This window comes from Nonomuraea sp. B19D2 (genome assembly GCF_040137845.1).
In the GTDB taxonomy this organism is placed as follows: Bacteria; Actinomycetota; Actinomycetes; order Streptosporangiales; family Streptosporangiaceae; genus Nonomuraea.
In genome coordinates, this window is the sequence record NZ_JBEFAK010000001.1 from 561,092 (window position 1) to 618,762 (window position 57,671).

At 70.1% G+C, this 57,671-nt stretch carries 51 protein-coding genes (2 of these 51 running past the window's edge); 26 read left to right on the forward strand and 25 right to left on the reverse strand.

Translation table 11 applies throughout. The features are described from left to right. A protein-coding gene (bfr, locus tag ABN273_RS02765) for a bacterioferritin (protein ID WP_349446988.1) crosses the window boundary here: on the forward strand, positions 1-108 show its 3' portion. The gene continues 378 nt to the left of window position 1, outside the view; 108 of the gene's 486 nt are visible here — the last part of the coding sequence; its start codon lies off the left edge, out of view; its stop codon occupies positions 106-108. Positions 109-153: 45 nt separating this feature from the next. Here the strand turns inward: bfr and ABN273_RS02770 are convergent, their stop codons facing one another. Further along, the gene (locus tag ABN273_RS02770) at positions 154-627 is read right to left on the reverse strand and encodes an RICIN domain-containing protein (protein WP_349446989.1); all 474 of its coding nucleotides are present in this window, start codon (positions 625-627) and stop codon (positions 154-156) included. Positions 628-888: 261 nt separating this feature from the next. On the opposite strand from ABN273_RS02770, the gene ABN273_RS02775 reads away from it, so the two are divergent. Both ABN273_RS02775 and ABN273_RS02780 read left to right on the forward strand, forming a co-directional pair. After that, positions 889-1,557: a response regulator transcription factor gene (locus ABN273_RS02775; protein ID WP_012888073.1), complete on the forward strand. Its 669-nt coding sequence runs from the start codon at positions 889-891 to the stop codon at positions 1,555-1,557. A 4-nt stretch (positions 1,558-1,561) separates the two neighbouring features. After that, on the forward strand, positions 1,562-2,842 hold the full coding sequence (locus ABN273_RS02780; RefSeq protein WP_349446990.1) for an ATP-binding protein: 1,281 nt from the start codon (positions 1,562-1,564) through the stop codon (positions 2,840-2,842). Here the strand turns inward: ABN273_RS02780 and ABN273_RS02785 are convergent. Then, positions 2,826-3,308 (reverse strand): GtrA family protein, encoded by a 483-nt coding sequence (locus ABN273_RS02785; protein WP_349446991.1) that lies wholly within the window; start codon positions 3,306-3,308, stop codon positions 2,826-2,828. The genes ABN273_RS02780 and ABN273_RS02785 overlap by 17 nt on opposite strands. Positions 3,309-3,588: 280 nt before the next feature. Between ABN273_RS02785 and ABN273_RS02790 the strand changes: the two genes are divergently transcribed. Both ABN273_RS02790 and purE read left to right on the forward strand, forming a co-directional pair. Further along, on the forward strand, positions 3,589-4,737 hold the full coding sequence (locus ABN273_RS02790; protein ID WP_349446992.1) for a 5-(carboxyamino)imidazole ribonucleotide synthase: 1,149 nt from the start codon (positions 3,589-3,591) through the stop codon (positions 4,735-4,737). Beyond that, positions 4,734-5,234: a 5-(carboxyamino)imidazole ribonucleotide mutase gene (purE, locus tag ABN273_RS02795; RefSeq protein WP_349446993.1), complete on the forward strand. Its 501-nt coding sequence runs from the start codon at positions 4,734-4,736 to the stop codon at positions 5,232-5,234. The genes ABN273_RS02790 and purE overlap by 4 nt, the downstream gene beginning before the upstream one ends. 73 nt (positions 5,235-5,307) lie before the next feature. Here the strand turns inward: purE and ABN273_RS02800 are convergent, their stop codons facing one another. Further along, positions 5,308-6,621 carry a UDP-glucose dehydrogenase family protein gene (locus ABN273_RS02800; RefSeq protein WP_349446994.1) on the reverse strand — a complete coding sequence of 438 codons (1,314 nt, stop codon included), beginning with the start codon at positions 6,619-6,621 and terminating at the stop codon, positions 5,308-5,310. A 124-nt stretch (positions 6,622-6,745) separates the two neighbouring features. Between ABN273_RS02800 and ABN273_RS02805 the strand changes: the two genes are divergently transcribed. Beyond that, positions 6,746-7,909, forward strand: coding sequence for an acyl-CoA dehydrogenase family protein (locus tag ABN273_RS02805; protein ID WP_349446995.1), 1,164 nt, complete (start codon positions 6,746-6,748; stop codon positions 7,907-7,909). 101 nt (positions 7,910-8,010) lie between these two features. Here the strand turns inward: ABN273_RS02805 and ABN273_RS02810 are convergent, their stop codons facing one another. Next, on the reverse strand, positions 8,011-10,875 hold the full coding sequence (locus ABN273_RS02810; RefSeq protein WP_349446996.1) for an AfsR/SARP family transcriptional regulator: 2,865 nt from the start codon (positions 10,873-10,875) through the stop codon (positions 8,011-8,013). Positions 10,876-11,188: 313 nt separating this feature from the next. Here ABN273_RS02810 and ABN273_RS02815 point away from each other — a divergent pair, with 313 nt between their 5' ends. Continuing rightward, positions 11,189-11,728, forward strand: coding sequence for an AAA family ATPase (locus ABN273_RS02815; RefSeq protein WP_349446997.1), 540 nt, complete (start codon positions 11,189-11,191; stop codon positions 11,726-11,728). A 121-nt stretch (positions 11,729-11,849) separates the two neighbouring features. On the opposite strand, the gene ABN273_RS02820 is transcribed toward ABN273_RS02815, so the two are convergent. Beyond that, positions 11,850-12,299: a lamin tail domain-containing protein gene (locus ABN273_RS02820; RefSeq protein WP_349446998.1), complete on the reverse strand. Its 450-nt coding sequence runs from the start codon at positions 12,297-12,299 to the stop codon at positions 11,850-11,852. Between the two features lie 397 nt (positions 12,300-12,696). On the opposite strand from ABN273_RS02820, the gene ABN273_RS02825 reads away from it, so the two are divergent. Both ABN273_RS02825 and ABN273_RS02830 read left to right on the forward strand, forming a co-directional pair. Continuing rightward, positions 12,697-13,830: a hypothetical protein gene (locus ABN273_RS02825; protein WP_349446999.1), complete on the forward strand. Its 1,134-nt coding sequence runs from the start codon at positions 12,697-12,699 to the stop codon at positions 13,828-13,830. A 210-nt stretch (positions 13,831-14,040) separates the two neighbouring features. Continuing rightward, the gene (locus ABN273_RS02830; protein WP_349447000.1) at positions 14,041-14,856 is read left to right on the forward strand and encodes a hypothetical protein; all 816 of its coding nucleotides are present in this window, start codon (positions 14,041-14,043) and stop codon (positions 14,854-14,856) included. A 6-nt stretch (positions 14,857-14,862) separates the two neighbouring features. Here ABN273_RS02830 and ABN273_RS02835 read toward each other — a convergent pair whose 3' ends face one another. The 5 genes from ABN273_RS02835 to ABN273_RS02855 all read right to left on the reverse strand — a co-directional run bounded on the left by ABN273_RS02835 (position 14,863) and on the right by ABN273_RS02855 (position 19,324). After that, positions 14,863-15,585, reverse strand: coding sequence for a DUF4097 family beta strand repeat-containing protein (locus tag ABN273_RS02835; RefSeq protein ID WP_349447001.1), 723 nt, complete (start codon positions 15,583-15,585; stop codon positions 14,863-14,865). Positions 15,586-15,700: 115 nt separating this feature from the next. Further along, entirely contained in the window at positions 15,701-16,540 is an 840-nt protein-coding gene (locus ABN273_RS02840; protein WP_349447002.1) for an LLM class flavin-dependent oxidoreductase, read from the reverse strand. Continuing rightward, positions 16,537-17,367: a GNAT family N-acetyltransferase gene (locus tag ABN273_RS02845; RefSeq protein WP_349447003.1), complete on the reverse strand. Its 831-nt coding sequence runs from the start codon at positions 17,365-17,367 to the stop codon at positions 16,537-16,539. Before ABN273_RS02845 ends, ABN273_RS02840 begins: the two co-directional genes overlap by 4 nt. A gap of 121 nt (positions 17,368-17,488) precedes the next feature. Beyond that, positions 17,489-17,836, reverse strand: a complete 348-nt coding sequence (locus ABN273_RS02850; protein ID WP_349447004.1) for an STAS domain-containing protein — start codon at positions 17,834-17,836, stop codon at positions 17,489-17,491. A gap of 36 nt (positions 17,837-17,872) precedes the next feature. Further along, positions 17,873-19,324 (reverse strand): LCP family protein, encoded by a 1,452-nt coding sequence (locus tag ABN273_RS02855; protein WP_349447005.1) that lies wholly within the window; start codon positions 19,322-19,324, stop codon positions 17,873-17,875. A gap of 39 nt (positions 19,325-19,363) precedes the next feature. On the opposite strand from ABN273_RS02855, the gene ABN273_RS02860 reads away from it, so the two are divergent. Beyond that, the gene (locus tag ABN273_RS02860; protein ID WP_502910927.1) at positions 19,364-20,428 is read left to right on the forward strand and encodes a glycosyltransferase family 2 protein; all 1,065 of its coding nucleotides are present in this window, start codon (positions 19,364-19,366) and stop codon (positions 20,426-20,428) included. Here the strand turns inward: ABN273_RS02860 and ABN273_RS02865 are convergent. Together ABN273_RS02865 and ABN273_RS02870 are read right to left on the reverse strand one after the other, a co-directional pair. Further along, on the reverse strand, positions 20,423-22,159 hold the full coding sequence (locus tag ABN273_RS02865; protein ID WP_349447007.1) for a CDP-glycerol glycerophosphotransferase family protein: 1,737 nt from the start codon (positions 22,157-22,159) through the stop codon (positions 20,423-20,425). The genes ABN273_RS02860 and ABN273_RS02865 overlap by 6 nt on opposite strands. A 59-nt stretch (positions 22,160-22,218) precedes the next feature. Then, the gene (locus tag ABN273_RS02870; RefSeq protein WP_349447008.1) at positions 22,219-22,968 is read right to left on the reverse strand and encodes an IspD/TarI family cytidylyltransferase; all 750 of its coding nucleotides are present in this window, start codon (positions 22,966-22,968) and stop codon (positions 22,219-22,221) included. 99 nt (positions 22,969-23,067) lie between these two features. Between ABN273_RS02870 and ABN273_RS02875 the strand changes: the two genes are divergently transcribed. The 7 genes from ABN273_RS02875 (at position 23,068) to ABN273_RS02905 (ending at position 29,758) form a co-directional block, all read left to right on the forward strand. Beyond that, entirely contained in the window at positions 23,068-23,874 is an 807-nt protein-coding gene (locus ABN273_RS02875) for an SAM-dependent methyltransferase (RefSeq protein WP_349447009.1), read from the forward strand. A 152-nt stretch (positions 23,875-24,026) separates the two neighbouring features. Continuing rightward, positions 24,027-25,442 (forward strand): CDP-alcohol phosphatidyltransferase family protein, encoded by a 1,416-nt coding sequence (locus ABN273_RS02880; RefSeq protein ID WP_349447010.1) that lies wholly within the window; start codon positions 24,027-24,029, stop codon positions 25,440-25,442. Further along, positions 25,439-26,062, forward strand: coding sequence for a DUF5941 domain-containing protein (locus ABN273_RS02885; RefSeq protein WP_349447011.1), 624 nt, complete (start codon positions 25,439-25,441; stop codon positions 26,060-26,062). The genes ABN273_RS02880 and ABN273_RS02885 overlap by 4 nt, the downstream gene beginning before the upstream one ends. A gap of 77 nt (positions 26,063-26,139) precedes the next feature. Beyond that, positions 26,140-26,874, forward strand: a complete 735-nt coding sequence (locus ABN273_RS02890; protein WP_349447012.1) for a phosphocholine cytidylyltransferase family protein — start codon at positions 26,140-26,142, stop codon at positions 26,872-26,874. Between the two features lie 28 nt (positions 26,875-26,902). Further along, positions 26,903-27,943, forward strand: coding sequence for an iron-containing alcohol dehydrogenase family protein (locus tag ABN273_RS02895; protein WP_349447179.1), 1,041 nt, complete (start codon positions 26,903-26,905; stop codon positions 27,941-27,943). Then, positions 27,921-28,688, forward strand: coding sequence for a CDP-alcohol phosphatidyltransferase family protein (locus ABN273_RS02900; protein ID WP_349447013.1), 768 nt, complete (start codon positions 27,921-27,923; stop codon positions 28,686-28,688). Before ABN273_RS02895 ends, ABN273_RS02900 begins: the two co-directional genes overlap by 23 nt. A gap of 185 nt (positions 28,689-28,873) precedes the next feature. Then, on the forward strand, positions 28,874-29,758 hold the full coding sequence (locus tag ABN273_RS02905; protein ID WP_349447014.1) for a glycosyltransferase family 2 protein: 885 nt from the start codon (positions 28,874-28,876) through the stop codon (positions 29,756-29,758). Between the two features lies 1 nt (position 29,759). Here ABN273_RS02905 and ABN273_RS02910 read toward each other — a convergent pair whose 3' ends face one another. The 7 genes from ABN273_RS02910 to ABN273_RS02940 form a co-directional block, all read right to left on the reverse strand. Beyond that, entirely contained in the window at positions 29,760-30,473 is a 714-nt protein-coding gene (locus ABN273_RS02910) for an acetoacetate decarboxylase family protein (protein WP_349447015.1), read from the reverse strand. A gap of 84 nt (positions 30,474-30,557) precedes the next feature. Next, entirely contained in the window at positions 30,558-31,520 is a 963-nt protein-coding gene (locus ABN273_RS02915; protein ID WP_349447016.1) for a glycosyltransferase, read from the reverse strand. Between the two features lie 56 nt (positions 31,521-31,576). Then, positions 31,577-32,986, reverse strand: coding sequence for an acyltransferase family protein (locus tag ABN273_RS02920; protein WP_349447017.1), 1,410 nt, complete (start codon positions 32,984-32,986; stop codon positions 31,577-31,579). A 220-nt stretch (positions 32,987-33,206) separates the two neighbouring features. Further along, positions 33,207-34,286: a mannose-1-phosphate guanylyltransferase gene (manB, locus tag ABN273_RS02925; RefSeq protein WP_502910916.1), complete on the reverse strand. Its 1,080-nt coding sequence runs from the start codon at positions 34,284-34,286 to the stop codon at positions 33,207-33,209. Between the two features lie 32 nt (positions 34,287-34,318). After that, positions 34,319-35,434 carry a glycosyltransferase family 4 protein gene (locus tag ABN273_RS02930; RefSeq protein ID WP_349447018.1) on the reverse strand — a complete coding sequence of 372 codons (1,116 nt, stop codon included), beginning with the start codon at positions 35,432-35,434 and terminating at the stop codon, positions 34,319-34,321. Positions 35,435-35,528: 94 nt separating this feature from the next. Further along, positions 35,529-36,431: a lysylphosphatidylglycerol synthase domain-containing protein gene (locus ABN273_RS02935; RefSeq protein WP_349447019.1), complete on the reverse strand. Its 903-nt coding sequence runs from the start codon at positions 36,429-36,431 to the stop codon at positions 35,529-35,531. An 11-nt stretch (positions 36,432-36,442) separates the two neighbouring features. Beyond that, on the reverse strand, positions 36,443-37,270 hold the full coding sequence (locus ABN273_RS02940; RefSeq protein WP_349447020.1) for a class I SAM-dependent methyltransferase: 828 nt from the start codon (positions 37,268-37,270) through the stop codon (positions 36,443-36,445). Positions 37,271-37,342: 72 nt separating this feature from the next. Between ABN273_RS02940 and ABN273_RS02945 the strand changes: the two genes are divergently transcribed. From ABN273_RS02945 to ABN273_RS02955, 3 genes are read left to right on the forward strand one after another with little or no spacing between them, the layout of a single operon-like run. Further along, positions 37,343-38,404 carry an SPFH domain-containing protein gene (locus ABN273_RS02945; RefSeq protein WP_349447021.1) on the forward strand — a complete coding sequence of 354 codons (1,062 nt, stop codon included), beginning with the start codon at positions 37,343-37,345 and terminating at the stop codon, positions 38,402-38,404. Between the two features lie 10 nt (positions 38,405-38,414). Then, positions 38,415-39,491, forward strand: coding sequence for a TFIIB-type zinc ribbon-containing protein (locus ABN273_RS02950; protein ID WP_349447022.1), 1,077 nt, complete (start codon positions 38,415-38,417; stop codon positions 39,489-39,491). Positions 39,492-39,500: 9 nt separating this feature from the next. Further along, positions 39,501-40,460, forward strand: a complete 960-nt coding sequence (locus tag ABN273_RS02955) for a lysylphosphatidylglycerol synthase domain-containing protein (protein ID WP_349447023.1) — start codon at positions 39,501-39,503, stop codon at positions 40,458-40,460. On the opposite strand, the gene ABN273_RS02960 is transcribed toward ABN273_RS02955, so the two are convergent. The 3 genes from ABN273_RS02960 to ABN273_RS02970 form a co-directional block, all read right to left on the reverse strand. Continuing rightward, the gene (locus ABN273_RS02960) at positions 40,361-41,422 is read right to left on the reverse strand and encodes a glycosyltransferase family 4 protein (protein WP_349447024.1); all 1,062 of its coding nucleotides are present in this window, start codon (positions 41,420-41,422) and stop codon (positions 40,361-40,363) included. The two genes, ABN273_RS02955 and ABN273_RS02960, sit on opposite strands and share 100 nt — an antisense overlap. Positions 41,423-41,426: 4 nt before the next feature. Then, positions 41,427-42,356 carry a glycosyltransferase family 2 protein gene (locus ABN273_RS02965; protein ID WP_349447025.1) on the reverse strand — a complete coding sequence of 310 codons (930 nt, stop codon included), beginning with the start codon at positions 42,354-42,356 and terminating at the stop codon, positions 41,427-41,429. 93 nt (positions 42,357-42,449) lie between these two features. After that, entirely contained in the window at positions 42,450-44,534 is a 2,085-nt protein-coding gene (locus ABN273_RS02970; protein ID WP_349447026.1) for a hypothetical protein, read from the reverse strand. Positions 44,535-44,715: 181 nt separating this feature from the next. Between ABN273_RS02970 and ABN273_RS02975 the strand changes: the two genes are divergently transcribed. From ABN273_RS02975 to ABN273_RS02995, 5 genes are all read left to right on the forward strand, one after another. Then, positions 44,716-46,224, forward strand: a complete 1,509-nt coding sequence (locus ABN273_RS02975; RefSeq protein WP_349447027.1) for a hypothetical protein — start codon at positions 44,716-44,718, stop codon at positions 46,222-46,224. Between the two features lie 144 nt (positions 46,225-46,368). Beyond that, positions 46,369-48,015 (forward strand): LCP family protein, encoded by a 1,647-nt coding sequence (locus ABN273_RS02980; RefSeq protein WP_349447028.1) that lies wholly within the window; start codon positions 46,369-46,371, stop codon positions 48,013-48,015. Between the two features lie 46 nt (positions 48,016-48,061). Beyond that, on the forward strand, positions 48,062-48,958 hold the full coding sequence (locus ABN273_RS02985) for a DNA-3-methyladenine glycosylase family protein (protein WP_349447029.1): 897 nt from the start codon (positions 48,062-48,064) through the stop codon (positions 48,956-48,958). 51 nt (positions 48,959-49,009) lie between these two features. Then, positions 49,010-51,571: a bifunctional FO biosynthesis protein CofGH gene (locus ABN273_RS02990; RefSeq protein ID WP_349447030.1), complete on the forward strand. Its 2,562-nt coding sequence runs from the start codon at positions 49,010-49,012 to the stop codon at positions 51,569-51,571. A gap of 86 nt (positions 51,572-51,657) precedes the next feature. Then, entirely contained in the window at positions 51,658-53,400 is a 1,743-nt protein-coding gene (locus ABN273_RS02995; RefSeq protein WP_502910918.1) for a substrate-binding and VWA domain-containing protein, read from the forward strand. Between the two features lie 30 nt (positions 53,401-53,430). Here the strand turns inward: ABN273_RS02995 and ABN273_RS03000 are convergent, their stop codons facing one another. From ABN273_RS03000 to cofD, 3 genes are all read right to left on the reverse strand, one after another. Beyond that, positions 53,431-54,162 (reverse strand): lytic polysaccharide monooxygenase, encoded by a 732-nt coding sequence (locus tag ABN273_RS03000; protein ID WP_349447032.1) that lies wholly within the window; start codon positions 54,160-54,162, stop codon positions 53,431-53,433. Positions 54,163-54,254: 92 nt separating this feature from the next. Beyond that, entirely contained in the window at positions 54,255-55,544 is a 1,290-nt protein-coding gene (locus ABN273_RS03005; protein ID WP_349447033.1) for a coenzyme F420-0:L-glutamate ligase, read from the reverse strand. Beyond that, positions 55,541-56,479 carry a 2-phospho-L-lactate transferase gene (cofD, locus tag ABN273_RS03010; protein WP_349447034.1) on the reverse strand — a complete coding sequence of 313 codons (939 nt, stop codon included), beginning with the start codon at positions 56,477-56,479 and terminating at the stop codon, positions 55,541-55,543. The genes ABN273_RS03005 and cofD overlap by 4 nt, the downstream gene beginning before the upstream one ends. Positions 56,480-56,661: 182 nt before the next feature. On the opposite strand from cofD, the gene ABN273_RS03015 reads away from it, so the two are divergent. After that, positions 56,662-57,671, forward strand: partial view of a hypothetical protein gene (locus tag ABN273_RS03015; RefSeq protein WP_349447035.1) — the 5' portion only. The gene runs 742 nt beyond the window's last position; 1,010 of the gene's 1,752 nt are visible here — the first part of the coding sequence; the start codon lies at positions 56,662-56,664; the stop codon falls past the right edge of the window.

Consider the following 57,671-nt stretch of genomic DNA (forward strand, 5'->3'; position numbering starts at 1 on the left):
GAGGAAGTGCACATCGACTACCTGGAGACGGAGCTCGGCCTCATCCGCAGCCTGGGCGAGCAGCTCTACCTGGCTCGCTACGCCGAGCCGCCGTCGTCCGACGACTGACCACGGCCATCGGGTGGGCCTGCCCGGGCCCACCCGATGCCGGCTCTAGCGCATGATCCAGGCCTGGTCGGAGATGTTCTTGCAGGTCCACTGGATGATCCACTTGCCCGGCTTGTGCTCGCCCTTGCCGACCGCCAGGCACATCCCGGTGGCCCGGTTCCGCAGGTGCTGGTTGTCGTAGACCCACTCCTGCTCGGTCCCGCCGTCGGTGCACGGCCACTGGATCGCGTACTTGCCCTTGACCTGGACGCCACCCGCGATCGCCAGGCACATGCCGGTCTTGGCGTTGACGAGCTTGCGCCCCCGGTAGATCCACTGCTGGTCCTTGCGGGTGGAGCAGGTCCACTGGATGACCCTCTTGCCCGCCCTCACCTCGCCCTTGCCCACGGCCAGGCAGAGCTCGGTGGCGGCGTTCATCAGGCGCGACCGGCTCGCCGCCGAGGCGGGAGCGGCGGCCAGGGACAGCGCCATGGCGGCGGTAGCGGTGACGGCGAACAGTTTCTTGGGAATGGCAACCACGTCAATGACCTTCCTGCGACAGTGTTGATCAGTGAGACGCGTGCAATTTCCTTTTTGTTCTGATCGGTCGCGGAGCGTTGGTCATGACGCGGAACGCCCACACCATGATCCCGTCTCCCCGGCTACTCGGCCAACAGCGGTAATTTAATCCGGACTAACCGATATTTAGCCGCGTTTGCCCAGGTCAATGGATAGGTCAACTACGAGTCAAACCCGGCGCTGTGCCCGGGAAACGATCGCCTAAGGTCCTACGATCGCTTCATGACCTGCGTACTTCTAGCCGAGGATGACACCTCGATCTCGGAGCCGCTCGCGCGTGCACTACGCCGCGAGGGTTACCAGGTCGAGGTGAGCCCCGACGGCCCGCAAGCCCTGGAGCGGGCGCTGTCGGGCGGCATCGACCTCATCGTTCTTGATCTCGGCCTGCCCGAAATGGACGGGCTGGAGGTGGCCCGCCGAATCCGGGCCGAGGGGCATGGCACCCCGGTACTTATACTCACCGCCCGCGTCGACGAGGTCGACACGGTCGTCGGACTGGACGCCGGGGCGGACGACTACGTGACCAAACCGTTCAGGCTGGCTGAGCTGCTCGCTCGGGTACGCGCGCTGCTCCGCCGCGGCACCTCCGAGACGCCTGTCGTCCAGGGCGTGCGCATCGACGCCGATTCACGTCGGGCGTGGATGGGGGACAAGGAGCTGCACCTGACGACCAAGGAGTTCGACCTGCTGCGCGTGCTCGTACGTGACGCCGGGAAGGTCGTCACCCGCGAGCAGATCATGAGGGAGGTCTGGGACACCAACTGGTGGGGTTCGACCAAGACACTCGACATGCACATCTCCTGGCTGCGCCGCAAGCTCGGCGACGACGCCGCGAAGCCGCGTTACATCACTACCGTCCGGGGAGTCGGCTTCCGGTTCGAGCGCGAGTAGGGAGATGCGCCGCCGACTGCTCTCTTCCACGCTGCTTGTCGCGGTCATCGCGGTCCTGCTGCTGGGGGTCCCCCTGGGCGTCGTCGTCAGCCGCCTCATCGTCGACGAGGCGGCTCAGGAGCTCGGGGCGGAGGCCAAGCGCCTCGTGGGAGAGGTCGAGTATGCCCGTGTTCAGGAGACACCGCTCGACCCTCAGCAGCTGGAACAGAAATACCCCGGCCGGTACATACAGATCTGGGAGCGCGGAACCCCCCTCCGGGTGACCGTTGTCGGCACCGCCCCGCCGTCCGGTCACCTCATGACCGAGGACGCGCAGACCAACACCGGCGTCTATGTCCGAATAAGTCGCGACAGGGATAGGGTCGAACAGGATGTACGGGCACGCCTCCTGCTCATCGTGGCCCTGGCCGGCGCGGCCCTCGCGGTGGCCGTGAGCCTGGCCGTCGTACAGTCTCGGCGGCTGACGCTACCCCTGCAGGACCTGGCGAAGATCGCCGAGCGGCTGGGCTCCGGCGACGCGCGGCCCAGCAAGCACCGCTACGGCATACCCGAGCTGGACCGGGTGGCGCAGGTGCTCGACCGCAGTGCGACCCGCATCTCCGACCTGCTCACGCGCGAGCGCGAGTTCGCCACCGACGCCTCCCATCAGCTCCGTACCCCCTTGACCGGCCTCACCATGCGCCTGGAGGAGATCGTGTCGGCCGCGGACCATCCCGAGATCGTACGCGAGGAGGGCGAGGCGGCGATCGTGCAGGCGGAGCGGCTCACCGCCGTGATCGACGAGCTGCTGGCCGCGGCCCGGCGCCAGCGACACGCCCAGGCCGAGCCGATCGCCGTCGACGAGGTCCTCATCCAGCAGATCAGGGAGTGGGAGCCGGTCTTCAAGGACGCCGGCCGTGCCCTGCGGCTCGAAGGCGGGCGCGGCCTGAAGGCGTTGGCCACCACCGGCGGCTTCGGCCAGGTGATCGCCTCCCTGCTGGAGAACTCCCTGCGCCACGGCGGTGGCGTCGTCACCGTCACCTCCACCAGCGGCGACAACTACGTGGTGATCGAGGTCTCGGACGAGGGCCCGGGGATCGCCGACGAGATAGCCCCCAAGATCTTCGAGCGGAACGTCAGCGGCGGTGGCGGCACCGGCCTCGGACTGACACTCGCCCGCGCGCTGGCCGCCGCCGACGGCGGCAGACTGGAGCTCGTACGGCGCCGCCCGGCCACGTTCGCCATCTTCCTGCGCCCGGCGGAGGACGACGGCAACAGGAACAGGGTGGTCAGCGGTCCTGCTTGACCGCGGCCTCGGGCAGCTCCACCGGGATCGGCTCGGTGGCCTCCAGGAACACCCACTTCTTGTACGACCAGTAGCGGAACAGCGTGCCGAGCCCGACGCCCACGATGTTGGCGATGTTGAGGCTGAGCGTGTCGTGCAGGTCGAGCGTGTAGGTGGTGAAACCGATGGTCAGCATGCCGAACAGCAGCGCGATGCCGTTGAGCAGGAAGAACAGGAAGTATTGGCGCCCCAGCCCGCTCTGCTCGCGGTGCCGGAAGGTCCAGTAGCGGTTGCCGAGGTAGGCGAAGGTGGTGGAGACCGTCGTCGCCGCGACCTTGGACGTCAGCGGGCCCAAGCCCACCCCGACGCTGCAGAGGTTGAGCATGCCCAAGTCGATCAGGAAGGCGATGGCCCCGATGCTGCCGAACTTGGCGAGCTCGTGGACCAGGGACGCGAACCGCTCGTAGAGGCGTCTTATGACATTCACGTCTCTGCTCGGTCCTTTCCCTGCGCCGCGCCTGACCTCTTCAGCGTACCGGTCGCGATGTAGGTCGATGTCACCCTCGCGAAGAACCTGCTTAGAAATACCGTCTTATGCCCGTCATTTACGAAAGCCGGGCATTACGCTGCGTTGCAACCTCCCGCGCCATCCGGCATACGCGGGCGGGGCAGAGCGCTGGGCGGTCGTGCCTGCGAAGGCGACCCGGAACGGCCGCCCAGCCCGAAGCGTCCGGGAAAGTCGTTCCGTCCCGGTAAGCTCACCTGGCGTGAGTTCCTACAGCCCCATCGGACCGGTCGTCGGCATCGTCGGCGCCGGCCAGCTGGCCAGGATGTCGCAGCCGCCCGCCATCGCGCTCGGCGTCGAGCTGCGGGTGCTGGCCAACACCCCTGAGGAGAGCGCCGCACGCGTGATCGTCGACACGCGCATCGGAGACTACCGCGATCTGGACGATCTACGCGAGTTCGCCAAGGGTTGCGACGCGATCACGTTCGACCACGAGCACGTGCCCACCGAGCACATCCAGGCTCTGACCGCCGCCGGCCACGCGGTGCACCCCGGCGCCGACGCGCTCGTGCACGCCCAGGACAAGGCGGTCATGCGCGAGCAGCTGACCGCGATCGGCGTGCCCTGCCCGGCCTGGGCCGGCGTGTCGTCGGCCGAGGAGGTCTCCCGCTTCGCGGGCGAGCACGGCTGGCCCGTGGTGCTGAAGTCGGTGCGCGGCGGCTACGACGGCCGTGGCGTGTGGGTGTGCCGGTCCCCGGAGGAGGTCGCGGAGGCGTTCGCGACCGGGGTCGAGCTGCTCGCCGAGGCGTTCGTGCCGTTCGAGCGGGAGCTCGCGGTGCTGGTGGCCCGCTCGCCGCACGGACAGGGCGTCAGCTACCCGGTCGTGGAGACCGTCCAGCAGGACGGCATCTGCGTGGAGGTCATCGCGCCCGCCCCCGGGCTGGACCCCGAGGAGGCGGCGCAGGCGCAGCGCATCGGCCTGAAGATCGCCCACGAGCTGGGCGTGACCGGGCTGCTGGCGGTGGAGCTGTTCGACACCCCGAACGGGCTCGTGGTCAACGAGCTGGCCATGCGCCCGCACAACAGCGGCCACTGGACGATCGAGGGCTCGACGACGTCGCAGTTCGAGCAGCATCTGCGGGCGGTGCTGGACCTGCCGCTCGGCTCGCCCAAGATGACCGCCCAGGTCGTCGTCATGGCCAACCTGCTCGGGGGCGAGGAGCCCGACCTGTTCAAGCGCTACGAGCACGTGCTGGCCCACGATCCGGGCATCAAGCTGCACTTCTACGGCAAGGAGGTGCGCCCAGGACGCAAGATCGGCCACGTGACGGCCCTCGGCTCCAACCTCGAAGAGGTCCGCGCCCGCGCCCGCCACGCCGCCGTCTACCTCACCACCGGGGAATACACATGAGCATCGGCATTGTGATGGGCAGTGACTCTGACTGGCCGGTCATGAAGGCCGCCGCGGAGGCCGTCGCCGAGTTCGGCGTGCCCTTCGAGGCGGACGTGGTCTCGGCGCACCGCATGCCGACCGAGATGATCGAGTACGGCCGCAGCGCCGCGTCCCGCGGCCTCCAGGTGATCATCGCCGGGGCCGGAGGGGCGGCGCACCTGCCCGGGATGCTGGCCTCCGTCACGCCGCTGCCGGTGATCGGGGTGCCGGTGCCGCTGAAATACCTCGACGGGATGGACTCCCTGATGTCCATCGTCCAGATGCCCGCCGGGGTGCCGGTGGCCACGGTGGCGGTGGGCGGCGCTCGCAACGCGGGGCTCCTGGCCGTACGCATCCTCGCCGCGTCAGACGTGCAGCTGCGCGAGCGCATGGAGGAGTTCCAGGCGCGGCTGAAGGAGCAGGCGTACGCCAAGGGTGAGAAGCTCCGCGCGGAGGCCGCCCAGCTGAAGGGCTAGGTGTATCGGCGACCGGCCGCCCCGCCCGCAGATCTACGGGGGCGGCCGGTCGCTCCCAGAGCTGGTTAGCAGGCTACGGGCGGCCCAGGGCGCGGTAGTGCCATCCGGCGGACCGCCACGTCTCGGCGTTCAGCGCGTTACGCCCGTCCACGATGCGCCGGGTCGCGACCACCGCGCCCAGTTCCTCCGGATCGAGCTCCACGAACTCCTGCCACTCGGTGAGCAGGAGCACCACGTGTGCCCCGCGGACCGCCTCAACGGCCGACTCGCCGTAGTTCAGCTCGGGGTGAGCCTTTCGAGCGTTGTGGAGCGCGATCGGGTCGTACACGGTGACCTGTCCGCCCTGGTGGCCGATGGTCACGGCGACGTCCAGCGCGGGGGAGTCGCGAATGTCGTCCGAGTTGGGCTTGAACGCCGCGCCCAGCACGCCCACCGTGCAGCCGTGGAACGAGCCTCCGGCCAGCTCCCTGGCCAGGTCGACCATGCGGGCACGACGCCGCATGTTGATGGCGTCCACCTCGCGCAGGAACGTCAGCGCCTGGTCCGCGCCCAGCTCCCCGGCCCGGGCCATGAAGGCCCTGATGTCCTTGGGCAGGCAGCCGCCGCCGAACCCGAGCCCGGCGTTCAGGAACCGGCCGCCGATCCTGTCGTCGTACGACAGCGCCTCGGAGAGCTGCTTGACGTCGGCGTGAGCGGCCTCGCAGACCTCGGCCATGGCGTTGATGAAGGAGATCTTGGTGGCGAGGAAGGCGTTGGCGGCCGTCTTGACCAGCTCGGAGGTGGCGAGATCGGTCACCACGAACGGAACCTCGCCGAGCGGCTCGTACACCTCACGCAGCACCTTCTCCGCTCGTTCGGTGCGTACGCCGAGCACGATGCGGTCGGGGCGCAAGGTGTCCTCGACCGCGAACCCCTCACGCAGGAACTCGGGGTTCCACGCCAGCTCGGCCTGCGCTCCGGCGGGCGCGAGGCGGGCGAGCTTGTCCGCGAGCCGCTCGGCCGTGCCGACGGGCACGGTGGACTTGCCGACGATCAGGCACTCCCGGTCGAGGAGCGGGGCGAGGGTCTCGATGGCGCTGTCCACGTAGGTGACGTCCGCGGCGTACTCGCCGCGTTTCTGCGGTGTGCCCACGCAGATGAAGTGCACGTCGCCGAAGGCGGCGGCTTCCTCGTACGAGGTGGTGAAGCGAAGACGTCCGGATTCCAGCCCGCGGCGGAGCACCGGTTCGAGGCCGGGCTCGTGGATCGGGAGCTCACCTTGGTTCAGTCTGCCGATCTTGTCTTCGTCTATATCAAGGCCCAGGACCTCGAATCCAAGATCAGCCATGCACGCCGCATGGGTGATGCCCAGGTATCCGGTCCCGATCACCGTGAGGCGATATGGCACGAGTGAGCTCCTTTCGGTCGCGCAGGCATGCTACCGGGACTCGCTACCTCCTACGTGCCACCTGCACCTCTTCGCAAACCGTACTAGCTGGTAACAAATGCTCGGACGTCCTAGTATCTAGCGCATGAGCTTCCCTCTTTACGCGCCCGCCGAAGAGCACGACCTGCTCAGGGAGACGGTCCGGGCCCTGGCCGACGAGAAGATCGCCCCGCACGCCGCCGCGGCCGACGAGACCGAGGAATTCTCCTGGGACGTCTACAAGGCACTCGTGTCGTCGGACCTGCACGCCGTACACATCCCTGAGCCGTACGGGGGCGCGGGGGCGGACGCTCTGGCCACCGTCATCGTCATCGAGGAGGTGGCCCGTGCCTGCGCCTCCTCGTCCCTGATCCCCGCCGTGAACAAGCTCGGCACGGTCCCCCTCCTCCTGTCGGCCTCGGAGGACCTGAAGTCGCGCTATCTGCCCGCGGTGGCGAGCGGCGAGGCCATGTTCTCGTACGCCCTGTCGGAGCCGGAGGCGGGCTCGGACGCGGCGGCCATGAAGACGAAAGCCGTGCAGGACGGCGACGACTACGTGCTCAACGGCACCAAAATGTGGATCACCAATGCCGGGGTCTCGGAGTACTACACCGTCATGGCCGTGACGGACCCGTCGGCGGGCGCCAGGGGCATTTCAGCCTTCGTCGTCGAGAAGTCGGACGAGGGCGTCTCCTTCGGCCCCAAGGAAAAGAAGCTCGGCATCAAGGGCTCGCCCACCCGCCAGGTGATCCTGGACAATGTCCGGATCCCGGCCGACCGCATGATCGGCGCGCCCGGCACCGGCTTCAAAACCGCCCTGGCCACCCTGGACCACACCCGCATCACCATCGCCGCCCAGGCCCTGGGAATCGCGCAAGGCGCCCTGGACTACGCGATCGGCTACGTCAAGGAACGCAAGCAGTTCGGCCGCCCGGTGGCGGACTTCCAGGGTCTCCAGTTCATGATCGCCGACATGGCCATGAAACTCGAGGCGGCCAGGCAGCTCACGTACCACGCGGCGGCGAAGTCGGAACGGGCGATGAACGGCGAGCCGCAGAAGGACCTGACGTTCCTGTCCAGCGCCGCGAAGTGCGCCGCCTCGGACGCGGCCATGGAAATCACCACGGACGCGGTACAACTGCTGGGCGGCTACGGCTACACGAAGGATTTCCCGGTGGAGCGCATGATGCGCGACGCCAAAATCACCCAGATCTACGAGGGCACCAACCAGATCCAGCGCATGGTGATGGCCAGGCAACTCCTCAAGTAAGGGACACCAGGGGTCCCTAGGAAGCCCCAGGGGAAAAGCACGGTCTTCGCACCGGGGCCGGCCGGGTCCGAGACACTCGGCGAGTTCCTTGACTGAGACGGTCAGAGCATGTTCCTGATCGGCTGGGGTGCCTCGGGCACGGTCTGGGCGAGGATCTCGGTCGCCTCCCCGGGCGTGAGCAGGCAGCCGTCGCGCAGGAGGCTGACGGACTCCTCCCACTGTTCCCGTGCTTCGCCGTGCCGTTCCAGATGGTGCAGGGTGGTGCCGAGCCACCAGCGTGACACGGCTTCCTTCAGGCGGTGTCCCGACTCGCGGAGCAGCCGCACGGCCTCCGTGTAGCTCTCCACCGCCTCGGTCAGCCGGCCGGCATGGCGGTAGGCGTCGCCCAGCGAATCCTGTGCCGTGCCCGAACCGGCGAGCGGGTCCGCCTTCGGCCACAGCTCCACCAGCTGGCGTGCTTCCGTGATCGCCGCATCGAAGCGCCCCTGACGGTAGTAGACGTGCACCCGGTTGTTGCGGATCACGACCGATCCCACAGGGCGTTCGGCGTCGTCGTTGAGCATGACAGCGGACTCCAGGTAGCCGAGCGCGTCGTCGAACCGGCCCACGATCGTGTTGATGACACCGAGGTTGTTGAGGGCTCCGGCCTTCCTTTGGGGCAGGCCCGCGCGGTCCCAGTCGGTGAGAGCTGTCTTCAGTTGCGCGATCGCGGCGTCGTATCGGCCCTGGTCTCGGTGAACCCAGCCGAGGAAGCTGCGGAGCTGGGCCTTGTCCTCCCATGCGCCGATGCGATCGGCCACCTCGATGGCGTGCGCGTAGATGTCGGCCAGTTGCGTGTGCCAGCCCTGGTAGCAGAAGGGCCAGTGGAGCCCGATGGCCAGGCCGATGGCGGTCGCCGGGTCGGGGCCGTCCAACGCCTGCTGCGCGGCGGCGAGCAGGTTGTCCCGCTCGTCCTGGATCCATCGTCCCGCCTCCGCCAGGTCCTTGAAGGGGGTGTCGGGCAATTCGACAGGGCATCGCGGTACGGCATCGCGGCCCAGCATGGGGCTGGCCAGCCAGAGGGTGGTCAGGTAGTGGTGGAGCGCACGCCGAACGGCGGTGGTGCGTTCCTCCTCGGACAGGTCCTGGTGTGCGCATTCGCGGGCATAAAGGCCGACCAGGTCGTGGAACTGGTAGCGGTCGGGTCCGGCGGATTCGAGGAGGCGGGCGTCCTGCAGGCGTTCCAGGGCGGCTTCGGCGCGGTGGTGGGGCCAGCCGGTCAGGGCGGCGGCGGCAGCGGAGGTGTGGGTGGGCAGGTCGAGCAGGCCGAGCAGGGGCAGCAGGCGGGTGGCGTCGCGGCCGGTGGGTTCTTCGCGGAGGTGGTGGTGGCTGACCGCGATGCTGGCGCGGACGGCCAGGTCGGCGTACTCCAGCACGTCCAGGCGGCGGGTGGCGTCGGCCAGCCGTACTTCCAGGTCGGACAGGGTCCAGTCGGGGCGGGCGGCCAGGCGGGAGCCGACGATGCGCAGGGCGAGGGGGGAGCCGCCGCACAGGTGGACGACCCGCTGGGTCGCCTGCGGTTCGGCGCGTACCCGGTCGGGTCCGGCCAGGCGGGACAGCAGCGCGGCGGCGTCGGCGGCATTCAGGGTGCCCAGGTAGAGGTGGCGGGCGTTGTCCAGGGTGGCCAGCGGGTCCCGGCTGGTGATCAGGATCCGGCAGCCGGGGCCGGCGGGGATGAGCGGGCGGACCTGGCGGACGTCGCGGGCGTTGTCCAGGATGACCAGCAGATTGCAGGTGGCGGTCAGGGAGCGGTAGCGGGCGGCGGCCTCGCCCGCCTCGGCAGGGACGGCGGCGCCGTCCAGGCCGAGGGAGCGCAGCAGGTGGCGCAGCGCTTGGGCCGGGGTCAGCGGGTCGAGCCCGGGGGTGGATCCGTGCAGGTTGAGGTAGATGACCCCGTCGGTGAATCGGGCGGCCATGGCGTGGGCGACGTGGACGGCCAGGGCGGATTTGCCGACGCCGCCGGGTCCGTCGATCACGGTGATGGCGGGCCCGTGTGGGGGTCCGTCGGCGGGGCCTAGCGCGGTGCGCAGGCGCTGGATCTCGGTGGCGCGGGCGGTGAAGGCGTGGGTGTCGGCGGGCAGTTCGGCCGGGATGTACGGCTCGCTGACCGTGATCTGCTGGGCCGGGGTGGTCAGGTCGAGGGCGGGGTCCTTGACCAGGACGGCCTGGTGCAGGCGGCGTAGTTGCACGCCGGGTTCGATGCCGAGTTCGGAGATCATGATCCGGCGGGTGTTCTGGTAGACGGCGAGCGCTTCGGATGTGCGGCCGGCGCGGTGCAGGGCGAGCATGAGTTGGGCGGCGGGGCGTTCGCGTAGCGGGTGGGCCTGCGCGTGTACGGCCAGGTCGGCGGCCAGCGCGTGGTGGTCGCCGGCGGCGAGGCGGAGATCGGCGTGGTCTTCCAGGACGGTGAGGTGTTCTTGTTCCAGGCGGGTGGCTTCGATTCGTGCCCAGGGGGCGGTCAGCTCGGCCAGTGGTCCGCCTCGCCACAGCTGCAGGGCTGTGCGGCACAGGGAGTCCGCGGCGGCCATGGCCCCCTGCGCTTGGGCGGTGCGGGCGCGTTTGGCCAGGCGGGTGAACAGGTGGGCGTCGATGTGGTCTGGTTCGAGCGCGAGCCGGTAGCCGCCGGGCACGGTCTGGATGATCTCCTCGGTGGTGTGGTGTCCGAGGGTTTCACGGAGTTTGGAGATCACGATGTGGAGTTGTTTGGCGGCGGTCGCCGCGGAGCTGTGTCCCCAGATGTCGGTGAGGATTCGCTCGGCGTGTACGGTCTGCCCGGCGTCCAGGGCGAGTCTGGCCAGCACGCCGATTCGTCGTTGTCCAGCGAGCCGGACCGGTTCGTCGCCGGCCAGGACCTGCCACGGACCGAGAAATCTGATCTCCAGCGCCATGAGGAGCGCGCTCTCCTCCTTCAACAGAGTCGGCATCATCACTAGATGGCCGGACCTGTTCACGGCGATGGCCGACAGAACGCCATCTTTGTGTGAACTTCCGGCGTCTCGGTTCACATGTGCATGTCTAGGGCTGCAGGCTTACATGTGGCTTGCAGGCTACCGATCACCGGGAGAGACCACGGCAGGACTGCCCTACGGCGTCCGTACCGGCTGGCCAGGAGAATCGACCTCGACGAGGCCACGATCACGGCTCCACACCTCGGGGTATCCCCGGCACGCTCGTCGGAGGCGAGGCAACAGGTATCCGGTCCTCGCTCCAGGCACCTCAGTTCCGTCACTGTTCCGTGGGATGGCCGAGACCAGCGAGAAACGGCGAGAGCCGATGGCGCTTAGGGTAATCGCCATGCCAAGGGTCTTGATCACGGGAATGTCAGGGACTGGCAAATCGACTGCTCTGCAGATCTTGGGCTCACGCGGGTACCGGGTTGTGGACACGGACTACGGCCAGTGGAGCCACTGGATCACCCTCCCGGACGGGTCGTCGGACTGGGTATGGCGCGAGGAGGCCATGGCAGATCTGCTCGCTGGGCACAGGGAGGGCGGCTTGTTCGTGGCCGGCTGCTCGATGAACCAGGGGAAGTTCTACTCGCAGTTCGACCACGTGGTGTTGCTGAGCGCGCCCGCGGAGGTGCTGTTGGCTCGGGTCATGGCCCGGACCAACAATCCGTATGGCAAGCGGCCGGAGGAACGAGAGGCCATCCTGGAGAACCTTCGCGTTGTCGAGCCTCTGCTGCGAGCAACCGCGACCATGGAGATCGACACGTGTGTTCCGACAGAGCAGGTCGTCCGGCAGCTTGAGGGGCTTGCTCAGCTGCAATCCGGTCAATGAGGGGCCAGGGGCCATCCGGGGAACTCGAATGGCCCCGACCAAAGATCATTCGACTCGGGCGCGGCCAGGCCGCCGGCAAAGCGCCCGATTCCGTGGGAGCGGTGCTCTGCGTCGTGCCGGACTACTGGCAGCGGGTGGAGATGCCGCCGCGCCCCCAGCTACAGGTGTCGATCTTCTTGAGGTCGCTGCTTCGATAGAGGCTTGCCGTGTCCCCGTCGTTGTTCCAGACGTACCACTTGCGCCCCCAGTACAAGGTGGTTGTGCTGTTGTACCCCTGGCCCGAGCGCACGGTCACCGACTTGCCGGGCTTGAGGATGAATCTCGGGAACCGGTACTTGTAGCCGGTCTCGTCCCGCAGGATCCACTTCTCGAGCTGGATGCTCTTCTTGGACGTGTTGCGCAGCACCACGTATTCGCCATTGAGGGAGACGTTGCCGCCCCGGTCGGACCCCGGCGAGTCGTAGTACACCTTGGCGATCTGAACGACCGGGGTCGTGGCCATGGCGGACGTAGGGGCAAACGGCAGGAAGACGGCCGCGACGCCGCCCGCCGCGAGTAGACGCTTGAGCACTGCGGCTCCAAAAGGCTCGAGATGGAACGTGACATCAATGGGACGATTGCTGCCATTTCGGGGTTGGCGGCCGAAGCTGTCCGCATCCGGCCACTGATTTCGGCCGGGAGGCTCGGGGCACGGCGGATACGGGTTGGGGGATCAGTGAAGCCTCGCGGCACGTCGCCCAGATCGTTAGCATTCGGCCCACGACCGGATGGAGGCACGGGATGGGCGGCGAGGCTGCCAGAGGACAAGGGCGGGTTCGAGGTAGAACTGGGCGCCGCCACCCATAAGGACCTGAATGGGCAGTTTGGGGGTCTTTCACTGCTGGTTCACTTATATGTCAGACAGCGGCATTCGATCGGTATAGCGTCTGGTTTCGGTCTGTTCCTTAACCGAAGACGGGTACCGCAACATGCGCAAAGTCCTGACGCTCGCCGTGGTCGCCACCGCCTCGCTCGGCTTGCTAGCCGCCCCAGCCACCGCCGATGACCGCCCCCGGGAGCTGCCGGCCGAGATCAACGGGGGCGCCTGGGCCGAAGGGCACGTCCAGGGCATCGCCATCGACCGGCGCAAGGGGTACATGTACTTCTCGTTCACCAACGTCCTCGTCAAGACCGACCTCAAGGGCAACCTCATCGGGTCGGTTGCGGGCTTCACCGGGCACCTCGGCGATCTCGACTTCAACGCCAGGGACGGCCGCGTGTACGGCTCCCTGGAGTACAAGGAGCAGGAGTCGTTCTACATCGCGATCTTCGACGTCGACCGCATCACCAGCCCGAACATGGACGCCCAGACCACCGGCGTGGTGAAGACGGTCTACCTCAAGGAGGTCGTCGCCGACTACACGGCCGACATGAACGGGGACGGCAAGTTCGACGGGAACATCGCCAATACGCCCGACCACCGGTACGGGTGCAGCGGCATCGACGGCGTGTCCTTCGGGCCGGAGTTCGGCAAGAAGCACGGCAAGCAGCTGCTCACCGTCGCGTACGGCATCTACTCGAACGTCGGCAGGCAGGACAACGACTACCAGGTCCTCCTCCAGTACGACATCCAGCAGTGGAAGAAGTACGAGAAGCCGCTCACCGAGAGCGACCCGCACAAGAGCGGCCCCGAGCAGACGGACGGCAAGTACTTCGCCTACACCGGCAACACCACGTACGGCGTGCAGAACCTCGAGTGGGACGAGCACACCGGCAACTGGATGATGGCCGTCTACAAGGGGAAGAAGCCGCAGTTCCCCAACTACTCCTTCTTCATGGTGGACGGCGGCGCGCGGCCCGCTGAGGGCGACATCGTCGGGCAGCCGCAGCCCGAGCGGGGCCGGCTGCTCACGCTGGCGCCCGGCGGGCTCCAGCACGACGCCTCCGGCGTCAGGGGATGGGAGTTCACCGGCGAGTACGGCCTGATCTCGCTGGGCGGAGGCCGCTACTACGTCTCCAAGTCGGGGACGGTCACCGACAACGGGGTCAAGAAGTACACCGGACACGCGCAGCTCTACCGCTGGACGGGGCAGACGCCGACCCCGTTCGAGAAGGTCGGCTGAGGCTGAGGAACTCCGGGGGCGGCGAGCCGCCTCCGGAGGCACGGCTCTTGAGCCCGGGGTGACCTCAGATTTGCCGCAGAAAGGACAGTTGCCGCGCGCTCGACGGGCTGCCAGCGGACCGGCAGTCATGGCTGTTAGGGTCGGGCCTCGCGAAGGGGCAATGCAGTCTCGTCCTCGCGAACGAGCAAAGCAATTCTGTGTGGGAGGGTCATGCGGGCCACGAGGAAGACCGTCACCTTGCTGATCGGACTCGCCGCTCCGATGGCGGTGGTGGCGCCCGCGGCCGGCGCGCAGGCGCGTCCGGCCTGGGTCGCCTATCACGGCCTGACGGCCACCCAGAGCGTGGAGCGGGTCCGTCAGCTCAGGGATCAGGGCTTCCGCCCGATTACGGTAAACGTTTCCGACGGTGAGCGATATGCGGCCGTGTGGGTCAAGGGTGGCTCTCCGTCCAATTGGGGCGTCTGGCAGGGCATGTCGGCCGACGAGTTCCAGCAGCAGTTCGACAAGGGGCTGCGGGAAGGGGTGCAGCCGGTTTCCGTCTCCGCCACCGGGCCGGCCGACTCGCCGGTGTTCACGGCCGTCTTCGAGAAGAGGAGCGGGAAGTTCGTCGCCAGGTCCGACCTGACCCCCGACCAGTTCGGCGCCGCCAACAAGCAGGCCGCCGACCAGGGGCTCACGCTGACCTCCGTCGACGTGTACGGGGCTTCGGACGACCTACGGTACGTGGGTGTGTGGACGGCCAACCGGCGCGGAGCCTGGTACTGCACCTACGGCAGGACCAGGGAGCAGCACGAGGCCGCCTTCTACGCCCAGAAGAAGCAGGGGTTGCGGCCGGTCAAGGTGGCCGTGGCGCCCGACGGCACGTACACGGCGGTGTGGCGCAAGGACGGCGACAAGTCCTGGGCCCACTACATCGACATGACCTCCGCCGGCTACCAGAAGCGGTTCGACGACCTCAAGGCCAAGGGGCTGTCCCCGGTCCAGGTGAACGCGGAGAACGGGCGTTACGCCGCCATCTGGGAGTAGAGCGGTTCACCTGGCCACGAGGATCCGGACGTCTCCCGAGTTGCTGCTGGCCGTGATGGTGTTGGGGCTCTTGGCGTCGTGCTTGAGCTCGGAACGTTCGGTGCCCTCCTTGCTGCGGGCACTTATCGCGTAGGAGGCCGCGGGCACGGTGGCCGTCACTCTGCCCTCCCGGGATCGCAGGTCGAGGGCGGTGGGCGGGCCGGCGAACGTCAGGTCGATCGCTCCGTCCGACGTCTGGCACCTGACGTCCGTCGACTTCAGCCCGTCGCCGGTCACCGGGCCCTCGCTCCGCAGCCGCAGCTTTCCGGTGGTGCCCGAGACCTGGATGCGGTCCCGGCTGGACACGTCCACCTCCTGGGTGAGGCCGTTCAGGATGACGCCGTCCGCCGCGTCGATCGACAGCCGTACGCCGGGCGGGACCTTGACGTGGTAGCGGGCGCCGCAGTCGCCGAAGACCATGGTGCAGTCGGCGCCCAGACGGAGGGTGTCCTCGCGCAGGGACCAGGTGGCGTTGCCGTCGTCGGCGGCTTTGCCGCGTACCCAGCGCTCCACCTCGACCCGGCCGGCGGTGCCAGGGAGGACGCGCACGCCGCCCAGGGCGGACCTGATCTTGAGAGCGGTGCCGGTCAACGGGAACGACTGGGCGGAGTGGGCCTCCTCTGCCTCCAGGTCCACCGCGCATCCGGTGGCCGCCAACGCAACAGCGAGTGCTACCACGATTCGTCTCATGGGGACGATCGTGGCCGAGCATCGGCGGCTCGCCATCGACCATCCGACCGAGCGCCGGCCGCCCGCCCTCGGCCATTCGGCCATTGGCGGGCGGGCGCAGGCTGCTTGCTCGAGCTCAGAGGGCCGCGAGCAGCGCCGTGACGTGCTGCAGCGGGTCCGAGCCGAGCGGCCGGACCGCCACCGTGCCGGCTCCGGCCGCCCAGAGCGCCTTGACCTGCTCGGCCGCCGCCTCGGCGGAGCCCGCGGCCATCACCACTTCCTCGGGTGCGACCCCGAGGAAGCCCGCCTGCCCCGCCACCATCGGACGGGTGACCTCCTCGAAGTCGGCCCCGGTGTGCAGGAACGTGAAGACCACCAGCTCGTGGTCGGAATCCGCGCCGATCTGGTCGAGGATCCCCGGCAGGTGCGCGGGTCCGACGCCCTCCGGCACGATCGTGCCCTGGGCGACCCGGCCCGACAGCGCGAGCGAGCGCGGCCCCTTCACCCCGGCCAGCACGGGCGGCGGCACGGCCGGCGGATGCACGAGGGACACGCCGTCCAGATGCACGGACTTCCCGTGCAGGGTGACCGTCTCGCCGAGCAGCAGCGCGCGTACGGCTGTGATGGTCTCCTCCAGGAGGGCCAGGGGCGACGGCGGGGCGGCCCCCACCTGGCGCATCCAGTCGCCCACGCCGTGCCCGATCCCGGCGGCCAGCCGGCCGGGATGCACCCGGGCCAGGTTGGCCAGCTCCATCGCCAGCAGCATCGGGTTGCGCAGGGGAGCGGGCGTGATGCCGATGCCGACGCGCAGCCGGGAGGTGACGGCGAGCGCGGTGGCGGCCGCCGAGATGCCGCCCGTCCACCCGAGGTCCTCCACCACCCAGAGGTCGTCCACGGACGTCTCGTCGAGCGCCTTGGCGAAGGGGATCAGCTGCTCGGGCGGCAGGTCCCGGTCGAACATGACTCCAAGTCTCACGATGCCCTCCAGTAGTAGCGGAACAACCGGCCGACCTCCGAGTATCCAGCACGCAGGAACGCGTCGGCAGTGGGGACGTTGGCGACGTCCGTGGCGGCGACGATGCGCTGCAGGCCGGCCTCGGCCAGGGTGCGGGTGCCCCTGGCCAGGAGGTCGTTGACGTAGCCGTGGCCGCGATGCTCGGGCACGACGCCGATGTAGGCGATCGAGTGGTCGTCGGGGGCCACCAGGCCGACGGGGGAGTCGCCCAGGTAGCCGATGACGAACCAGTCGGGCTTGGCCTTCCGGCTGATCAGGTCGTCGTACATCCATCGGGCTTCCCGCTCGGCGCCCGCCGTGGCCACCTCGATCCGCGTGTCGTAGTCGAGCGAGCCCTCGGAGATGCGGACGAGGATGTCGATCACCTCGGCCCTGTCCATCTGGCGCGCCGGGTGGTACGTCAGACGGCCGGGGTCGGGCGGGATGTCGCTGCCGCTCACCCATTCGAGCATGAGCCGCTCGACCTCCATGGCGAACCCGGCCAGGGTCAGGGCCTCGTGCTCGACGGCGCGATCGACGACAGGATCGAGGCCCGGCTTGAGTGCGATGTCGTGGATTATCTTGCTCAGCCCCATCGTCCGCAGGCTCCGGCGCAGCAGCTCGGCCGCGGCCGCGGGGTCGGGGCCCGGATCGAACTGCCAGATGATCACCGGCTCCGAGCCGGCGAAGGGCGCCCAGAACGCGAGGCGGGCCTGCCCTTCCACAAAGCACCACTCAGGCCGGGTCCTGCCCTCGTCGAGGGCGGCCGCGAGCTGGGAGCGCCCTGGCTCGGGGAACTGGTCGAACAACGTGCAAGCCTCCGCACCTGAGGGGGCGCTCCCACGACTTCATGCGGCCGTGCGAGGGGTGCCCACGATGACATGACCATGTTCTCGCACAGATCCGGTCAGCCGGGCCGCCCCGCCAGGCTCAGGCCGCGCTGCCGAAGGCCGAGCGGGCCTCTCCGAGGGATCCGCTCGTCTCGAAGTGCCGGTCGAGGTTGGTGATCATCAGCAGGTGACGGATCATGCCGGGGGCGAGCACGAGGATCAGGCGGCCTTTCGCACGCTGGACGTGGTTGAGCGTGGCCACCAGCACGCCGAGGCCCACGGAGTCGCAGAACGGGACCTCGGTCAGATCGACGACGAGGTTGAGCGGGTCGGCGGCCGCCATGGCCTGCTCGAGCTCGGCCCGCAATCGGGGCGCCCCCGCCACGTCGAGGTCCCCCACCACGTGCAGCACCGTACAGGGGTCCTCCCGCCACGACCTGACCACCATGGGCCGTCACCTGCCCCGAAACGCCGATCGTTATAGTTATTGCTTACATATGTTCTCCATTGCCGTCTTAGTCGTACTTGTAACACTCGGCTTTGGGGATGGTATGGAGGTCGTCTTCGGTTTGGCGATTTTCGGCTGGTCACTGCCGACGATCACCTCGATGCCTTGGATGTCCGCCTTCTGTAGCTCCGCCCCCGGGATGGCGGCGGCCACGAGCTTCGCGGCGTCCTCGCGGTCCGCGCCGTACCGGATGATCGTCTTCTTGTAGTCCTTCTTGGTCGTGTTGCCCGGCTCGCCGGGGACCTTGAAGCCGTACGCGACCAGCCCCGCCTTGGTGCGGGCGCCGAGGCCCGTGATGAGCGTGCCATTCTTGACCTTGAGCGTGATGCTCTTCGGCGCGATGGCGGTGTTCGTCGGCTTGGGGGAAGGCGAAGGGGTGGCGGGCTTGGCCAGGTCCTGGTCCGCGTTGATCCTGGTGAACATGTCGCGGGCGGCCTGCTTGTCCCACAGCACCGCCGACTCGCCCGTGGGCGCCTTGAAGTCGACGTTGGTCAGCGGCACGTCGGCGAACTTCACGTCCTCGAGCGAGACGTCCCTGAGCTGGGTCGCCAGGCCGAGCAGCCCGTCGTCGGGATCGACCTTGACCGTGCTCAGCGTGGAGTTGACGAACGCGGCCAGCTTGGCCGGGTTTGCCAGCGTGCCGGCGCTGAGCGCCCGGTTGAGCAGGGCCGAGATGACCTGCTGCTGCCGGTCGATGCGGTCGAGGTCGGAGCGGGCGGTGGCGCGGGTGCGGGCGTAGCCGAGAGCCTGCACGCCCTGGAGCTGGTGGGTGCCCGCGGGCAGGTTGAGGCCGGTCTTGGGGTCGTTGATCGGCACGGGCGTGCAGACGGTGACGCCGCCGAGGGAGTCGACGACGTCGATGAAGCCGAGGATGTTCACCTCGATGTAGCGGTTGATCTGCAGCCCGGTGGCGGCCTCGACGGTCTGCTTGGTGAGCTTGGGCCCGCCGAGCTGGTACGCCGAATTGATCTTGTGATCGCCCTTGCCGGGGATCGTCGTCCAGGTGTCGCGCGGCAGGCTGACCACGGTGACCCGCTTGTGGTCCTCCGACAGGTGGATGACCATCATGGTGTCGGTGCGCTGGCCGGACTCGCGGCCCAGCTTGAGCTGGTTCTGCTGCTGGCGGGTGAGGTCGTCGCGCTTGTCGATGCCGACCAGCAGGATGTTCTCGGCGCCGCGGGCCGAGGGCGCGGACACGCCCGCGTCGACGGTGCCGATCTGCCGCGGAGTCGCCCACACCACGCCGGTGGTGACCAGGATCCCGGTGGACACGAAACCGGCGACGAGCACGTTGCGCCGGCGGGCCTTGGCGCTCCTCAGCGGCTTGCGGGGGCGGGTGGGCGTGAGTCTGACGCCGCCGTAGGCGTCGCCGCCCACGAGCACACCGGCGTCCTCCTCGCCCGTTACCTGCCCTCCCCCTTCGCGCATGCCGTCCCCCTCTTGTCACCCCGGAGGATCGGGCTTTCGATTGCCCTCCTCCCCTGGTCGTACAGTAGCGTGAGCCCCGCCATGAAGCAGTTCCCCGACTCGCCGCAGGCGCCCGCGGAGACAACGCGCGCCTGGCCCCCCATCTCCGTCGTCATGCCGGTCCTCAACGAGGAGCGGCACCTCCGCGAGGCCGTCGACCAGGTACTCGCCCAGAGCTACCCAGGTGAGATCGAAGTCGTGCTCGCCGTGGGTCCGTCCCAAGACCGAACCCAGGAGGTCGCCGACGCCATCGCGGCGGCCGACCCCCGGGTGATCGTGGTGCCCAACCCGACCGGCCGCACGCCCAACGCGCTCAACGCCGCCATCGGCGCCTCGCGCAACGGCATCGTCGCCAGGGTGGACGGCCACGCCATGCTGCCACCCGACTACCTGCGCGTCGCGGTCGAGACGCTGGAGGAGACGGGCGCCGACAACGTCGGCGGCATCATGGCGGCCGAGGGCATCACGCCGTTCGAGCAGGCCGTCGCCTGCGCCATGACCTCCAAGATCGGCGTGGGCGCCGCCGCCTTCCACGTGGGCGGCACCCCCGGCCCCGCCGACACCGTCTACCTCGGCGTCTTCCGCCGCTCGGCGCTCGACCGGGTGGGCGGCTACGACGAGCACTTCCAGCGCGCCCAGGACTGGGAGATGAACCACCGCATCCGCCAGAGCGGCGGCCTGGTCTGGTTCCAGCCGCGCATGCGGGTCTCCTACCGGCCCCGGCCCAACGTCAAGGCGCTGGCCAAGCAGTACTTCCACTACGGCAGGTGGCGGCGGGTGGTCTCGCGCACCCACGAGGGCACGATCAACCTGCGCTACCTCGCGCCCCCCGCCGCGGTGCTGGCCATGCTGCTCGGGCTGCTCGTCGCGCCGTTCTTCCCCTGGTCGCTCATCGTCCCTGGAGGCTACGTGGCCGCCATAGCGGCGGGCTCGGTGCTGACCGGCGGCGGGCTGCCCGCGGGAGCGCTGCTGCGGCTGCCCATCGTGTACGCGACCATGCACTGCTCCTGGGGCTGGGGCTTCCTGACGAGCCCGAAGAAGCTGGCCAGGCCGCCCGGCTCATGACCCCGCGAACACCCGCTCCACGGCGGCGTTGAAGCGGGTCAGCGCGTCCGGAGACTCCGGGCCGAGCAGATAGCTCCGCAGCTTGACCCTGGCCCGGGCCAGCGTGTCCTCCCCGTCGAGGAAGTCCGCCAGCCCGGCCAGGTCCTTCCCGAGCAGCACGCCCGCCTCGGTGCTCGGGTAACGCTCGTGGAAGGCCGGCTCGGGCAGGCCCGCGACGTTCGTCACCGCGTACGGCTTCTCGCTGGCCAGGAAGTCGGCCACGACGCTGGAGATGTCGCTGATCAGCAGGTCGCACTGGTTGAAGCAGTCATACAGGTGCGGCTCGGGCCCTGTGACGATCAGATGCTCGATCCGCGGCGCCTCCCCGGACGCCCGCGACGGGTGCCTGGCCTTCGACTGGGCCAGCTCGGCGGCCTCGATCATGGCCGCGATCTTCTTGTGGGCGCGGGTCGCCCGCTTGTCGCGGTGGCCGGTCAGCGGGTGCGGCTTGTAGATCACGCGCAGCCGCGGCCGGTGGTCGAGCAGCGCCCGCACGATGCGCGGGCCCATGGTGATCAGCGACGTGTGGAACAGGTCGTCGTTCCAGCCCTCCCAGGTGGGGGCGTACAGGACGGTGCGGTACGGCAGCCCGGGCCCCCGCGTCGAGATGCCCTCCAGCTGCGGCCGGCCGACCTCGTGGACGTTCTCGTCCCTGACGCCCACCCTGGCCCGGCGGTAGCGGTCGCGGCCCGCGGGCCCGGCCACCCACACCTCGTCGTACACCCGGGAGAACGGGTTGAACGAGGCCTCCTTGTCGCTGTCGCCATGGTTGAGGAACGCGCTGCGCAGGTTCGGGATGCGCAGCATGTGGACGTTCCTGCCGACGTTGGAGACGTACAGGCAGAGCTTGGCGCTGGACAGGGCGCGGAAGCTCATCAGGTCGGCCGACGACGGGATGCACACCATCGGCAGCGTGGTCGAGTCGAGGTGGCTGGCCATGCCGCGCTCGCGCAGCACGACGATGGCGCGCCGGCTGATGCGCTCGAGCGTGGGCAGCCACATCCTGGCCTGGTAGGCGGCCGCGGTGGCGCCGGAGAAGTACAGGATGACCTCGGGGCGGTACCTCTCGACCTGCTCGCCGACGACCGCCAGCACCCTGGCCTTGTCGGTGAGCGGGGCGGCGCGCCGCACGTAGGGGAGGAGTGCGAGCACCCCGGCGGTGCCCAGCACGAGCGCCAGAGCGGCCCCGATGGCGGCGGGCTCGGCGCCGGCGGCCGCGCCGAGCACCGGGAGGGCGTCCAGGTAGAGGAAGCGCATGCTGCGGCTGTCGCGCAGCGACGGGGGCGGCATCTTCGGGATGCGCAGCGCCGAGACGTCGAGGTTGCGGGTGGTCACCGGCATCCTGCTGAGCATGCCCTTGAGCCGCAGGGCCAGCCCGGTGTGCCCGGCCCGCACCACGTGGATCGCGAACATCCCGGCCGCCAGCGCCACGAACCACGGCGGGTCCACTCCCGCGGTCCGCGCCACCAGCAGCAGCGCCATGGTCTCCCTGGCCGCGAAGCGCGGCGTGACCCCCAGATGCAGCCGGTCGAGCACGTCGGGCAGCGGCCTGGCGGTGCGCGCGGCCACGTACTCCACGACATAGGAGAGCGCGGCGACCACCCCGAACACCGCCGGCGCCGGCCAGAGGGCCGACACCAGCAGCACGGGGTAGCTGCCGAGCAGGGCCGCGATCGCGATGAGTCTCCTCATGTGATCGCACGGTAACAATCGGCGGGTCAAGCGCCGTCCACGCGAACGTCTGCGACGTATCAGGGCAAGTCGGAGATCGACGGAGTTGAGGTGAGCTGGAAGAGGAGCTCGGCGATCCGCAGGTCGACGGGGTGGGTGACCTTGATGTTGTGCTCGCTGCCGGGCACGAGGTGGATCGGCACGCCGGGCAGGTAACGCAGCACCACGCCGCAGTCGTCGGTGGCCGGGCGGGCGGCGAAGTCGGGGTCGGCGAGCGCGCGTTCGTACGCCTCGCGGATCACCGAGAGCCGGAAGCACTGCGGCGTCTGGCTGCGCCGCAGCACCGCCCTGTCCAGCACCTCGCCGATCACCTCGCCGTCGGGTGCGGGGACGGCGACCAGGACCGTGTCGGAGCTGGGGATCGCCACGTTGACTGCCCGGTGCCTCTCCAGCGCCTTGACGCACTCGGTGATGATCCTGGGCTCCACGAGGGGGCGTACGGCGTCGTGCAGCAGCACGTTGCACTCCTCGGTGCCCAGCGCCTGGAGCGCCAGCCACGTGCTCTCGGTACGGCTCGCGCCCCCGTCCACGACCTTGCTGACCTTGTCGTATCCGCCCCTGGTCACGATCTCGCGTATCCGGTCGGTGTGACCCGGCGTCATCAGCACCACGATCTCGTCGATCTCCGGCGCTTCCTGGAACACCGCCAGGGAGTGCTCGATGATCGTCTTCCCCGCGACCTCGATGAGCTGCTTGGGCTTGTCCAGCCCGATCCGCTGCCCCACGCCGCCCGCGAGAAGCACCCCGACCGACCGCAACCGTGAATCCATATCGGCAGCGTAAGCCAGGTCGGCCGGGCAAGAGTCAACGGGCGCTGTCCGGTTTGCTATCTTGATCTTGGATTTGTGCGGACGCGCCGAGGAGATCGTATGACGACCGAAAGCACCCCGAACATCCCGCTTGGTGTCCCCACCGCCGCGCGCATGTACGACGAGGCGCTGGGCGGCAAGGATCACTTCGAGGTGGACAGGGCGGCCAACGCGAAGCTCTACCAGGTGATCGGCGAAGACCGGGTGCGCTCCACCGCCCTGGAGAACCGCCGGTTCCTCGGACGCGCGGTGCGGTACCTGTCGAAGGAGTGCGGCATCCGCCAGTTCCTCGATGTCGGCTCGGGGCTGCCGACCGCACGGAACACCCACCAGATCGCCAAGGAGGCCGACCCCCATTCGCGGGTCGTCTACGTCGACATCGATCCGATCGTCGCCGTGCACGGCAGGGCGCTGCTGGCCGACGACTCCACCAGGATCGTCACCGCGGACATGCGCAAGCCCGAGACCATCCTGGACAACGCCCGGGTCAACGGGTTCCTCGACTTCGGCGAGCCGATCGCGGTGCTGTTCGTCGCGGTGTTCCACTTCGTCACCCCGGCCGAGGACCCCTCCAGGATCGTGGCGGCCTTCCGCGAACGGCAGGCGCCGGGTTCGTACGTGGCGATCTCCCACCTGACCACCGACGGCATGTCGCAGAAGGAGCAGGAGGGGTGGCATGCCGGGTTCGCCGGTGCGACGGTGCCCCTCGTGCTGAGGAGCGAGAAGGAGATCTACCGCATATTCGACGGTTACCAGCTCGTCGAACCCGGCCTGGTCCGCCCGTGCGACTGGCACCCGGAGGATGACGGCTCGCCCCGCACCACCTCTCTCTTCGGCGGAGTCGGCCGGCTCGAGCGCACCTCCTGAAGCTCCGGCCCCGCAGGCGACCCCGGCCGCCGCGCCACTCCTACGCGTAACGGTCTCGTTCCGTGATATCGGCTTGACCTGTCGCTACGCTGTGGCTACGCACGCACCCCCAAGCCACGCGGCTCCCGTGCGACCGGGAGGAGACCTGCGCTTTGCCCGACTCATTGACCCGCGAGAGCGCGGCCACGTCGGCCGTCCTGCTCGCCACGACCCCGGCATGCAAGCTCTCCTGTGCCGGCGGCACGCTGCTCGACCGCGTCACGGACCAGCTCGCCACGCTGCCCGTACACGAGATCCAGGTGGTCGCCCCGGGCGGCGGCCTCGGAGCCGACCTCCGGGGCGTCGCCAAGATCGCCCGCATCTCCGCCGGCGCCGTGGCCGTGCTCCCCGCCGACCTGGTGGCCCACACCGAGGCGCTGGCGCTGCTGCTCGACCACCCCGCCCGCGACACCGCGGCCCTGGTCTCCCACGACGCGACAGCGGCGCCCATGCGGCCGCCCGTACGCGTGGAAGGCGGCAGGATCGTCGCCGCGGGCAGCTCGTTCCACGTCGTCCCCGAGGCGAACGCCACGTTCAGGGGCGTGCTGCAGGCGGGCGAGTCCGACCTGGCCTCGCTGGCCGACATCGCGGAGGAGCTGGCCGAGCTGGCCGACACGGGCAAGCTGGGCCCGGTCACCCCCGTAGAGGCGGTCGACCTGCTGCTGGTCGGGCTGGTCAGGTCGGGCGTGGCGGTACGGGCGGCCGGGCTCGGGCCGCTGCACGCCGACCGGGTGGCCGGCCAGAACGCCGCCGACGCCGCCGTCACCAGGCTGGCCGAGGTGGACGAGGCCAGGGTCAGGCTCGACCTCTCGGTCAAGGAGAACGACGGCTTCTTCGCCACCTTCCTCGTCTCCACCTGGACGCGCCACCTGATCAGGCCGGCGGTCCGGCTCAAGGTCGTCCCCAACACCGTCACCGGCGCCTCGATCGGCCTGGCCGGGCTGGCCGCCGTCTGGTTCTCGGCGGGCACGCAGGGCGGCCGGCTGGCGGGGGCGCTGCTGCTCTGCCTGTCGTTCGCGCTCGACTGCCTCGACGGGCAGCTCGCCCGCTACACGCGCGCGTTCTCGCCGCTCGGCGCCTGGGCCGACGGCATGGCCGACAGGCTGAAGGAATACGTCGTCTACGTCGGCCTGGCCATCGGCTTCGGCGGCGCCGGCATCTGGCACCTCGCCGTGGCCGCCATGGTCCTCCAGGTCGTCCGGCACGCCGTCTACTTCGCGTACGCGGGGGCCGCCGCCGACGCGGCCCGCGTCGGCGCGCTGTGGGGCCGCCCCGCGCGCTCCCTGCTGGAGCCGGCCGACGGCGGGCGGGCCAAGGGCGTGCTCCGGTTCGCCCAGAAAATGGAGCGTGACACGGTCGTCCGCTGGCTCAAGAAGATCATCGTGCTGCCCGTCGGTGAGCGGACGGCGCTGATCGCGATCACCGCCGCGATCTGGAACGCCAGGGTCACGTTCCTGTCCCTGCTCTGCTGGGGCGGCGTGGCGGCCCTCTACCAGCTCGGCGGGCGGATCGCGAGGTCGGCACGGTGACCTCGACCCACATGAACCCCGTCCCCAACGGCACGGTCGTGGCCTACCGCGACGACGGCCCCCTCTCGCGCGCCATGGGCCTGCTCGTGGCGGGGCAGCTTCCGCCGCTGCCGCCGGTGATCGCGGGCACGTTCGTCACCGGAGTGCTGCTGATGCTGGGCGTGGCGGGCACGGACGGGCTCGCGGTGTTCGCGCCCGCGGTGACGCTGCTGCTGGCCGGGCCGGGCAGCACGCACGCGCACGACGGCAGGTTCGACTGGCTCGTGCCGCCGATCCTGCGGCTCATCGAGTACAGCTTCGTCGCGGCATGCGGGTTCGCGCACGGGCTGCACCCCGTGCTGATCTTCCTGCTGCTCGGCGCGCTGGCGTTTCACCACTATGATCTTGTTTATCGGCTGCGGCAGCGCGTCTACCCGCCGCCGTGGCTGGCCACGTTCGGCCTCGGCTGGGACGGGCGGATGATGGCGGTCTCGCTGATCGCCCTCTCCGGCTGGCTGACGGCCGGCTACGTGCTGCTCGCGCTCTACCTGTGGGTGCTTTTCGGCTGGGAGAGCCTGACGTGCTGGCTGGCCGCGCCCCGGCCCGGGGTGGAAGCGGCCGATGCGGGAACGCAAGACTAACCCCGGATTACCCGCAGAGGGTCAAAAGACGAATACTCTTTGGACCCACGAAGTCATGCTCGACCTAGGAGTGCACGTTGCTGGGAATGGTTCTGGCCGCTGGAGCCGGACGACGCCTGCGGCCGTACACCGACACGCTGCCCAAGGCGCTCGTGCCGGTTGACGGCGAAACCACGATCATGGACATCTCGCTGCGCAACCTCGCCGAGGTGGACCTGCGGGAGGTCGTGGTCGTCGTCGGTTACGCGGCGCAGGCCGTCCATGAGCGCAAGGAGGCCCTGGAGCGGCGGCACGGCGTCAAGCTCACCCTCGTCCACAACGACAAGGCCGAGGAGTGGAACAACGCCTACTCCCTGTGGTGCGCCCGCGACTACTTCTCCCAGGGCGCGCTGCTGGTCAACGGTGACACCGTGCACCCGGTCTCGGTCGAGAAGACGCTGCTGTCGGCTCCCGAGACGAGCGACATCCTGCTCGCCGTCGACAACGTGAAGAAGCTGGCCGACGAGGAGATGAAGGTCACGCTCTCGCCCGAGGGCGCGCTGCGGCGCATCACCAAGCTGATGGACCCGGCCGAGGCGTACGGCGAGTACATCGGCGCCACCCTCATCAGGCCCGGCGCGGCCGAGCGGCTGGCCGACGCGCTGCAGGCCACCTTCGAGCGCGACCCCCAGCTCTACTACGAGGACGGCTACCAGGAGATGGTCTCGCGCGGCGAAGTGATCCACACCGCGCCCATCGGCGAGGTCGACTGGGTCGAGGTGGACAACCACGACGACCTGGCCAAGGCTCGCACCATAGCCGTTCGCTACTGAGGGGGCGCGGATGCCGCTTCTAGCGAGGATGCTGCCGGCGCCCCTGACCATGCAGGTCAGGCGGGGCGCGGTGGCGGAGCTCGGCGCCCTGCTGGCCGACAGCCGCGTGGCGACCTCGGGCCGGGTCGCCGTGGCCGTCGGCCCCGGGCAGGGCGACCACATCGAGAGCCTGATCGCGCCCCAGCTGGACGAGGCCGAGGTGTTCAGGGTGGCCGACGGCTCGGTCGACGCGGCCGTCTCGCTCGGCGCCGACCTGCGCAAGGGCGCCTACGAGGTGGTGATCGGCGTCGGTGGCGGCAAGACGATCGACGCCACCAAATACGCCGCCTCCCTGGCCGGCATCCCGATGGTCGCGGTGGCCACCAACCTCTCCCACGACGGCATCTGCTCTCCCACGGCCTCCCTGATCTACGAGGGGGGCAAGGGCACGTTCGGGGTGCCGATGCCGCTGGCGATCCTGGTCGACCTCGACTTCGTGCACAATGCGCCGCAGTCACTGGTCAGAGCGGGCGTGGGCGACGTGGTGAGCAACCTGTCGGCCATCGAGGACTGGCAGCTCGGCAACATCGAGCGCGGCGAGCCCATCGACGGGCTGGCCTGCTCGATGGCCCGCACCGCCGCCGAGGCGCTCATCGGCCGCAGCGACTCCATCGAGTCCGACGCGTTCCTGACCGTGCTGGCCGAATCCCTGATCCTGTCCGGCATGTCCATGGTGATCGCGGGCTCCTCCCGGCCCGCGAGCGGTGGAGATCATGAGATCCTTCATGCCGTGGATCAGCTTTTCCCCGGCACCTCCAACCACGGCGAGCTCGCCGGGATCGGTGCCGCCTTCTGCTTCTTCCTGAGGGAGGACGAGGCCCGGGTCGCGCAGGTCGTCGACTGCCTGCGCCGGCACGAGCTGCCCGTCGTGCCCGCCGACATCGGGCTGAGCGGCGAGCAGTTCGCCGAGGCCGTCGCGCTGGCGCCGAGCACCCGTCCCGGCCGCTACACGATCCTGGAGCACCTGCGCATGCAGGACTCCGAGATCCACGATCGGGTGGGGGACTATGTCCGGGCCTTCGGTAGCTGAGCTGCGGCGGGTCGCCCAGCCCGCCGGCCACCTCGAGCGCAGGAACGGCGAGCACTGGGCGGGCGTGCTCTACATGCGCCAGCTGTCCATCTACGTCACCTGGCTCATGACCAAGACGTCCGTCACCCCCAACCAGCTCACCTGGGTGATGACGGTGGCCGGGATCGCGGGCGGGGTCGTGCTCGCGCTGCCGGGGCTGTGGGCCGCCGTGGCCGCCGCCCTGCTGATCCAGGTCTACCTGCTGCTCGACTGCTCCGACGGCGAGCTGGCCCGCTGGACGGGGCGGACCTCGCTTGTGGGCGTCTACCTCGACCGCGTCGGCGCCTACTTCGCCGAGGCCGCGGTGCTCGTCGGCCTGGGCTGGCGGGCGTCGGCCGTCCTGCCTGACTGGTACACCGTGCTGGGCTTCGCCGGCGCGCTCGGCGCGATCCTCATCAAGGCCGAGACCGACCTGGTGGAGGTGGCGCGGGCCAAGGGAGGTCTGTCGGCCGCCACCGAGGCGTCCGTGGGGCAGTTCCGCTCCGGGCTGCTGGGGCTGGGCAGGCGGGTGCTGTCCGCGACGAAGTTCCACCGGATCGTGCAGCCGATCGAGCTGTCCCTGCTCGCGCTGGCGGCCGCGGTCATCGACCCGTTCACCGACGGCCTGACGGCGACGCGGGTGCTGGTCGTCGCCTGTTTCGTCGCGGCATGCCTACAGGTTGTCCTGCATTTGGTAAGCATCCTCGCGTCGAAGCGGCTGGCGTGATCTCATGTCGGAACCGGAGGAGGTCCCCGTCCGTCGTATTGATCGGACGTCCGCCGTTCGGTGGGGGTTCAGTGCCGGTTCCGATACGCTTAGCTCCAGCCTTTCCATTACATGCAGACCAGCAGACTCGGTGATCATGAAAGAATGCTCCGCTCGTGCTCTCAACGCGTCAGGACAGTGATTCGTTGAAGATCTCGTGCGTCATCCTCACCATGGGCAACCGGGTCGCGGAGCTGAACCGGGCAGTCGAGTCCGCGCTCAACCAGATCGACGGCGACGTCGAGGTGGTGATCGTGGGCAACGGCGCCGACGTGCCCGAACTGTCGGCGACGCCACCCGAGGGGTCGGCCGCGGTCGTGAAATCGATCCGGCTCGACCGGAACACGGGCATTCCCGCAGGCCGTAACCGGGGTGTGGAGGAGTGCTCGGGAGACGTCGTGCTGTTCCTCGACGACGACGGCTGGTATGCCAGCCAGAAGGTCGTCGCGCACGTCCGCGACCGCTTCGCCACCGAGCCGGACCTCGCCGTGATCTCCTTCCGGGTGATGGACCCCGACGGCGGCATCGGCCAGCGGCGCCACGTCCCGCGCCTGCGGGCGGGCGACCCGCAGCGCTCCTCGGCGGTCACGACGTTCCTCGGGGGCGCCTCGGCCATCAGGCGCTCGGCGTTCCTCCAGGTGGGCGGCCTGCCCGAGCGGTTCTTCTACGCCCACGAGGAGACCGACCTGGCCTGGCGGCTGCTGGGCGAGGGCTACCGCATCGAGTACGACGCCGAGACGGTGATGTACCACCCGCAGGTCCCGCCGACGCGGCACGCCCAGTTCTACCGGCTCAACGCGCGCAACCGGGTCTGGCTGGCGCGGCGCAACCTGCCGTGGCCGCTGGCGTTCCTCTACCTGACCAACTGGGTCGTGCTCACCCTCGTGCGCGAGCGCGGCTCTGGCGAGGCGCTCAAGGCGTGGTTCGCCGGGTTCTTCGAGGGGCTGCGCACTCCGGCGGGGGAGCGGCGGCCCATGGCCTGGCGCACCGCCTGGCGCATGGTCAAGCTCGGCCGCCCGCCGATCGTCTGACTCAAACTTCCACGGCTTCCCCGAAGGACATCGCGGCCCGCGCGATCGTGCTGGTGAACATCGCCCGCTTGGGCAGCCCCAGCTCGCTCAGCTCCTTGGCGATGGGATGGTTGCCAAGGCGGATCAGCGCGCCGCTGGGGCGGATCCTGGCGCCGCGGGCACGTACGGACCAGGGGATGCGCCGCGTGATCCCGTCGCGGTGCGTGTAGGCGTCCAGCGGCGCCATGACCGTGGCGCCCGGCGCGGGCATGCCCGGCTTGATCAGCATGTCCAGCACCAGCCTGCCGTCCCTGCGCAGGATGCACCGTTTGTACGGCGAGCCGAGCCGCAGCTCGATGTCCGCCAGCTCCTTCGGGAACCCCCACAGCGTCCGCCCGGCCTCCAGCGTGAACGGCTGGTCCACGGGCAGCCAGTGCACGAACACCCCGGCCTGCCGCAGATCCCACAGCCCGCGGGTCCCTGAAACGCCTGGAGGGCGCACCAGGAACGCCATGCCGAACTCGTGGTAGGGGTCGAGGTCTCCGTCGCGGTAGTCCACGAACAGCAGCACGCAGACGGCCTTGCCGGGCATGACCTCGGCCACGTCGAGTCCGGAGTACGCGATCACCGCCCTGGCGGCGTCGGCGCGTACCGCGTAGGAGGCGCTGCAGACCTCAGCGTCCCGCACCCGCACCGGCATGGCCACCGTGCGGCCCTGGATGAGATGCGTTGCCATGCCTCCCAGTACATCAACCTGTCGGTCCTGTCGCCATTCACGCCCCCGATGTCCTTCCGTGGAGGGTGCGGGGCGGGCGGTGGATCAGACCGCCAGGGCGTGGGCGAGGAGGCCGGCCCAGGACTCGGCGCGGCGTACGAAGGCGGCCGCGTGGTCCGGCCAGTGGTGGCGCAGGCGGGCCTCCATGTGGCCGAGCGCGCCCAGCCGGACCCGCCGTGCCGAGTCCTCCTTCAGGTCCAGTACGGCGTTCAGCACGGCATCCACGTCCAGCGGCACCACGAGCCCGCACCCGGTGGCCTCGACCAGCGCGGCCCCCTGGGGCGTCGTGATCACCGGCAGCCCGCGTCCCATGTAGTCCATGATCTTGGTGGGCAACGTCCGCACCGTGTCGTCGGCCAGCGACAGACCGGCCAGCGCCCCCTCGGCCATCCGCAGCGCGTGCCGGTTGGGCACGTACCCGAACCAGTCGAGCAGCCCCACCCGCTGCGCGTCGCGCAGGAGCGGCCGGACGTCGTGGGCGGCGGCGCCGATGAGGTCGAGCCTGACGCCGTGCGGGATCAGCCGCTCGGCGAGCCCGATCAGCTCCGACACGCCGCGCTCGGCCGAGAGGCGGCCGATGTGGACGACCCTGGTGTCGCCGGGAGGAGGCGGGCTGGGCGACACCAGGGTCGCCTCGGGCACCACCGCGGGAGTGATCACCTGGTGCCGTCTCCCGGCCCGGGCGAACTGCTTGGGGGTGATCTGCTCGCGTACGTCCCAGACCACCGGAGGGCGCCTGTAGGGCAGCGCGTGCAGCAGTCGGTGCTCGTGGACGATCAGCAGGTCCGCGTCTTTCACGCCGCGTCTGAGCGCCACGCGCGCCCTGCCGTACGAGGCGTGCCGCGCCACGTCGATCGCGGTGAGCCCCATGGCGGGGGTCACGTTGAAGTACGTGAACGGCGCGACGTAGGTGACCTCGTGGCCCGCGTCGAGCAGCGCCCTGATCTGCCGGTGCATGATCCGGGCGTCCTCGGGATGATGGACGGTCGTGGCGACACAAGCGCGCATGTGTCGATGCTCCGCGCTTACCAGGTCAAAGGCGTAAATGCGGGTGAAACGGTCGCTTAACTTCGTGAGGGGCGACGATAGAGCCAGGTCAGGCGGGGCTCAAGCACCCACTTGAAGATCGTCCGGGTCTCCGGCAGGCACAGCACGATGGCCAGCGCGAACGCGCTGGAGGCGATCGCCAGCACGCCGAGCGGCCCGAACAGCCACGGCAGCTCGAGCCAGCCCATCTCCTTGGCGACCAGCACGGGGATGCCGTGGAGCAGGTAGCAGTAGAGCGTGCGGGTGCCGAGGTCGGAGAACCACGTCTCCCCCCTGGGCACCAGCGCCAGGACGGCGAAGCACATGGCCAGCGCGCACACCAGCAGCCCGGCGCGCAGGCCGAGGCCCATATACCAGGACAGGTCGAGGTCCTGGAAGCTGGCCTTGAAGTAGAACGGGTCGAGCGGCGCCTTCGGCGCGACGTAGATCGCCACCGCTGCCGCGCCGAGCATCGTGAAGACCGCCACGACCTTGAGCCAGCGCCGGTTGAGCATCTCGAAGTGCTCGGGCTGCATCACCAGGCCGATCACGAAGAACGGCATGAGACCGAAGAAGCGGTCCATGCTGAAGTCGCCCTCGATCTGCGAGAACCCCGCGAAGAGGTAGATCGCGATCGCGACCGGCACGGGATATTTCATCCGCTTCCACACCGGCGTGGACAGCCGCCAGAACAGCAGCGCCAGCAGGTACCAGTTGAGCCACGCCGGGTCGATGATCGTCAGGCTCCACTTCTGGCCCACGGAGACGCGGAGCAGGGCGTAGCCGACCTCGACGATCACGTACGGAACGAGGAACGTGTCGACCAGCTTGTTGGTCTTCGCGTTGGAGTTCCAGAAGTTTCGCGACAGGTAGCCGCTGATCAGCACGAACAGCGGCATGTGGAACGTGTAGATGAAGATGTAGAGGGCCCTGGCGGAGTCGGCGGAGAGCGTCGGCACCAGCGAGTGGCCGATGACCACCAGCGCGATCAGCACGAACTTGACGTTGTCGAGGAACGGGTCGCGCCTGCGCTTGGGCTGCTGGGGCTCCAGCTGCGGCTGTGGTTGCTGCTGAGGCGTGTCGCCCACCGTCGTCCGCGGCTGCTGCCGGGAGCGCTCGTCCGCCTTCTGCGGCTGCTGCTGGGGACGCTCGACCGTCTTCTGCTGCTGCCGAGGGCGCTCGACCGGCTGCTGCTGGGGCCGGTCCTGCGTCGCCGTCCGCAGCTGCGGACGAGGGTGCTCGTCCGCCGCCTGCCGCGGCTCGTCGACCTTCACCACGGGCTGAGGCTCGGTGAGCTCACCTGGCGCGATCCCGTGGGGATCGGCCGCCTCACTCCAGAACGCCTCCTCCGGCAGCGGCCAGCGGGCTCCCGTCTGGGCGGGGCCGCCGACCTCCTCCTCGGGGCTCCGCGGAGTCGTGACCGGTGGGGAAAATCTGGTGTCAGACACAGGGGAGTCGCTCAGCTTCGCTCGGGGCCGGGGAACACGACGACAGCACGACCAACGGTGGCCTCTCGGCTCCGTGTCGCGCTGCGTCGCCGACCCGCAACAGACTATCCCGCCCGCACGGCTCCTGTCCCTCGCGTGGACGGAGAACGACCGATTCCACAGGGAACTTGGAGCGTCCTGGATTCCCCGCTCGGGGTTCCGCTCAGGGTGGGTGGGGGCGTCAGACGTCGCTCGAGTAACGCATCGCGCGCTCGGGCAGCTCGACGCCCGGCCAGATGCGCACGCCGTTCTGCAGCTCGTTGCCCGGCCCCACGATGGCGCCGTCGCCGATCACCGCGTCACTCACCACCGTGCCCGCGCAGACCCGCGCCCCTCGGCCCACCACGGAGTCCGTCACGCAGGCGCCCGCCTCGATGACGCAGTCGTCGGTCAGCACCGAGCCCACCACCGTGGCCCCCGCCTCGATGACGACTCGCGCGCCGACCGCGGTGCCGCCCTGCACCTTGGCCTCCGGGGAGACCCGAGCGCCCTCCAGCGCCAGGTATTCGCCCGTCGGCCCGGGCAGCGCGGGCGACGACACCCGCCCCAGCACCAGGTCGCGCGACCCCCGCACGAACGCCGCCGGCGTGCCGACGTCGAGCCAGTACGTGCGGTCCGCGTAGCCCAGCACCAGCTCGCCCGACTCGATCAGCCCGGGGAACGTCTCCCGCTCCACCGACACGACCTCGTCCCGGGGGATCGAGTCGATCACCGACCGGCTGAAGACGTAGCAGCCGGCGTTGATCCGGTTCGTCACCGGGTTGGGCGTCTTCTCCAGGAACGCGGTCACCCGCCCCGTCTCGTCGGTCGGCACGCACCCGAACCGCGAGGGATCGTCCACTTCTGTCAAATGGAGCGTTACAGCGGCCTGCCGTGCGAGGTGAGTGCGCACCTGCTCGCCGATGTCATGACCGGAGAGGATGTCGCCGTTCAGGATGAGCACCGGGTCGGCGGGCCCGGATGTGAGCGCCTCGGCCGCGTTGCGGATGGCACCGCCGGTGCCCAGCGGAGTCTCCTCCGTGATGTATTCCAGCGAGAGCCCGAACGCCTCCCCGTCGCCGAAGGCGGGCTCGAACATCGAGGCCTTGTACGAGGTTGCGAACACGATCCGGCGGACGCCGAAAGCGCGCGCGCGGGCGAGTTGGTGTGCCAGGAACGGAACCCCGGCGGTCGGCAGCAGCGGCTTCGGCGTGCCCAGTGTCAGCGGACGCAGGCGGGTGCCCTGCCCCCCGACCAGGAGAATCGCCTCGAGGTCTGGCAACGAGCTCTCCATCACTCCGTGAGGTTACCGAACTATTCGATCGCGCGTTGATAGGAGCTGAGATGCGCCTCTGCCGAGGCGTCCCAGGTGAATTCGAGTGCTCTTGCCAGCCCCGCCTCCCGCAGTCGCCGCCTGCGGGCGGAGGAGCCGAGCAGGTCCCCCAGCGCCGAGGCGATGCTGTCGGCGTCGGGCTCGGTGTAAGCCACCGCGTCGCCGCCGACCTCGGGCAACGAGGTGCGGTGTGTCGTCAGGACCGGGGCGCCGCAGGCCATGGCCTCCAGCACCGGCAGCCCGAACCCCTCCCCACGTGAGGGGAAGGCGACCACGAGCGCTCCGCCCAGGAACCCGGGCAGGTCGGGCGCGCGCAGGTAGCCGGGCCGGATGACCCTGACCGTGGCCTCCACCTCGCGGCAGGCGGCGTCGACGTCGTCCTCGTGCACGCCGCCGCCGATCACCAGCGCGGGCGGCTCGGGCAACTGCTTGACGGCGGCGGCGAAGCCGCGGATGAGGTTGGGAACGTTCTTGCGGGGGTCGAGGGCGCCCAGGAACGCCACATAAGGCTGGCCGTGCAGCCCGCACCGCAAGGCGACCCGGCGGATCTCCTCCTCGCTCGGCGGGTGGAACTGCGCCAGATCGACCCCGTGGTAGGCGACGTCGATGCGGGTGGGATCGGCGGAGAGCACGCGGACGAGCTCGTCCCTGGTCGCCTTCGACGGCACGATCATCCGCTGGGCGTGGCGCACCGCCGTGCGCGTGGCGGAGCGGAAGAACGACGACCGCGAGCCGTGCTGGTCGGGCTCGGTGAACCAGGTGGCGTCGTGGATCGTCACCACGGTCGGCAGGCCCGAGCGGAGCGGGATGGAGTAGTAAGGAGCGTGGATCACGTCCGCCCCCGCCTGGCGGGCGAGCAGCGGCAGGCCGGTCTGCTCCCAGGCGAGCCTGGCGGCCCTGTTCGAGATCGCGACGGGCCCAGGAATGACCAGGGCCGAGGGCGCGAGGCGCCGGTACCGTTCAGCTTCGGAGCGCTGGCAGACCACTGCGAGGTCTGCGCCGGCCCGGTGGAGCGCGGCCACGAGCCCGTCCACATATCTGATCAACGCGCCACGGTCCGCGGGGACCGCCGCCGCGTCGACGAGCACTCGAGGCATTACGAAGATCTTCTCCCCTCAAGATCCACGTGGGACTGGTCGTCCCCCTCTGAAGTTCAGCTTATGACCAGCCTCCCCTAAATCGTGGGCCAAATCACACCGAGTCGCGCCGCGCCGCGATTCCCGCCAGGCCGGCGCAGATCAGATCCCCCACAACAATGACAATGCGGGACGAAAGCGCCACCGCAATAGCGGCACCGCTGTCCAATTGGGGCGCAAGCACGGCGACCATCGCGACCTCCCGCACGCCGGCGCCCGCCGGGACGACGAAGGTCAGGATGCCCAGGCACCACGACAGCGCGAAGGCGCCGACGGCGAAGAGCAGGCCGCCCTGGGGGGCGACGAAGTAGAGGTGCACGCCGTAGGAGAGCCAGCCGGCCAGCGCCCAGCCGAGCGCGGTGAGCATGCCGCGCCTGGTGAGCGGGCGTTCGAGGGGCTCCCGCTTGAGCCTGCGCAGGGCGTAACCGATCACGCCGTTGATGACCTTGGGCTCGAGCAGGACCAGCAGCAACGGGATGAACAGCAGCAGCCAGCCGTACTTGTCCCAGCCGAGCGTGACCAGCGTGACCAGCAGGCCGGTGGCGAGCTGGATGGGCATCATCAGGAAGAACGCCGCCGCGCTGCGCGAGCGCGGCACGCCGAGGTCGTGGCCCATCTCCATCTGGGCGATCACCGGCCAGACGGCGCCGGGGATGTACTTCCCGAGCTGGCCCACGAAGAAGACCTTGGCGGCGGGCCTCAGCGGCAGCGGGGAGCCGAGGTCGGCCAGCAGGGTGCGCCAGGTGAGCATGGCGCCGAGCAGCGCGGCGACCACCGCGGCCAGCGACCCGGCCAGCGCGGCCGGCGACAGCCGGGCGAACCCGGCCACCACGGCGTCCCACTGTTTGCCCACGGCGTAGCCGCCGAAGCCCAGCGCGACCGCGAGGAACGCGTACCGGACCACCCTGCGGAGGAGCGGCCGCGACGGCGGGGCCTCCGTGCTGTCACGTTGCTCCACGGTGTCCTGACTCACAGCGGGCGGACCCGCTCGGGCGGCTGCGGCAACGCCGCGCCCGCGGGCCGCCGCGGGGTCTTGGTGGCCACCCACAGGTACGTCGGCACGAGCGGCAGCAGCAGCCGGAGCACCTCGCGAGGAGTGCGGGCCAGCACGCCCTGCGCGATCCGCCCCAGCGCGCCGGGGAACAGCTCGCCCCCCGCGAACCGGCCGGGCGTGGCGAGCACGGGGAACGTGTAGTCCCACACGTGGAAGGCCCTCAGCATCTTGCGCAGCCCGCGCCGCGTCCTGAACCGCTCGTAGTAGTGGTCGGCCCGCCCGGACGCCCGCACGTAGCGGTCGGCCAGCGCGGGCGGCAGGTAGGACAGGAACGGCAGCTTGTAGTGGGGCTCCATGACGCCGAGCCGGTTGCCGAGCCCCAGGTAGAGCACCCCGTCGTCGGACAGCACGCGGTGCATCTCGGCCACCACCGCGTCGGGGTCGACCACGTGCTCGTAGATGTGGTTGAACACCAGCACGTCGATCGACCCGTCGGGGAACGGCAGCGCCGTGCCGTCGCCGCAGACGAACGCCACCCGCTCGCCGAACCGGTCGGCGGCCTTGCGCAGCCCCGGCACGTCGATGTCGATGCCCAGCGTGTGCTTGGCCCCGGCCTGCGCGAGCTCGTCGGCGATGAAACCCGCGGAGCAGCCCACGTCGCCCACCGTCAGCCCGCCGAGCGGCCCGCGGAAGTGCTCGAGCACCGCGATGATCTTCGCAGCCTTCCGTCTCCGCTTGCCCTCGTCGAGCATGGCGGACTGGAACTCCGAGTATTCGAGCTGCGCGACCCGTTGCTTACCCACGAGGACCCACAGTACCCAAAGGGCCTTTGGTACGGTGGCCGACCTGGCAGAACCCACACGGACGGGGGCCAAGTGGCTATTTTTGACAAGATCCGCGGGGAATTCATCGACATCGTCGAATGGCTGGATGACAGCCGCGACACACTCGTCTGGCGCTTCCCCCGCCACGACAACGAGATCAAGATGGGCGCCCAGCTGATCGTCCGCGAGTCGCAGGTCGCGGTCTTCGTCAACGAGGGGCAGATCGCCGACGCGTTCGGGCCGGGGACGTACGCACTGGAGACCAGGAATCTGCCGATCCTGTCCACGTTGAAGGGCTGGAAGTACGGGTTCGAGTCGCCGTTCAAGGCGGAGGTGTACTTCGTCAGCAGCCGCCAGTTCGCCGACTTCAAGTGGGGCACGCAGAACCCGGTCATGGTGCGCGACCCCGAGTTCGGGCCGGTGCGGCTGCGGGCGTTCGGCGCGTACGCGGCCAGGGTGACCGACGCCCGCGCCCTGCTGCGGGAGCTGGCCGGCACGGACCCGCAGTTCCGCACCGAGGAGGTGGAGGGCTACCTGCGGCAGATGGTCGTGGGCCGGCTCGCCCACGCGCTCGGGACGGCCGGGGTGCCGGTGCTCGACCTGGCGGCCAACCAGCACGAGATGGGGCGGCGACTGGCCGAGGCGCTGACGGCCGACCTCGCGGCGGTGGGCATCGCGATCCCGAACTTCACCATCGAGAACATCTCGCTGCCGCCCGAGGTGGAGCAGGCGGTGGACAAGCGCTCGCAGATGGGCGTCGTCGGGGATCTCGGGGAGTACGCGCGGTTCCAGGCGGCCGGCGCGCTGGAGAACGCGGGCGGGGCGGCCGAGGGCATGGGCCTGGGCATGGGCATCGCGGCGGGTCAGCAGATGGCCGCCGCCCTGAGCCAGGACCAGAGTGGGCCGCCGCCGCTGCCGCAGCCCGAGCGGTGGTACCTCGGCGTCGACGGCGAGCGGCGCGGCCCGTTCGACGAGGCGGAACTGCCGGGCGCCGGGCTCACCCCGGACGCGCTGGTGTGGAAGTCCGGAATGCCGCAGTGGGCGCCCGCCCGCGACGTCCCCGAGCTGCAGGCACTCCTGCGCGACACGCCACCCCCCTTCCCGCCCGCCTGAAGGACCTCACGTGACCTCCCCCACCCAGACACCCGCCCATCCGTGCGCGGGCTGCGGCGCAAGCGTGGCCTTCGCCCCCGGCACCACCGCCCTGCGCTGCCCGTACTGCGGCCTCGAGCAGCAGATCGCCGCGCCCACCCGCCAGGTACGCGAGCTCTCCTACGAGGCGTTCCTGGCCAAGCCCCGCGTCCGGACCCTCGCCCCGAACCAGTTCACCTGCCCTGGCTGCGCCGCCCGCACGGAGAGCGACGCGATCTCCAGGACGTGCCAGTTCTGCGGCACGGTCCTGGTCGCCGACACCGCGAACGACAGCCAGATCGCCCCCGAGGCCGTGCTCCCCTTCGCGCTCGACCGCAACGGCGCCAGGAACGCGCTCCGCTCCTGGGTGCGCAGCCGCTGGTTCGCCCCCAACCGCCTCAAGAAGGTCACCGAGGCGGAGTCGATGAAAAGCACGTACCTGCCGCACTGGACGTTCGACGCGGGCACCGTCTCCGACTACGTCGGCCAGCGCGGCGAGCACTACTGGATCACCACCTCCTACACCGACAGCAAGGGCCAGAGGCGCACCCGAAGGGAGCGGCGGACCCGCTGGTACCCGGCAGGCGGGCGCGTGGCGCGTGACTTCGACGACGTCCTGGTCCCCGCCACTACCCAGGTGGACATAGAGGACCTGAACGAGCTGCAGCCCTGGCCGCTGAACCAGGCGGTGCCGTTCCACCCGAACTACGTGGCCGGGCACCACAGCCTGCGCTACGACACCGAGCCGCCGGTCGGTCTGGAGCAGGCCAAGGTCATCATGCGCGACGTCATCGACAAGGACTGCCGCAGGGACATCGGCGGCGACGTGCAGCGCGTCTTCTCGGTCGACACGCACTACTCGAACGTCATGTTCAAGCTGGTCCTGCTGCCGGTCTGGGTCGGAAACTACCTGTTCGGCGGCAAGGCGTACCAGGTGCTGATCAACGGCGCGAACGGCGAGGTCCAGGGCGACCGGCCGTACAGCCCGGTCAAGATCACGCTCGCGGTGCTCGCCGCTTTGGTGCTGATCGGCGCTGCCGTCTGGCTTTACCTGGCGGCCCGCACGTAGCCTGAGCGAATGCTCCGTCGCCTGCTGCGCGTCGCCCTCGCCCTCGTCGCACTCGGTTTCCTGGGGTACGGGCTGGCGAAGAACTGGGATGAGACCATCGGCGCCGTCGCCGCGATGTCGCCGTGGGCGGTGCTGGGGGCGTTCGCCGCGGTGCTGCTCGGCCAGTTCTTCATGCTGGTGGCCTGGCGGGAGATCCTGGCGGGGCTCGGCACGCGGGTGTCGCTGCGGATCGCCGGGCGGATCATGTTCGTGGGCCAGCTGGGGAAGTACATCCCTGGCGGTGTCTGGGCGTACGCGGCGATGATGGACCTCGGGCGCGACCACGGCAGCCCGCCCCGGCGCACGTTCGCCACGATCTCGCTGGGGCTGGTGATCAACCTCGGGGTCGCGATCATGATCGCGGCGGCCACGCTGAGCCAGCTGGAGGCGGTGCGCCGGGCGTGGTACCTGGTGCTGCTCGTGCCGGTGATCGTCGTGTGCCTCCACCCCAAAGTGCTCACCTGGGGTCTCAACCTGGCACTGCGCATCGCGCGCAAGGAACCGCTGGAGAGCGTGCTGTCCAGCCGCACGGTGTACGTCGCCGCCGCATGGACGACGCTCGGCTGGTTCGTGTACGGCCTGCACATCTGGCTGATCGCGGGGCGTTGGGACCTCTACCTCATCGCGACCGGCGCCTACGCGTTCGCCTGGGCGACGGGCATCCTCACCGTCGTGGTCCCGGCCGGGGTCGGGGTCAGGGAGGGCGCGCTGGTGCTCGTGCTCGGCCCCGTCATCGGCGCCCCGGCGGCGCTGGCGGTGGCGATCGTGTCACGGCTGGCGTTCACGCTGGCCGACGCGACCGCCGCGGGCGTCTCGTTCGTGCTCGGCCGTCAGGCGCCGAGCAGCGCCCCCGTGTACGCCGACCAGAACGGCTCCGGATCGACCGCCTTGACGCCCGACCGCAACCTCTCCGGCTCGCCCGAGGCGTAGAACCGCTCGATCGCCGCGCGGAGCGCCCCGACGTCGCCCGGCTCGACCAGCAGCCCGTCCACCCCGTCGGTGACGTGGTCGGCGAGCGCGCCGACGCGGGTGGCGATCACCGGCACGCCGTGCTCGTGGCCGAGCCAGACGTTCTGGCTGGCGGTGGCGTTCCGGTACGGGAGCACGAGCGCGTCCGCCTGGGCGAACAGATTCGGCACGTCCGCGGCGGCCACGTAGCCGGGGCGCAGCTCGACCCGGTCGCCGATGCCCAGCTCCTCGATCAGCGCCTTCGTCCCGTCGAGCCCGCCCCAGAACTCACCCGCGACCGTCAGCCCGATCCCCTCGGGCAGCGCCTTGAGCAGCAGATCCAGCCCCTTGTACGGCCGCACGATGCCGAAGAACAGCAGCCGGCGATGGACTTGGGTGGATTTTTCGGCATTCGTCGAGGGCAGGTGCGGCGGCAGCGCCGCCACGCTGACCGGCTTGCCCGTCAACCCCCTGGCCAGCCCGGCCTGCTGCTCGGAGTGGGTCAGGACGCCGTCGACCCGCTTGAGCAGCGCCTTCATGAGCGGCTCGTCGTACGGCTTGCGCTCGTGGGGCAACACATTGTGACAGAGGGCAATAGTCCGGACTTTTCGCCTTATCCCGTACAAAATCCCCAAATATGCGGGGACCTGCACCGGACTCAGCACGGCCAGCACCACGAGATCCGCCGACCGCAGCCGCTTGCCCGCGGAAACCCACCCGTCGGGCCGCCGCCAGTCGAGCCTGCGCACGGTGTCCGGAAAGGGCGTGCCCTCTGGCGCGGAGATCGTCTGCTGCCCCGGGTAGAGGAACGACGGATACTGCGCCCGCCACGACTCGATCACCACGTCATGCCCCTGGGCCGCGAGCCGGTGCGCCAGCTCGGTGGTGTGCTGAGCCCCGCCCCCCTTGTACGGATAGCTCGGGCCGACGATCGCGATCCGCACGCGCCTATTCTCCCCGCGACCGCACGATCAGGTCGGCCAGCAGCGCCACGGACCCGATCAGCATGCCGGACAGGAAGATCATGACGGTGTTGGCGGGGAAATAGAACGGGTGCTGGACCATGTCCCACACCCCCTTCACGAACCCGATGCCCACCAGCCACAACGCGGGCGGCATCAGCACCTTGAGCGGGTTGAAGTACATGATCATCCGCAGCACCTGCAGGATGTAGCGGTAGGCGTCGGACACGAAGCTGAACTTCGACTTCCCGGCCCGCTTGGCGTACTCGATCGGCAGGTAGTAGATGTCGTGCTGGTTGGACAGGAACGACAGCGTGATCGTCGTCACACACGAGAACCCGGGCGGGAGCAGCCGCAGGTAGGGCTTGGCCACCGTCCTGCGGAAGGCCCGCAGCCCGGAGTTGAGGTCGGGGATCTTCTGCCCGGCCAGCTGCTCGGCCACCTTGCGGATCACCCACTTGGCCGGGACCCGCAGGAGCTTGTGCGAGCCCTCCTCGCTGGTGCGCGCGCCCACCACCTGGTCGATCGTGCGGTCCTTCTCCAGGATCTGCACCAGCTCGGGGATGCGCTCGTTGGGGTAGGTCATGTCGGCGTCGGTCCAGACGACGATCTCGCCCCTGGCCTCCTGCGACCCGATGCGCCGCACGGTCCCGGCGCCACCGTTGCGGTGGAAGGCGCGGATGCGCAGGTGGGGGTATCGGGGAGCGGCCTCGTGCAGCCTGGCCAGCGTCTCGTCGGTCGAGCAGTCGTCCACGGCCACGAGCTCGTAGGTGTAGCCGCTCGAGTCCATGGCCCTCGTGATGCGCTCTACTTCGTCGATGACGTGATCCTGCTCGTTGTAGCAGGGCAGGACGATGGTGACGTACGGCGCTTCTTCCACGGCAGGTCCACTCTTGGGGGTCTCAAGCGTGCTCACGGGGCTTGAGGTTACTCTGCTCAACTCAAAGCCGAGTCCACGTGCGCCCAGTGGGAGCCCCTACTTCCAAGATCGCCCAGGGTTGCCGAGCGGTCAGGGCAGGGCCATCCAGGCGTTGATCCGCAGGGACCAGGTGCCGTTCGGGGCGTCCACGAGTGAGCGCTCGTCCTGGCGGCTGACCAGCGCCATCACCTGGGACGCCGGTCCGTACGGCGAGACCTGGCCGGCCTCGGCGGCCAGCACGACGGGGACGCGGCCCGTGGCCCGCACGCGCTCGATCAGGCGGCGCACCTGCGACTCAGGGGCGACGTCCGATCCCTTCTCCCGCACCACCTCCGCCGCCGGGCGGTCGCACATGCCGCGCATGAGCTGCGTGAACCGGTCGCTGGTGACCCGCTCCACGATCAGCACCGACGCGTTGGGCGGCAGCTTCGCGCACATCGCCGCCACGGCCGCCGCTTCCCCCCGCTCGACCGGGTCGAACGCGGTCCCGATCGAGGTGACGGCCGGCGGCACGAGAACGACCAGCACCGCCAGCGCCGTCCCCCAGCGCCGGAGCCCGGGGCCGGACAACCAGGCGGGACCGCGCCGTACGGCGAGGTCCCGTAGCCGGGTCTGCTCGCCCAGCCAGGCCAGCCCGTACGAGGCCAGCAGGATCAGCCCGGGGATCACGATGGGGACGAGGCGGCGCGCGGCCCACGGGTGGTCGGGGGTGATCTCGGGGCGCACCAGCGTGGTGACGGTGGTCCAGCCGACGACCGCGAGCGGCAGCAGCCACTCGAACGGCCTGCCGTCCCGCAGCAGCCTCCCTACCAGCACCGCCGCCGCCACTGTGGCCAGCACCACCACGGGCAGGCCGACGTACCAGATCACCCAGTGCAGGGAGTTCTCGAAGTAGAGCCGCGTGCCGTCGATGGGCAGGCCGTTGACCTGCTGGGTCTGCTCGATCATCAATTCCGTGCGCCGGTCGTCCAGCGTCGTGGGGATCCGGGTGACGGTCTGCAGCCACGGGCGGACGTACAGGCCGACCATGAGCAGCACCACCAGCGCGGCACCGGCCGTGGGGGCCCATTCCGGCAGGCGGATCCTGGCGAGCAGCGGGGCGGCGGCCGTGCCGGCCAGGGTGAGCAGGAGGACGGCGGCGCAGATGAGCAGCAGCGGATTGACCGAGCCCGACAGGTAGGACAGGTACGGCCGGGCGAGCAGGTACGCGGCGAGCATGCCGGCGCCGGCGCCCACGACGAGCCCGGCCAGCAGCGGCAGCCCCAGCGCCCCCTGCGGCCTGGCGAAGCGCCGCATCGCGATCAGCAGCCCCGCGAACGCCAGCACCGGCAGCACGTCCCGCAGCCCGTCCACCCTGACCAGCACGGCCAGCCCGAACACCAGCCCGGCCAGCAGCCCCCGCCCCCAGCCAGAACCGTCAGGTCTCAGCCCGCCGTGGCCCGTCCCGCCCGGTGCGCCCACCCGGGCGAGCGCGTCGTGCGCCAGGGCCAAGCCGCCGAACAGCAGGATCAGCGACGGGATCTCGCTGAACGTGCTGCGCGAGGTGTAGATGACCGGCATGCTCACCGCGAAGACGGCCGACGCCGGCCCCGCCCAGCGCGCCCCCGCCAGCCGCGCCACCACCCCGCCCACGGCGAGCACGGCCAGCCCGCCCAGGACGCCCGGTACCGCGAACGGCACCCCCAGCCAGTCGCCCACCGCGAACAACATGGGCGGCCCGGGCATGAACTGCGGCACCACCGCCCCGTCCACCTGGTAGAACCCGACGCTCTTGAAGACCAGCGCGGGATCGGCGCCGCCGAACGCCGCGGCCTGCGTCGGGATGGGCAGCGAGCCGTGGCCCGCGATCCAGGCCGCGTACTGCGCGTACGTCGCCGGATCCCGCCGGACGATGACCTGCTCGGCGTGCATGACCACGTTGAACACGCCCGACGCCACGGCCACCGCCACGACCCCCGCGACCTGCCGCGACGTGGCCTGGACCAGCTTGCCCGGCCGTCGCGTGCCGGCCCAGCACAGCAGGGCGGCGGCGGCCAGCCCGAGCAGCCCGGCCGGCAACGGTGCGAACCAGCCGAGCATCAGCAGTGGCAGCCCCGCCAGCAGCCAGCCCGCCACGGCGAGCGCGGGCACCACCGAGAGCGCGGCGAGCACCCGTCCGGGTCGATCGAGTTCCATCGGTGAGCGAGCGTATCCAACCAGAGGGGCCACTTCGACGAGCGCGCGGGCGCGGCTCCGAAGCGACCGAGCCCGCCGCCACGGAGTGGTGGCCATGAACACGCAGAATCGCGGGTAGCGTACGCAGGCAGCGGATTGTGCAGCGCGACGTGCCGGAGCGAAGCGGGAGGACGTGCGGGTGATGGCGGAGGCTCGCGCCGATGAGCCCGCGAAGACCGGCCGCGGCAAGCGCCGCATGCCACGCGACCTGGCCCGCTGGGGCGGCCTTGCGCGGGTCACGGATCCGTCCTGGTGGAAGCGGCACCGGTGGTTCCTGGCCGTCCTCGCCCTCGGCACGGCCCTGCGCGCCCTGGCGATGCTGGGCTACCGGCCGGCCCTGTGGTTCCCCGACTCCTACACCTACGTCGTCACCGTCTTCAGACCGCGCCCCGACCTGGTCAGACCGGCCGGCTACTCGATGTTCGTCAAGCTGCTCGAGCCGTTCCACAGCTTCGGGATGGTCGCAGTCACGCAGCACCTGCTCGGCCTGGCCACCGGCGTGCTGATCTACCGGGTCGCGAGACGGGCGCCCAGGTGGGTGGCGACGCTGGCCACCGTGCCGGTGCTGCTCGACGCGTACCAGGTGGAGCTGGAGCACCTGCTCGTCTCCGACACGCTGTTCATGTTCCTGGTCGTGGCGGCGGTGGCGCTGTGCGTGACGGAGCGGCGGGCCACGGTGGTCGCCATCGGGCTGCTGCTGGCGGCCGCCACCCTCACCAGGACCGTCGGCCAGCCTCTCATCGTGCTGTTCGCCGCGTGGTTCGTGCTGCGCAGGCGGGTGGGCCTGGCCGGGGTGCTGGTCGCGGCCGCGCTCGTGCCGGTCGCCGCGTACGGCGGCTGGTTCTACGCCACGTACCAGCGCGTCGGCCTCGTGGGGGCGAACGGCGCCTTCCTGTACGCCCGCACGATGTCGTTCGCCGACTGCGCCAAGATGGAGCCGCCGCCCGACCTCAGGGTCCTGTGCGACCCGCGCCCGCCGGAGCGGCGCCCGCCGTCCCAGGAGTACCTCTGGGGGAAGGAATCCCCTCTCGTGCAGCTGCCCGGCATCACGTTCACGAAGGTGAACGACGACCTGGCGGGCAGGTTCGCGATGCTGGCGATCACCAGGCAGCCGCTCGACTACGCCGCCTCGGTGCTGACCGAGCTGGGCCGCACCTTCACCTGGGGGCGCCCGGTCTATCCCGATCCCGAGATCTACGGCTACTACCAGTTCCCGGTGCAGGAGCCCGGACCACCTGGCCGCTATCCCGCACAGGTCGGCGCCGATTATGCCAAGCTCTACGAGCAGGGTGCGATCGGCACAAAGATCGTCGAGCCCTACGCCGGATGGCTGCGGGCCTACCAGGGCATGGCGCGGCTGCCCGGCCTGGTGCTCCTGGGGGCCCTGCTGGTGCCCCCGCTGGCGGCCGTCGCGCGCAGGCGCCGAGTGGGGCGCCTCGCCGGTGCCCCGGCCTGGCTGGTGCCCTGGTCAGCGGCCGTCGTGCTGCTGGTCACACCGGCCGCGGCGGCGGAGTTCGACTACCGGTACGTGCTGCCGGCCGTACCCCTGGCCTGTATGGCGGCGGCCCTGAGCACCAGGCCTGACGTGCTGAGACAGCCCGGAGACGATAATGAGTTTGGCAATGATATTCCACCCAATGTCCGGCTCTGAGTATGCTTTGCCGCGGAAACATCACGCCCGGGTCACGGCCGTTCCCCGCGGTCATGACACCTGGCACGCCGTACGTGACCTCGTCTCGTGGCGTGAGGCGACGAAGCCAGCGCGTCAGGCGCGAGAAGTGAGGCTAGGGGACGTATGACTGACTACAGGAGCGTGCCGGTAGTCGGCTCCGGGCAGGACTACAGGTCTGCCCCCACCCAGCCTGGCAGCAGGATGGCGCGCAGAGCGGCGGCCGCCGCGGCGCCGCCGCCCCCGCCCGACGACCGGCCACCGCGCAGCCACCGCGGCGGCGGTGGCGGCGGCCAGAACAAGATGCGCATCCTGGCCTGGGTCAGCATCGGCGTCACCACGCTCATGGTGGCCGGGGCGCTGACCGGCTACACCGTCTACCGCGACGCCTTCGGCAACATCAAGAAGAAGAGCGTCAACAACGACATCATCAACCCGCGGCCCCCGGAAACCGGCGCGCTCAACGTCCTGCTCGTCGGCTCCGACACCCGCGCGGGCAAGGACAACGCGAGGTACGGCCAGAAGCTCTCCAGGACGGCCGACGCGGGCGGCAAGCGCACCGACACGATCATCCTCATGCACATCTCCCCCAACCGGGACAAGGCACGCCTGATCAGTTTTCCGCGTGACTCGATGGTGCAGATCCCCAGGTGCAAGAACGAGACCACCAAGCAGGAGATGCCCCCGCGCCGAGACATGATCAACTCGGCGTACAACTCCGGCGGCATCGCCTGCACGATCTCCACGATCGAGACCCTCACCGGCATCCGCGTCAACCACTTCGCCGAGGTCGACTTCAGCGGCTTCAAGAACATCGTGGACGCGCTCGGCGGCATCGAGATCTGCCTGCAGTCCGGCGTCAACGACAAGGCCTCCAAGCTGGTCCTGCCGCCCGGCAAGAGCCTGCTCAACGGCGAGAAGGCCCTGGGGTACGTGCGCCTGCGCCACTACGGCGACGGCAGCGACATCCAGCGCATCAAGCGGCAGCAGATCTTCCTGAGCAAGGTCGTCGCCAAGGCCACCAGCAGCGATCTGCTCACCGACGTCGGCAAGCTCAGGGACTTCATCGCGGCCGCGGCCGGGTCGGTCACCATGGACCCCGAGCTGGCCAACGACACCGAGCAGCTCATCAACATCGCGCTGAGCGCCAAGCAGCTGACGGCCGGAGGCGTCAAGTTCACGACGATCCCGTGGACGCCCGACCCCGAGGACAAGAACCGCGTGGTCTGGAAGCAGCCCGACGCCAACGAGCTCTTCACCTCGATCAAGACCGACACCGAGCCCGCCGCCCCGGCGCCGTCCGCGAGCGCCAGTGCGAGCGCCAAGCCGAAGGTCACCCTCAAGCCCGAGCAGGTGAAGGTCCAGGTGCTCAACGGCACCAAGACCTACGGCAAGGCACGCGAGGTCGCCGAACAGCTGGCCAAGGAGGGCTTCAACGTCGTCGGCGTGGGCAACTTCGAGGCGGCGGGCGGCCAGAGCCTGGCCAAGAGCGAGATCCACTATGCCAAGACCACCACCTCGGCCCCCGACTACGCGGACACGCTGGCCGGAGCCGTCGTGCCCAAGCCCGCTCCGGCGGCGGGCAGGGTCACGGCCACCAACGCGCAGCCGTACACCCCCGCGACCCCCGTCACGAACGCTCCGCCCAAGGGCACTCCGGTGATCCAGCTCGTCGTGGGCGAGGACTTCGACTCGGTCAAGGTGACCAAGCTGCCCGACAGCGTCAACAACAGCACCATCACCGCGTCCGAGCAGAAGAACGTCTGCACGTGAGGCTCGCCGGGTCCGAGCAAGGGGCCGGGCGCGGGAGACTGGATGGGTGAGGGAGCGTCGATGGGAGCCCGACGGGCCGCTGGACGTGGGGCTGGCGTTGCAGCCCCACCGGCGCGGCGGCGGCGATCCCACCTGGCGCAAGACCGGTGACGGGGCAGTGTGGCGGACGTCCAGGACGCCCGACGGGCCGTGCACGCTCAGGGTGAGCGTCAAGGCCGGGTCCGTGCACGGGCAGGCGTGGGGGCCGGGCGCGGAGTGGGCGCTGGAGACGTTGCCGGCGTTGCTGGGCGCCCTCGACGACACTTCCGGATTTGTCGTCAAACATGAGGTCCTGGCGGATGCTGCCAGGAAATATCCGGGCGTGCGGATCGGGCGTACCGGGCGGGTCATGGAGGCCCTCGTACCGGCCGTGCTGGAGCAGAAGGTGGTCGGGCAGGAGGCGTGGCGGGCCTGGCGGTGGCTGCTGAGCCGGTACGGCGAGCCCGCGCCCGGACCCGCGCCCGAGGGCATGCGGGTCGTGCCCGAGCCCGTGGTGTGGCGGCAGATCCCCAGCTGGCACTGGCACCGCGCGGGCGCCGAGGCGGTGCGGGCCAGGACGATCGCGAACGCCGCCTGGCACGCCGACAAGCTGGAGGCCGCCGCCACCACCGAGGAGCTCGACCGGCTGCTGCGCGCGCTGCCGGGGATCGGGGTGTGGACGTCTGCCGAGGTACGCCAGCGTGCCTTCGGCGACCCGGACGCCGTGAGCGTCGGCGACTTCCATCTGGCCAAGCTCGTCGGCTATGCCCTGACCGGGGAGAAGACCGACGATCCCGGGATGTTGCGGCTGCTGGAGCCCTACCACGGACACCGGCATCGCGCCACGGTCCTGGTCTGGCTCACCGGCCTGCGCCCGCCCGCGCGGGGGCCGCGGATGCCGGTGCGCGACTACAGATCGTTCTGAGACGCGCCCCTGGGTGCGAGCGGCGAACCCAGCCCGTCGTACTGTGCCCGTATGAGTCTCGTCAGCGAATCCGCGCTCCGCCGCGCCCTCGCGCGTGCCCGTGACGGCAAGGCCCTCGACGTCACGGAGGCGACCGTCCTCCTGCACGCCCGGGGCGAGCACCTCGACGCCCTGCTCGAACACGCCTCCCGCGTACGTGACGCCGGGCTACGGGCGGCCGGCCGCGAAGGGATCATCACGTACAGCAAGAAGGTGTTCATCCCGTTGACCCGGCTCTGCCGGGACCGTTGTGGTTATTGCACCTTTGCCACCGCGCCGCACAAGCTGCCGGCGCCGTTCCTGAGCCCTGACGAGGTGCTGGAGATCGCCCGGCAGGGCGCGGCCATGGGGTGCAAGGAGGCGCTGTTCACGCTGGGGGACCGGCCGGAGGACCGCTGGCACCAGGCCCGCTCGTGGCTCGACTCGCACGGTTATGACGACACGCTGTCCTATGTGCGCGCCATGGCGATCCGGGTGCTGGAGGAGACGGGGCTGCTGCCGCATCTCAACCCGGGCGTGCTGAGCTGGCGTGACCTGCAGCGGCTCAAGCCGGTCGCGCCGTCCATGGGGATGATGCTGGAGACCACGTCGCGGCGGCTCTTCGAGGAGAAGGGCGAGGCACATTACGGGTCGCCGGACAAGGACCCGGCTGTGCGCCTGCGCGTCCTGGAGGACGCGGGCCGCACGAACGTGCCCTTCACCACCGGGATCCTGATCGGCATCGGGGAGACGGTCGAGGACCGGGCCGAGTCGCTCTTCGCCATCCGGCGGGTGGCACGCGAGTACGGCGGGATCCAGGAGGTCATCGTCCAGAACTTCCGGGCCAAACCGGACACGGCCATGCGGGGGTTGCCGGACGCCGACCTGGAGGAGCTCGCGGCCACCATCGCGGTGGCGCGCCTCGTGCTCGGTCCGCGCGTACGCATCCAGGCCCCGCCCAACCTGGTGGACTCGGAGTACGAGCTGATGATCCGGGCGGGGATCGACGACTGGGGCGGCGTGTCGCCTCTCACCCCCGACCACGTGAACCCTGAGCGTCCTTGGCCGCAGATCTCCCTGCTGGCTTCTCGTACCGCCGAGGCCGGGTTCGCGCTGCGGGAGCGGTTGACCATTTATCCCGAGTACGTGCTGGCCGGCGAGCCCTGGCTCGATCCCCGGGTGTCCGCGCACGTCGCTGCTCTGGCCGACCCCGGCACCGGGCTGGCCCGGGAGGACGCGGTGTTGCGGGGGTTGCCGTGGCAGGAGCCGGACGGGGGGTTCGCGTCTTCGGGGCGGGTCGACCTGCACGTGGAGGTGGACACGTCGGGGCGCACCCACGATCGGCGGGACGACTTCGACCACGTCTACGGCGACTGGGACGCCCTCCGCGACCGCCTCGCCCCTGCCTCCGCCGTCGGCACGGGGACGCCCAGTGACGTGCGGGAGGCGCTCAGGAGGGCGGCGGCGGACCCGGCAGGGTTGACCGACGCCGAAGCCGCGGCGCTGCTCCAAGCCGACGGAGAAGCGCTGGACGAGCTCGCCGCCATCGCCGACGAGCTCAGAAGGCAGACCGTGGGCGACGACGTCACGTACGTCGTCAACAGGAACATCAACTTCACCAACGTGTGCTACACCGGCTGCCGCTTCTGCGCCTTCGCCCAGCGCAGGACGGACGCCGACGCGTACACCCTGAGCCTCGACCAGGTGGCGGACCGGGCCCAGGAAGCGTGGGAGGCGGGGGCGACCGAGGTCTGCATGCAGGGCGGCATCCACCCCGATCTCCCCGGCACCGCGTACTTCGACCTGGCCAGGGCGGTCAAGGCCAGGACCCCCGGCATGCACGTGCACGCGTACTCTCCCATGGAGGTCATCAACGGGGCGAGCCGGACGGACATGTCCATCCGGGCCTGGCTGGAGGCGGCCAGGGAGGCGGGGGTCGACTCGCTGCCAGGAACGGCGGCGGAGATCCTGGACGACGACGTGCGGTGGGTGCTGACCAAGGGGAAACTGCCCGCGAGGGAGTGGGTCGAGGTCATCACGACGGCCCACAAAGTGGGCATTCCGACGACGTCCACCATGATGTACGGGCACGTCGACAACCACCTGCACTGGGTGCGGCACATCAAGCTGATCCGGCGCATCCAGGAGGAGACCGGCGGTTTCTCCGAGTTCGTGCTGCTGCCGTTCGTGCACACCAGCGCCCCCATCTACCTGGCGGGTGTCGCCCGGCCTGGCCCCACGGCGCAGGAGAACCGGGCGGTGCACGCGCTGGCCAGGATTCTCCTGCACGGCGCGATCAAGAACATCCAGTGCTCCTGGGTGAAGCTCCGCGACGACCTGTGCCGCCAGGTGCTCCAGGGCGGCGTGAACGACCTCGGCGGCACCCTCATGGAGGAGACCATCAGCCGGATGGCGGGCTCGGAGAACGGCTCCTACAAGACCATCAGCGAGCTGCGGGAGATGGTCGAGGTCACCGGCAGGCCGGTCAGGCAGCGCACCACCGAGTACGGCACTCCCGCCCAGGAACGGCTGGACGCCTCCCGGGCCAGTGACGGCGTGTGCAAGAGCGTCAGGAGAGTCCTGCCGATGGCGTAGCTATAACATGTTCTAGTAGGACTTGCGCCCGCTGTGGGAGGCGCTGCGAGAATCGTCACTCCCCTGGAGAGAGGTTCACCGTGCGCTTGGGTCGACACCGTGCCGCGCCGGCTCCCGAGCAACGCCGCAGGACGGCGTTGCAGCGCGGGATGCTGGCCGGGCTCACGGCCGTGGCCATCGTCGCCGGTGGTCTCGTCGTGGTGTTCGGCAGTGGTGGCGTGCTGTGCAGCACGCGAGAGCCCGTTCTGGTCAGCGTGGCGGCCGCGGTCGACGTGGCCCCGGCGGTCATGGAGGCCGCCGGGCGCTTCAACGAGACGAAGACGGCGGTGGGCGGCCGGTGCGTGCTGGTCCAGGTGACCGAGCAGCAGCCGGCCACCGTCCTGCGTACGCTGATCGGCGACCGCGCGGGCGTGCTGCGCGAGCGGCCGGACGGGTGGATCGCGGACTCGTCGGCCTGGATCAGGCTGGCCCGCCAGCAGGGCGCGAACGCGCTGCCCGCCGGTGAGAGCGTGGTGGCGACGTCGCCGCTGGTGTTCGCGACCCGCTCGTCGCTGGCCCAGCGCTTCTCCGTGGGCAGGACCGAGATGAACTGGCGGATGGTCTTCCCGCCGACCGTGCGCGGGCGGCTGCGGCCCAACACGAACGAGCCGGACGTCGTACGCGTACCGGACCCGTCACTGGCCGGGGCGGGCATCGCGACCGTGGCCGCCGCCAGGGACGTCGTCGGCACGGGACCCGGGGCGGACAGGGCGCTGACCGCGTTCGTACGGTGGGCGCAGGCCGGCTCCGCCCCCGATTACCGCAGCATGCTGGCGGCCGTGGACGACCACACGTTCTGGCAGCGCCCGGTCGTCATCGTCCCCGAGCAGTCGGTGTGGAACCACAACCTGCGCCCCTCCGCCGACCCGGTCGTCGCGCTGCACCCGCGCGAGGGCACGATCAACCTCGACTACCCGTACGTCGTCACCGCCGGCGACCCCACGGTGGCTGAGGCGTCCACGGTCTTCGCCGACTGGCTGAGGGGCCCGCAGGCGCAGGAGATCGTGCGGCGGGCCGGGTTCAGGTCGGGCGACGGCGCCCAGGGGCCGATCTCGCCAGGCCCGCAGATCCCCTCGACGGCGCCGAAGACCAGGCCGTCGGTGTCGCCGCAGGACATCGACGAGGCACTGCGCGCCTGGAGCCGGCTGGCCCCGCCGACGAACATCCTCGTCCTTGCCGACACCTCCAAGCACATGGCGGAGGGCCTGAACGGCACCACCAGGATCAGGATCGCACTGGACGCGGCCAAGATCGGGCTGCAGCTCTTCCCCGACTCGACGCACATGGGCCTGTGGGAGTTCGCGAATCGGGTGGACGGCGTCAAGAACTACCGGGAGCGGGTCGGGCTCGGCTCGATCAGTGAACCCGAGACGGGGCAGGTGATCCGCAAGAGCCGCCTCGTCGAGGCGACCGGCGGCATCGCCGCCCATCCCAAGCTCGACAGCTCGCTCTACGACGCGATACTCAGGGGCTTCCGCAAGGTCACCAGCGATTACCGCGAGGAGATGAACAACGCGCTCCTGGTGATCACGGCGGGCAAGGACGACGGCAAGGGCGCCGGGCTGCCGGAGCTCCTCGACACGCTGCGGCGCGAGTGGAACCCGGACAAGCCCGTACAGGTCATCATCATCGCCTTCGGCAAGGGGATCGATCGCGGCAGCCTGTCGCAGATCACTGCCGCCACGAACGGCTCCCTGCACGAGGCCCAGGAGCCGGGGGAGATCATCGACGTCTTCCTCGCCGCCCTGGCCCGCCGGCTCTGCCATCCCACCTGCGAACCGACCCCATGACAAGGGGGCGCCCTCAGGCGCCCCCTTGGGTCAGACCTTCTGCCAGAGCGCCGGGACGTTGGGCGGCTCCCAGCCGGCCAGCGCGGTGTGGGCCTGGATGCAGCGGTAGGTGACGCCGTTGTAGGTCACGACGTTGCCGACCGCGTACGCGGTGCCGGCCTTCCACGTGCCCGAAGGCGTCGTGGGCGTCGGCGTCGGCGTGGGCGTCGGAGTGACGGTCGGGGTGGGGGTGGGCGTCGGGTTGCCGCCACCGCCGCCGATCTGCAGGTCGATGCAGGAGTAGAAGGCGTTGGTGGTGTCGGAGATGTTCCAGATCGCCAGCACCTTCTGCCGGCCCGAATAGCCGGACAGGTTGACGGTGTGCGAGACCGTGGCGGGCGGCTGCTGGTTGTTGCCGCTGAAGACGGCCACCCGCGTGTTGCCGATGAAGTACTCGTAGTTGAGCGTGGCGTGCCTGGCGGTGAACGTCCAGTTGAAGGTCACCGTGGTGCCCACCTGCGCGGCGGGCCACGGCTTGCTCTCGTCGCTGAGCTGGGCGAACTGCGGCAGGTCGGCGTTGCAGCTGCGCAGCCCCTTCGGGCCCTCCACGCTCTGCGGCTCGTAGATGATGTCGCCGCAGTCGGGCACCTTGCCCTGGGCGCAGTTGGCCTGCCGGCTGGGCGGGGAGTTCACGTAGCCGTGCGCGAACGCGGGTGCGGTGTTGAACACCGTGGTGGCGAGGGCGATCACCACCACGGCGACTAACGTGAGAGTCCTTCTCATGGAAGAGCTCCTTTACATGGGGGGATGCTCCAAATGTAAAGGAAACTTTCCTAAGAGTAAATGGTCGGCTGACAAGGGGTTTCCCTGCTCCGTCAGCGCGTGACGATGAAGTCGTCCGGGTCGCGGGGCGCGCGGTCACGCGGCGGGGCGGCCGCGTGCCCGACGGCCACGCAGCCCATGGGGTCCCACGAGCCGGGCAGGTCGAGCACCTCGCGGACGACCGGGCGGCAGAACATCGTGGACGACACCCACGCCGAGCCGAGCCCCTCCACGGCGAGCTGGATGAGGAGGTTCTCGACCCCCGCGCCCGTCGCCACCACGAACATCTCCCGCTCCGAGGCGTTGCGCCGATCGTCCCGGTAGGTGTGGGAGCCCTCCATCACCAGGCACGGCACGATCAGATAAGGCGCGTTACGCAGCACGTCGCCCCGCTTGATCCGCTTGGCGATCGACTGCTCGCTGAACCCGTCGCCGCGCAGGTCCTCGATCCAGGCCTCGCGCATGGCGTCGAGCAGCTTGGTCCGCGTCTGCGGCGACTCGACCAGCACGAACCGCCACGGCGTCGTGTGGTGCGGCGCGGGCGCCGCGATGCCCGCCGCCACCGCCCTGCGCACCTTCTCCGGATCGACAGGCCGGTCGGAGAACTCCCTGATGGTACGGCGGGCGAACACGACATCCCGCGACCCGTAACGGAACAGGTCGTCGTCAGCGGCCCGCACCAGCGGCCTGACCCCGGGCCCGTCGTCCTCGGTGACCAGGTGGGACAGCCCGCGTACGATCGCCACCGGGACCCCGCCGAGCTTGCCCTTGACCAGCTCGGCCGCGCCCGCGATCTCGTCGGCCAGCGCCGTGACGGTGGCGTTGAGCTCGTTGCCGTAGCCGTCGGACGTGCCGCGGAAGTCGTCGAGCGGGCGCACGCCCGCCGCCCCGATGGCCACGTCGGTGAGCCCGTTGCGCCACGGGCGGCCGAACGTGTCCGAGACGATCACGCCCGCGCGCACGGGCAGGCCCTTCCTGATGCGCCTGGCCGAGGCGTCGGGGTCCTCGGGCAGGAGCAGCACGGTGCCCGGCTCGGTGTTGGAGGCGTCGACCCCGGCGGCGGCCATGACGAACCCGTGGCGGGTCTGCGAGATCACGGTGTCGCCGCGCCTGGCCACCACGCGCTCGGTCTCGTCCTCGATCGCCTGGACGCGGTCGGGCGCCTGGCGGATCCGGCCCTCGGCCTTGCTCACGATCTTGGAGGTGACGACGACGATGTCACCGTCGCGCAGGCCGGCGTCCTGGAGCAGGGCCGCCACGTCGTCCCCCGGCCGCACCTCGCCGATGCCCGCCACGGCGATCACTTCCAGCCGCAGCGGGGTCCGGGCGTCCTGGTCGGTCATCGGGCGAGCTCCTTGGCGAGGTCGAGGGCGGTGCGGGCGATGTCGGCCGCGGCGTCGGCGTCGTGCATGAGGATCGGCCGGGCGACCACCCGGACGCCGTCGAGCGCGGCCCCTTCGTCCTGCTCCGCCACCAGCCACCCGTCGATCAGCTCCGAGCCGTACAGCTCGAGGACGGCCTGCGCCGTCGTCTCCACCCCGATGGTCGTCAGGCAGGCGTCGGCCATGCCCCTGACCGGCGCGCCGCCGATGATCGGCGAGACGCCGACCACGGTCTTGGGGAGCAGGGCGTCGCGGATGCCCGGGACCTGCAGGATCGTGCCGATGCTCACGACCGGGTTGGAGGGCGGCAGGATCACCACGTCGGCCTCCTCGATGGCCTCGAGGACGCCCGGCGCGGGCTTGGCCGTGTCGACGCCCACCAGCGCGAACGACTGCGCCGGGATCGAGGCGCGCAGCCGTACCCACCACTCCTGGAAGTGGACGGCGCGCTTGCCGCGCTCGTCCTCGATCACCACGTGGGTCTCGCAGCGGTCGTCGGTCATCGGCAGCAGCCGCACGCGCGGCTGCCAGCGCGCGCACAGCGCCTGCGTGATCTGCGACAGCGGGTAGCCGGCCTCAAGCATCTGCGAGCGCACGATGTGGGTGGCGAAGTCGCGGTCGCCGAGCCCGAACCACTGCGGCTCCACGCCGTACGCGGCCAGCTCCTCCTTGACGACGTGGGACTCCTTGGCCCGCCCCCACCCCTGCTCCTCGTCGATGCCGTTGCCCAGGGTGTACATGACGGTGTCGAGGTCGGGGCAGACCCGCAGGCCGAACAGGGTGATGTCGTCGCCCGTGTTGCCGATGACCGTGATCGAGGCGTCTGGCGCGGCCGCGCGCAGGCCACGCAGGAAACGGGCGCCGCCGATGCCGCCCGCGAGTGACACGATGTGCATGCCGACCAGTCTTCCACCGGCCCCTGACAGGCCCTTCCCGGGTGGCGTTTTACCCGACCTGTTATGAGAGAAATGCCAGCTGTAGGCCGAATTGGGATGTAGGAGGTTCCTGGGACTCCCGCCGCGCGAGTCAGTGATGTGGCAAACTCCCTTCGGACCAAAGGGGTCGGTTGGGGGTAGTTGTGAGCAAATTTGACGTCGCGCGGCTGAGGGATCCGGCCGCCTGGATCATGCTCGTCGCCGGATTGCTGACCGTACTGCTGACGATGGGCGACATCCTGGCCGGCTCGTCCGGGTTGGCCCTGACTGTACGCGCCGCCAGGAACGCCCTCGACCTGACGAACCCCGTCGTGACGGCACTGCTGCTGGGCGCCGTGCTGCTGGCCACCAAGGTCGGCGAGCCGTCGCCCAAGGCCAAGCTGATGATGTACGTGTCGGCGGCCGGCCTGCTGCTGGCCTCGTTGTTCGGCACGTTGTCGCTGCTGCTCGGCCTTTTCGCCGGGATCGGCGGCTGGGTGACGGTGCAGCTGGTGCTCCTGGGCGTGCCCTACGTCGCGTTGACCGCCATCGCGCTCGTCTATCTCCTCCCGCAGGTCCTCCCGGAACGGCCCGCCGCGCAGCCCTACCAGCAGCCGCAGTTCGGCCAGCAGGCCCCATATTTCGGACAGCAGCCGCAGTTCGGCCAGCCCGAGCAGCCCCAGCAGGGCTACGGCCAGCCCCCTTACGCCCAGCAGCCTCATTCGGGCCAGCAGCCGGGTTACGCTCAGCAGCCGCCCTCCGGCGGGTACGGCCAGCCCCAGCCGGTCTCGCAGCCCGGGTTCGGCCAGCAGCCCGAGTCGGGCCAGTACGGCCAGCAACCCCCGTCCGGTCAGTACGGCCAGCAGCCCCCGTCGGGTCAGTACGGGCAGCAGCCGCCGAGCTTCGGCGGCCAGCCCGAGCCCCAGGCGGCCCAGCCCCAGCACCCCGAGCCGCAGGCCGCCGCGCCGCAGCAGGCCGAGCCGCCGTACCAGACGCAGCAGATCAGAGGCGCCCTGCCCGCCGCCCCCTCGGACCAGGGCCAGCCGGACCAGTCGTACTCGCCGCAGACCTTCGGCCAGTCGGCCTACGCCCCCGCCGACACGGCCCCCTCGGTCCAGGACTACAACACCCCGCCGGCCGCCGAGTACCAGCCCGCCCCGTACGTGCCCGCGGA

Excerpts from the sequence above, each read along its gene's own strand:
- ABN273_RS02775 (WP_012888073.1), top strand. The coding sequence starts at position 889 with ATGACCTGCGTACTTCTAGCCGAGGATGACACCTCGATCTCGGAGCCG.
- ABN273_RS02780 (WP_349446990.1), top strand. The coding sequence starts at position 1,562 with ATGCGCCGCCGACTGCTCTCTTCCACGCTGCTTGTCGCGGTCATCGCG.
- purE (WP_349446993.1), top strand. The coding sequence starts at position 4,734 with ATGAGCATCGGCATTGTGATGGGCAGTGACTCTGACTGGCCGGTCATG.
- ABN273_RS02805 (WP_349446995.1), top strand. The coding sequence starts at position 6,746 with ATGAGCTTCCCTCTTTACGCGCCCGCCGAAGAGCACGACCTGCTCAGG.
- ABN273_RS02810 (WP_349446996.1), bottom strand. The coding sequence starts at position 10,875 with ATGATGCCGACTCTGTTGAAGGAGGAGAGCGCGCTCCTCATGGCGCTG.
- ABN273_RS02815 (WP_349446997.1), top strand. The coding sequence starts at position 11,189 with ATGGCCGAGACCAGCGAGAAACGGCGAGAGCCGATGGCGCTTAGGGTA.
- ABN273_RS02825 (WP_349446999.1), top strand. The coding sequence starts at position 12,697 with ATGCGCAAAGTCCTGACGCTCGCCGTGGTCGCCACCGCCTCGCTCGGC.
- ABN273_RS02830 (WP_349447000.1), top strand. The coding sequence starts at position 14,041 with ATGCGGGCCACGAGGAAGACCGTCACCTTGCTGATCGGACTCGCCGCT.
- ABN273_RS02835 (WP_349447001.1), bottom strand. The coding sequence starts at position 15,585 with ATGAGACGAATCGTGGTAGCACTCGCTGTTGCGTTGGCGGCCACCGGA.
- ABN273_RS02850 (WP_349447004.1), bottom strand. The coding sequence starts at position 17,836 with ATGGTGGTCAGGTCGTGGCGGGAGGACCCCTGTACGGTGCTGCACGTG.
- ABN273_RS02855 (WP_349447005.1), bottom strand. The coding sequence starts at position 19,324 with ATGCGCGAAGGGGGAGGGCAGGTAACGGGCGAGGAGGACGCCGGTGTG.
- ABN273_RS02865 (WP_349447007.1), bottom strand. The coding sequence starts at position 22,159 with ATGAGGAGACTCATCGCGATCGCGGCCCTGCTCGGCAGCTACCCCGTG.
- ABN273_RS02870 (WP_349447008.1), bottom strand. The coding sequence starts at position 22,968 with ATGGATTCACGGTTGCGGTCGGTCGGGGTGCTTCTCGCGGGCGGCGTG.
- ABN273_RS02875 (WP_349447009.1), top strand. The coding sequence starts at position 23,068 with ATGACGACCGAAAGCACCCCGAACATCCCGCTTGGTGTCCCCACCGCC.
- ABN273_RS02895 (WP_349447179.1), top strand. The coding sequence starts at position 26,903 with ATGCTGCCGGCGCCCCTGACCATGCAGGTCAGGCGGGGCGCGGTGGCG.
- ABN273_RS02900 (WP_349447013.1), top strand. The coding sequence starts at position 27,921 with ATGTCCGGGCCTTCGGTAGCTGAGCTGCGGCGGGTCGCCCAGCCCGCC.
- ABN273_RS02910 (WP_349447015.1), bottom strand. The coding sequence starts at position 30,473 with ATGGCAACGCATCTCATCCAGGGCCGCACGGTGGCCATGCCGGTGCGG.
- ABN273_RS02915 (WP_349447016.1), bottom strand. The coding sequence starts at position 31,520 with ATGCGCGCTTGTGTCGCCACGACCGTCCATCATCCCGAGGACGCCCGG.
- ABN273_RS02930 (WP_349447018.1), bottom strand. The coding sequence starts at position 35,434 with ATGCCTCGAGTGCTCGTCGACGCGGCGGCGGTCCCCGCGGACCGTGGC.
- ABN273_RS02955 (WP_349447023.1), top strand. The coding sequence starts at position 39,501 with ATGCTCCGTCGCCTGCTGCGCGTCGCCCTCGCCCTCGTCGCACTCGGT.
- ABN273_RS02970 (WP_349447026.1), bottom strand. The coding sequence starts at position 44,534 with ATGGAACTCGATCGACCCGGACGGGTGCTCGCCGCGCTCTCGGTGGTG.
- ABN273_RS02975 (WP_349447027.1), top strand. The coding sequence starts at position 44,716 with ATGGCGGAGGCTCGCGCCGATGAGCCCGCGAAGACCGGCCGCGGCAAG.
- ABN273_RS02980 (WP_349447028.1), top strand. The coding sequence starts at position 46,369 with ATGACTGACTACAGGAGCGTGCCGGTAGTCGGCTCCGGGCAGGACTAC.
- ABN273_RS02990 (WP_349447030.1), top strand. The coding sequence starts at position 49,010 with ATGAGTCTCGTCAGCGAATCCGCGCTCCGCCGCGCCCTCGCGCGTGCC.
- ABN273_RS03000 (WP_349447032.1), bottom strand. The coding sequence starts at position 54,162 with ATGAGAAGGACTCTCACGTTAGTCGCCGTGGTGGTGATCGCCCTCGCC.
- ABN273_RS03005 (WP_349447033.1), bottom strand. The coding sequence starts at position 55,544 with ATGACCGACCAGGACGCCCGGACCCCGCTGCGGCTGGAAGTGATCGCC.
- cofD (WP_349447034.1), bottom strand. The coding sequence starts at position 56,479 with ATGCACATCGTGTCACTCGCGGGCGGCATCGGCGGCGCCCGTTTCCTG.